A 57,487-nucleotide genomic window follows, 5' to 3' on the forward strand; every position below is an offset into this window, starting at 1 on the left:
AACACGCGGCCACCGTCATTGCGCGCAACAAAGCGCAGGGCCTTGAGGTTGACCAGCAGCGAGTCGGGCTTGACCAGGAACGGCTTGTTGTCGTCGTTGCCGTCATCGTTGAATTCCGGCAATTGCGGCTGCACGAAGAAGTTGCGGTCGAGGATCAGGTCGCCGGTAATCTGCGTGACGCCGTTGGCGCGCAGGTCGCGCATCAACAGCCAGAGTTTTTCCATGTTCAGCTTCGGGTCACCGCCGCCCTTGAGGTAGAGGTTGCCGTTGAGAATGCCGCCGCTCAGGGTGCCATCGGTGTAGAACTCGGTTTTCCACTGATGGTTGGGCCCGAGCATTTCCAGCGCCGCGTAGGTGGTGACCAGTTTCATCGTCGAGGCCGGATTGACCGAGACGTCGGCGTTGAACACGGTCGGCGTGCCCGGACCGTCGAGCGGCACCATCACCAGGGACAGCGCAGTGGGCTGCAGCTTGCTGGCTTTGAGGGCTTTTTCGACGTTCGGGGTGAGGGAAGTGTTGATGGTGGCAGCGGAGACAGGCAGGGCCAGAGGCAGAAGAAGGCCGGCGAGAAACAGTGGACGCAACGATTTGATCATATGCAATAAAACCCTGCAAAAGAGGGGAAAAAAGACGAGGACATGGATGAAAAGGCCCTCAGTGGTCATGAAAGTGTCGGCATTATGCCCCAAGCTGTAACAGCTTGTGCCGTGTCGCGACCGGCCAATCGCTTATTTTTTTACAGGCGGTCGGCCGCAGCGACCAGAGAGTCGGGCAATCGCCGGCTTAAACTGGTAAAGTGCCGGCCGTTATTACTTAAGAGGATTGTTCCAATGGCGACTAACCGTTCCCAGCGTCTGCGCAAAAAACTGTGCGTAGATGAATTTCAAGAGCTGGGTTTCGAACTGAACCTGGACTTCAAAGAAGACTTGTCCGAAGAAGCCATTGACGCTTTCCTCGAAGCATTCATCAAAGAAGCCATGGAAGCCAACGGTCTGGGTTATGTTGGCGGCGACGACTTCGGTCTGGTGTGCCTGCAGAAGCGTGGCTCGGTCAACGAAGAGCAGCGCGCTGCCGTTGAAGCCTGGCTGAAAAACCGCTCCGAGCTGACCAAGTACGAAGTCAGCCCGCTGCTGGATGTGTGGTATCCGGAAAAGCCGATCAACGCGGCTAAGTGATACTGAAAAAACGGCGACCTGAGGGTCGCCGTTTTTTTTCGTCTGGTGTTTAGGTGATACGGCTTGGATTTGATGGTGGACTCGCCCCTCACCCCAGCCCTCTCCCGAGGGAGAGGGAGCCGATCTGTGGGCTTTTCGGGATGTGAGTTCGACTTGATATCCCTCGTCGGCGTATATCTTCCGAGCACCTTGGTCAGTCCCCTCTCCCTTTGGGAGAGGGTTAGGGTGAGGGGCTTTTGATCTTAAGCTCTGCGCCAATTCAAAATCACCAGCGTCAAAACCCCCGCCACGATCCCCCAAAACGCCGAACCAATGGAAAACAGCGTCAGCCCGGACGCCGTGACCATGAAGGTGATCAACGCCGCTTCCCGTTCTTTCACCTCGCTCATGGCAATGCTCAAGCCATTGATGATCGAGCCGAACAGCGCCAGCGCCGCAATCGACAGCACCAGTTCTTTCGGCAACGCGGCAAACAACGCCGCCAACGTGGCACCGAACACCCCGGCAATCCCGTAGAACACCCCGCACCACACCGCTGCGGTGTAACGCTTGTTGCGATCTTCATGAGCATGCGGACCGGTGCAGATCGCCGCGCTGATCGCCGCGAGGTTAATACCGTGTGAGCCGAACGGCGCCAGCAACAGGGAGGCAATGCCGGTGGTGGTGATCAGTGGCGAGGCCGGGACGTTATAGCCATCGGCACGCAGCACGGCGATGCCGGGCATGTTCTGCGAGGTCATCGCCACCACGAACAGCGGAATGCCGATGCTGATGGTTGCGGCCAGGGAGAAGTGCGGCGTGGTCCAGACCGGGGTGGCCACTTCCAGATGAAAGCCGTTGAAATCCAGCAGCCCCATGAAGCCCGACAGCGCGGTGCCGATCAGCAGCGCCGCGAGCACCGCATAGCGCGGCGACAGGCGCTTGACCAGCAGATAAGTGAAGAACATCCCCAGCACCAGCCCGGTACGGTGTTGCGCGGCGACGAAGATTTCGCTGCCGATCTTGAACAGAATCCCTGCCAGCAAGGCCGCCGCCAAAGAGGCCGGGATCTTTTTTACCAGCCGTTCGAAGCTGCCGGTCAGGCCGCAGATCGTCACCAGCACCGCGCACGTGATGTAGGCGCCGATCGCCTCGCCGTAACTGACGCCGCCCAGGCTGGTGATCAGCAACGCCGCGCCGGGGGTCGACCAGGCGATGGTGATCGGTGTGCGATAGCGCAGCGACAGGCCAATCGAACACACCGCCATGCCGATCGAAATCGCCCAGATCCACGAGGAAATCTGCCCGCTGCTCAGGCCGGCCGCTTGCCCGGCCTGGAACATCAGCACCAGCGAACTGGTGTAACCGGTCATCATCGCGATGAAACCGGCGACGATGGCGGAAGGCGAAGTGTCGGCCAGAGGGCGCAGGCGGGCGTGGGTGGCGTCGGTCATGACGGCGGTGTTCCTTATAGCAATGGAGATGTCCGCCACAACACAGAACCTCTGTGGGAGCGAGCCTGCTCGCGAAAGCGCTATGTCAGTCAACATTCATAGTGAATGTGAAATGGCTTTCGCGAGCAGGCTCGCTCCCACGGGGGATTGCGGTCATGCAGCGGATTCTGCGATCAAGCCTAAACTCAAACCTGACAAACCGTTGCAATACAGCCGCAGGCGCAAACAGCCGTACAGTCGTGTTGCCACCATTCATTGTGTACAATCGCGCTGTTTTTTACGCGATACTTGCCAGCGACCTACTGTGCCGTATTACAGTCACGGTCTATTCGCCGCAGTTTTCCCGACTCGAGTGCCCATGAACGAACAGTTGCAACCCCTCAAGAAACAACCGCGAGCAGGCAAAGCCGGCCGCAGCGGAACCCAGGACGATATTGTCTACGCGCATATCTTCGAGGCCATCCTCGAACAGCGTCTGGCGCCCGGTACCAAGTTGAGCGAAGAGGCGCTGGGGGAAATCTTCGGGGTCAGCCGCACCATCATTCGCCGCGCGCTGTCGCGTCTGGCCCATGAAGGCGTGGTGCTGTTGCGGCCGAATCGTGGCGCCGTCGTCGCCAGCCCGAGCGTTGAAGAGGCGCGACAGGTGTTCCTCGCCCGCCGTCTGGTCGAGCGTGCGATCACTGAATTGGCCGTGCAGCACGCCACGGCCGAGCAGATCGCCGAATTGCGGCAGATGGTCAACGATGAGCGCGACAGCTTCTCGCGCGGCGATCGCGGTGCCGGTATTCGTCTGTCAGGCGAATTCCACCTGAAACTGGCGGAAGCGGCGATGAACGCACCGTTGATCAGCTTCCAGCGCAGCCTGGTTTCGCAGACCTCGCTGATCATCGCCCAGTATGAAAGCGGCAACCGCTCGCACTGCTCGTACGATGAACACACGCAGTTGATCGACGCCATTGAAAAGCGCGACGGTGAACTGGCGGTGAACCTGATGATGCATCACATGGATCACATCGACAGCAAGCTCAACCTCGACGAGGAAGGCGCGTCGGATGATCTGCATGCGGTGTTCTCGCACTTGTTGCAGACCAAGAAGCCGGGGCGTCCAGCGGCCAAGCTCTAAGCTGAAACCGAGTCGCGGCTTTCGCGAGCAGGCTCGCTCCCACAGGGGAATGCATTTCAAAGGTGGGAGCGAGCCTGCTCGCGAAGACAACCTGACCGGTAACAAAAATCCTCCGTGGTAAACACCACCGGGGATGATCGTTCCCACGCTCTGCGTGGGAACGCCTCTAGGGACGCTCCGCGTCCAGTGACGCGGAGCGTCACGGGCTGCATTTCCACGCAGAGCGTGGGAACGATCAGTGCGAAGAGGTTAGCGCTGATGCACCAGCGCCCCCGCAGCGTAAGTCTGCTGCACCGTCCGGTCATCGCCCAAGGTCATCAACACAAACAATGTCTCGGCAATGTTATTCGACTGCTTTAAGCGATAACTCAGCAGCGGCGTGGCGTTGTAATCCAGTACCAGGAAGTCGGCATCGGAGCCCGGTTGCAGATTGCCGATCCTGTCTTCCAGACGCAGCGCCCGCGCACCACCCAGGGTCGCCAGATACAGCGACTTGAACGGGCTCAACCGCGCGCCCTGCAGTTGCATGACCTTGTAGGCTTCGTTGAGGGTTTGCAGCAGGGAGAAACTGGTACCGCCGCCGACGTCGGTGCCGAGGCCGACATTGAGCTTGTGCTTCTCGGCCATCGGCAGGTTGAACAGGCCGCTGCCGAGGAACAGGTTCGAGGTCGGGCAGAACGAGATCGCCGAGCCGGTTTCCGCCAGTCGCGCGCATTCTTCGTCACACAGGTGCACGCCGTGGGCGAATACCGAGCGTTCGCCAAGCAACTGGTAGTGATCGTAGACGTCGAGGTAACCCTTGCGCTCCGGGAACAGCTCTTTGACCCACTCGATTTCCTTGAGGTTTTCGCTGATGTGGGTCTGCATGTACAGATCCGGATATTCCGTCAGCAATTGCCCGGCCAGGGTCAGTTGTTCCGGGGTGCTGGTGGGGGCGAAGCGCGGCGTCACCGCATAGTGCAAGCGACCCTTGCCGTGCCAGCGCTCGATCAGCGCCTTGCTGTCGACGTAGCTGGATTCGGCGGTATCGGCCAGATAGTCCGGGGCGTTGCGGTCCATCATTACCTTGCCGGCGATCATGCGCAGATCAAGCTTTTCCGCCGCTTCGAAAAACGAATTCACCGATTGCGGGTGCACGCTGCCGAACACCAGCGCCGTGGTGGTGCCGTTGCGCAGCAGTTCCTTGATGAAAATATCGGCCACTTCGTCGGCGTGGGCCTTGTCGCCAAACTGGCTTTCGCAGGGGAAGGTGTAGGTGTTCAGCCAGTCGAGCAGTTGCTCGCCATAGGAACCGACCATGCCGGTTTGCGGCAGGTGAATGTGCGTGTCGATAAAGCCGGGGGTGATCAGCGCATCCTGATAATGGTTGATCTCGATATCTGCCGGCAGGGTTGGCAGCAGTTCGCTGGCGTGGCCGAGGGCGCTGATCTTGCCATCGTCGATCACCAGCAGGCCGTCCTCGAAATATTCATAGGAGGCTTCGATGCCGACTTCGGCAGGGTCGGCAATGCTGTGCAGAATGGCGGCGCGGTAGGCTTTGCGAGTCAGAGGCATGAGAGTTCTCTAATCAGTTTGAGGCTTTGAGTTTGGCGGCCTGACTGCGGCGCGAAGCTGGCAGCAATCGGGCAATCGGTTCGGCGCGGGCGCTGTGCTGGCCGAAATTGGCGTTGTAAGTGGCGATGATTTCGCCGGCGATGGAGATGGCGATTTCCACAGGCAATTTGCCTTTGACTTCGCCGATGCCCATCGGGCAGCGCATGCGCTGCACCACGCTCGGGTCGAAACCACGATCACGCAGACGGTGTTCGAATTTGGCGCGTTTGGTTTTCGAGCCGATCAGGCCGAACCAAGTGAAATCGTTACGCTTGAGAATCGCCGCGGTCAGCTCCAGATCGAGCTGATGGTTGTGGGTCATGACGATGCAGTAGCTGCCGGCAGGCAGATCATCGACTTCGTCCACCGGCTCTTCGCTGACGATTTTACGCACGCCGTGGGGAATGTGTTCGGGGAACTCCGCCTCGCGCGAATCGATCCAGCGCACCCGGCAGGGCAGGCTGGCCAGCAGCGGCACGAGGGCGCGACCGACATGGCCGGCACCGAACACGGCAATCTGCGCCTGCACCTGGCCCATCGGTTCGAACAGCAACACCGTAGCGCCACCGCAGCACTGGCCGAGACTGGCGCCGAGGCTGAAGCGCTCCAAATGGGTGTCCTGCTTACCGCTGGCGAGCATCTCGCGGGCGATCTGCATGGCTTTGAATTCCAGATGCCCGCCACCAATGGTGTCGAACAGGCGGTCGGCACTGACGACCATTTTCGAGCCGGCGTTGCGTGGCGTCGAACCGAGTTCTTCGATGATCGTCACCAGCACACAGGGCTCGCCCTGATTCTGCAGGTCGGCGAGGGCGTCGATCCAGTTGTACATGTTCACCTCGACATCTTCGTTGTCTGTGCCGGCCTCTTCGCGAGCAGGCTCGCTCCCACATTGGCAATGCATTCCAAATGTGGGAGCGAGCCTGCTCGCGAATGGCCGCGCCTCGGTCCTAGAGCGGAGCCAGCTCGGTTTCAGCTTCGACGGCTTTCACCGCTTTGAGCTGGCGCATCTGCTCGCAACCCCACAACACCCGCTCCGGCGTGGCTGGCGCGTCGATTTTCGGCTGATGCTGATAATCACCGAGGCTCGCCACCGCGTCCTTGATCGCGCACCAGGCGGCGATGCCGAGCATGAACGGCGGTTCACCGACAGCTTTGGAATGGAACACCGTGTCTTCCGGGTTCTTGCGGTTTTCCACCAGTTTCACCCGCAGATCCAGCGGCATGTCCGCCACCGCCGGGATCTTGTAGCTGGCCGGGCCGTTGGTCATCAGCTTGCCCTTGTTGTTCCAGACCAGCTCTTCCATGGTCAGCCAGCCCATGCCCTGGACGAAACCGCCCTCGACCTGACCGATGTCGATCGACGGGTTCAGCGAGGCGCCGACGTCATGCAGGATGTCGGTGCGCAGCATCTTGTACTCGCCGGTCAGGGTGTCGACGATCACTTCGCAGCAGGCTGCGCCAAAGGCGAAGTAATAGAACGGACGGCCCCGCGCCTGACTGCGGTCGTAGTAGATTTTCGGGGTCTTGTAGAAGCCAGTGCTCGACAGCGAAACCTGATTGAAATACGCCTGCTGGATCAGCGCTTCGAACGTCAGGATCTGCTCGCGCACCCGCACGTGGCCGTTGCGGAATTCGACGTCTTCTTCGCTGACCTTGTAGTGCCGCGCGGCGAATTCGACCAGGCGTTGCTTGATGGTCTGTGCTGCGTTCTGCGCGGCTTTGCCGTTCAGGTCGGCGCCGCTGGAAGCAGCGGTCGGCGAGGTGTTGGGCACTTTGTCGGTGTTGGTCGCGGTGATCTGTACACGATCGATTTCGACCTGAAAAACTTCCGCCACGACCTGAGCGACTTTGGTGTTCAGGCCCTGGCCCATTTCCGTACCACCGTGGTTCAGGTGGATGCTGCCGTCGGTGTAGATGTGGATCAGCGCACCGGCCTGATTGAGGAAACTGGCGGTGAAGGAAATGCCGAATTTCACCGGGGTCAGCGCCAGGCCTTTTTTCAGGATCGGGCTGTTGGCGTTGTAGCGACGGATCGCTTCGCGGCGCTCGGCGTACTGGCTGCTTTCTTCCAGCTCGGCGGTCATCTCTTCGAGCATGTTGTGCTCGACGGTCTGGTAGTAGTGGGTGACGTTGCGCTCGGTTTTGCCGTAGTAGTTGGCCTTGCGCACCGCCAGCGGGTCGAGCTTCAGGTGCCGGGCAATCGCGTCCATCACTTCTTCGATGGCGACCATGCCTTGCGGGCCGCCGAAGCCGCGATAAGCGGTGTTCGACGCGGTGTTGGTTTTGCAACGGTGACCGTTGATGGTTGCATCGCCGAGATAGTAGGAGTTGTCCGAGTGGAACATCGCCCGGTCAACGATCGAGGCGGACAGGTCCGGCGAGCAGCCGCAGTTGCCGGCCAAGTCCATGTTGATCCCGTGCAGACGGCCGCTGCTGTCGAAGCCGACGTCGTATTCAACGTAGAACGGGTGGCGCTTGCCGGTCATCAGCATGTCTTCGACACGCGGCAGGCGCATCTTGGTCGGTTGGCCGGTGAGGTGCGCGACCACCGCGCACAGGCACGCCGGGCTCGCAGCCTGGGTTTCCTTGCCACCGAAACCACCGCCCATGCGGCGCATGTCGACGACGATCTTGTTCATCGACACGTCGAGCACTTCGGCGACCAGTTTTTGCACTTCGGTCGGGTTCTGCGTCGAGCAGTAGACGATCATGCCGCCGTCTTCAGTAGGCATCACCGAGGAGATCTGTGTCTCCAGATAGAAGTGCTCCTGGCCGCCGATGTGCAGCGTGCCCTGAATGCGGTGTTCAGCCGTGGCCAGCGCCGAAGCCGAGTCGCCGCGCTGATGGGTGTGGCTGTCGAGCACGAAGTGGCGTTTGCGCAGGGCTTCGACCACGTCGAGCACCGGTTCGAGGTCTTCGTATTCGATGATTGCGGCCATCGCTGCTTTGCGCGCGGTCTCCAGATCTTTCGCTGCGACTGCCAGCACTGGCTGGCCGACGAACTGCACGTCATCGATGGCCAGCAGCGGGTCACCCGGCATCAGCGGGCCGATGTCCTTCAGGCCCGGCACGTCTTCGTGGGTGATGACAATGCGCACGCCTTCGAAGGCGTAGCACGGCGACGTGTCGATGCTGAGGATTTTCGCGTGGGCACGGTCCGACAGGCGCGCATACAGGTGCAGCTGGTTGGGAAATTCCAGCCGATCATCGATGTACTGCGCTTCACCGGACACATGCTTGGCGGCGCTGTCGTGCTTGACGCTGCGGCCGACACCGGTGGTCAGATCCTTGGCGAACAATTCGGCCAATTCAGCCTGGGTCTTCTCTACGGCGTGATGGTTAGACATAAGCGGTCACCCGAGTCTCGATGTGCGGTGTTTGCAGTTCGATGAAGTATTTGCGCAGCAGGTTCTGCGCGCTGAGCAGGCGATATTCCTTGCTGGCGCGGAAGTCCGAGAGTGGCGTGAAATCCTCGGCCAGCGCGGCGCAGGCGCGTTCGATCACGGCGTTATTGAACGGCTGACCGAGCAGCACGGCTTCGCAATTCGCAGCGCGTTTGGGGATTGCCGCCATACCGCCGAAGGCCACCCGGGCGTCGCTGATCACGCCATTTTCCACGCGCAGATTGAACGCAGCACAGACGGCGGAGATGTCGTCGTCCAGACGCTTCGACACTTTATAGGCGCGGAACAGCTGCTCGGCGCTGGCGCGCGGGACGATGATTTTTTCGATGAACTCGCTTTCCTGCCGCGCCGTGACGCGATAGTCGATGAAGTAATCTTCCAGGTTCAAGGTGCGGCGGGTTTCGCCTTTGCACAGCACGATCTGCGCGCCGAGGGCGATCAGCAGCGGTGGCGAGTCACCGATCGGCGAGGCGTTGCCGATGTTGCCGCCGAGGGTGCCTTGATTGCGGATCTGCAACGAGGCGAAGCGGTGCAGCAATTCGCCGAAGTCCGGGTACTCGGCATTCAACGCCTCGTAGCAGTCGGAAAGGGCAGTGGCGGCGCCGATTTCGATGCGGTCATCGAAGGTTTCGATGCGCTTCATTTCGGCGACGTTGCCGACATAGATCATTACCGGCAGGGTGCGGTGGAACTGGGTGACTTCCAGCGCCAGATCGGTGCCGCCGGCGAGCAGCCGCGCTTGCGGATAAGCGTCGTAGAGGTCGGCCAGGTCAGCGACGGTCAGCGGCACCAGGCAGCGTTTGTCGCCGCTGTTGAGTTCACCGATATCGGTCGGCGCGATGGCCTTGAGGCGGGCAATGGTTTCGGCTTCGCGGGCGTCGAACTGATCCGCTGGCTTGGCGCAGCAGGATTGTTCGGCAGCGGCGAGAATAGGCCGGTAGCCGGTGCAGCGGCAGAGGTTGCCGGCCAGCGCTTCGTGGGCCTTGGCCTGATCCGGCGCATCGCTGTTCTTTTGCAGGGCGAACAACGACATGACGAAACCGGGAGTGCAGAAGCCGCACTGCGAACCGTGGCACTCGACCATGGCTTTCTGCACGCTGTGCAGTTCGCCCTTGTGCTTGAGGTCTTCAACGCTGATCAGTTGTTTGCCGTGCAACGACGAAACGAAGGTCAGGCACGAGTTGAGGCTGCGATAGCGAATATGTTCACGCCCGCTGTCATCGGTCTGCAACTCGCCAACCACCACGGTGCAGGCGCCGCAGTCGCCACTGGCGCAACCTTCTTTGGTGCCGGGCTTGCCCACATGTTCACGCAGATAATTGAGCACAGTCAGATTCGGGTCCAGGGCGTGCTCGCTACGGAGTTCCTGGTTAAGTAAAAACTGGATCACGGAAGGCCTCGCAGACTCATTATTGTTGTTAACCGACGTGAACCGAATTTAGCAGGTCTGACTTTTCGGTCAATGGTTTTCTGACTTAAAGGTCAGGAAAATCCGTTTCGTCGATCAACAGCGTGTCTATTCAGTATTGACCTTCATCGGTCACCGCGCTTTTTTGCGGGATTCGTGCCAAAAACCGCTGAGTGGGCACTCCGCCATGACCGCGCATTTGCGCTACACTGCGCCGCTTGTGCAGATCGATAGAGTTTGAAGGACAACCATGACGTTCAAGGCGCCGGACAGCCTCGCCGAGCAAATCGCTCACCACCTCGCCGAACGCATCATTCGTGGCGAAATGAAGCCGGGAGAGCGCATCCAGGAACAGAAGGTCACGCTGGCGCTCAACGTCAGCCGCGGTTCGGTCCGCGAAGCCTTGCTGATCCTCGAGCGCCGTCACCTGATCGCGATCCTGCCGCGTCGTGGCGCCCACGTTACCGAGCTGACGCCGCACAAGGTGCAGAGCCTGTGCACGCTGATGAGCGAGCTGTACATCCTGCTCGGCAATTCCGTGGCCAACGGCTGGCAAGTGCAGTCGGACATGGCGCCGTTCGTGCAGATCCAGCAGCGCCTGACCGCCAATTACGAACGCGGCGATATCCGCAGCTTCGTCGATGACAGCTTCGCGGTGATGCGCGCCGCCTATCCGTTTGCCAACAATCCGTACCTGCAAGAAACCGTCGAGAACCTCCAGCCGGCGATGAGCCGTGCGTATTTCCTCGCCCTCGAACAGCGCAAGGCGGAAATGAGCGAGTTCCTCGAACTGTTCGAACGCTTGCTCGCCGCCGTACTCGCCCGTGATTTGCCGCAGATCCGCATCGTGCTCACGGCTTATGCCCAGCGCAGCTGCGATCTGGTGGTGTCTGCGCTGACGGTTGCCTGAGCGTGCGGCTGAAGTGCATCAAACTGGCGGGGTTCAAATCCTTCGTCGACCCGACCACGGTGAACTTCCCCAGTAACATGGCGGCGGTCGTCGGGCCGAACGGTTGCGGCAAGTCGAACATCATCGACGCCGTGCGCTGGGTGATGGGCGAAAGTTCGGCGAAGAACCTCCGTGGCGAGTCGATGACCGATGTCATCTTCAACGGCTCGACCAGTCGCAAACCGGTGAGCCAGGCCAGTATCGAGCTGGTGTTCGACAACTCCGACGGCACGCTGCTCGGCGAATACGCCGCCTACGCGGAAATTTCCATCCGCCGCAAAGTCACCCGCGACAGCCAGACCACGTATTACCTCAACGGCACCAAATGCCGTCGGCGCGACATCACCGATATTTTCCTCGGCACCGGCCTCGGCCCGCGCAGCTACTCGATCATCGAACAGGGGATGATCTCCAAGCTGATCGAATCCAAGCCCGAAGACCTGCGTAACTTCATCGAGGAAGCCGCCGGCATCTCGAAATATAAAGAGCGCCGTCGCGAGACCGAGAACCGCATCCGCCGCACCCACGAAAACCTCGCCCGCCTCACCGACCTGCGCGAAGAACTGGAGCGCCAGCTCGAACGTCTGCACCGTCAGGCCGAGGCGGCGAAAAAGTATCAGGAACTCAAGGCCGAAGAGCGTCAGCTCAAGGCGCAACTGTCGGCGCTGCGCTGGCAGGACCTCAACGAGCAGGTCGGCCAGCGCGAGTCGATCATCGGCAACCAGGAAGTCAGCTTCGAAGCGCTGGTCGCTGAACAGCGTAACGCTGACGCCGCCATCGAACGCCTGCGTGACGGTCACCACGACCTGTCCGAACGCTTCAATCTGGTGCAGGGCCGCTTCTATTCGGTCGGCGGCGACATCGCCCGGGTCGAGCAGAGCATCCAGCACGGCCAGCAGCGTTTGCGTCAGTTGCAGGACGATCTGAAAGAAGCCGAGCGCGCGCGTCTGGAAACCGAATCGCACCTGGGCCACGACCGCACGTTGCTGCTGACCCTCGGCGAAGAACTGGACATGCTCACCCCCGAGCAGGAAGTCACCAGCGCCGCCGCCGAGGAAGCCGCTGCGGCCCTCGAAGAAGCCGAAACCACTATGCACGGCTGGCAGGAGCAGTGGGACGCTTTCAACCTGACCGCTGCCGAACCGCGCCGTCAGGCCGAAGTGCAACAGTCGCGGATCCAGCAGCTGGAAAGCAGCATGGAGCGCCTGGCCGACCGGCAGAAACGCCTCGGCGAAGAACGTGCGTTGCTTTCAGCCGATCCGGAAGATGCGGCGATCATGGCGCTCAACGAGCAGCTCGCCGAGTCCGAAGCGACCCTGGAAGATTTGCAGACCAGCGAAGAAGCGCAGGTCGAAAAGCTCGAACAACTGCGTCAGGAATTGCAGCAGGCGTTGACCGCCCAGCAGCAGGCGCAGGGCGATCTGCAGCGGCTCAACGGGCGTTTGGCGTCGCTGGAAGCCTTGCAGCAGGCCGCGCTCGATCCGGGCACCGGCACCGCCGAATGGTTGAAGGAACACAATCTCGCCGAGCGTCCGCGTCTGGCCGAAGGCCTTAAGGTCGAGGCCGGTTGGGAGCTGGCGGTGGAAACCGTGCTCGGCGCCGATCTGCAAGCGGTGCTGGTCGACGACTTCAGCGGTTTTGATTTGTCCGGTTTCACCCAAGGCGATTTGCGCCTGCTCAGCCCGGCCAGCGATGGCGTGCGGGTGGCGGGCAGTCTGCTGGACAAAGTCGAGGCGCAGATCGATCTGTCGCCGTGGCTTGGTCAGGTCAAACCGGTCGACAGCCTTGAACAGGCGCTGGCCTTGCGCGGCCAGTTGAGCGCCGGGCAGAGCCTGATCAGTCGCGATGGCTACTGGGTCGGTCGACACTTTTTACGCGTACGTCGCGCCAGCGAAGCGGAAAGCGGCATGCTCGCCCGTGGCCAGGAAATCGAAGACCTGCAACTGGAGCGTGAAGAGCGCGAAGCCACGGTCGAGGCCATGGAAACCCGCCTGCAAACCCTGCGCGCGCAACAGCGCCAGCAGGAAAACGGCCGCGAACATCTGCGCCGCTTGCTGCAGGACGAAGCGCGCCAGCAAGGCGAACTGAAAGCACAATTGTCCGCCGGCAAGGCCAAGGCCGAGCAACTGACATTGCGCCGCACCCGTCTCGATGAAGAACTGGTCGAACTCGCCGAACAGCGCGAGCTTGAGCACGAGCAGGTCGGTGAAGCGCGCATGAATTTGCAGGAAGCGCTGGATTCCATGGCGCTCGACACCGAGCAGCGCGAGTTGCTGCTGGCCCAGCGCGACAGCCTGCGCGAACGCCTTGATCGCGTGCGTCAGGAAGCGCGGCAGCACAAGGATCACGCCCATCAATTGGCCGTGCGTCTCGGCTCGTTGCGCGCCCAGCATGACTCCACGCGCCAGGCGCTGGAGCGTCTGGAGATGCAGGCCGAGCGCCTGACTGAAAAGCGCGAACAGTTGAGTCTGAATCTGGAGGAGGGTGAGGCGCCGCTGGAAGAGCTGCGTCTGAAACTCGAAGAACTGCTCGACAAGCGCATGACCGTCGATGAAGAACTCAAGACCGCGCAGATCGCCTTGGAGGACGCCGATCGTGAATTGCGCGACGCGGAAAAACGCCGCACCCAGGCCGAGCAGCAATCGCAGTTGATTCGCGGCCAGCTCGAACAACAGCGCATGGAATGGCAGGCGCTGACCGTACGGCGCAAGGCTTTGCAGGATCAATTGCTCGAAGATGGCTACGATCTCAATGGCGTGCTCGCCACATTGACGGCGCAAGCCAGTGAACGCGAGGCCGAAGAAGAACTCGAACGCATCAACGCGCGAATTCAGCGCCTGGGTGCGATCAACCTCGCGGCCATCGATGAATACACGCAACAATCGGAGCGTAAACGTTATCTGGATGCGCAGGACGCCGATCTGGTCGAGGCGCTGGAGACCCTGGAAAACGTCATCCGCAAGATCGACAAGGAAACCCGCAACCGTTTCAAAGATACCTTTGATCAGATCAACGGCGGTTTGCAGGCACTTTTCCCGAAAGTTTTCGGTGGCGGGCGCGCGTATTTGGAACTGACGGGCGAAGATCTACTCGATACAGGGGTGACGATCATGGCGCAGCCGCCCGGGAAGAAGAACAGCACCATCCATTTGCTCTCCGGCGGCGAAAAGGCCCTGACTGCACTGGCCCTGGTTTTTGCCATCTTCAAGTTGAACCCGGCGCCGTTCTGCATGCTCGATGAGGTTGACGCGCCACTGGATGACGCTAACGTTGGACGCTACGCACGCCTGGTCAAAGAGATGTCGCAGACCGTGCAGTTCATCTACATCACCCACAACAAGATCGCCATGGAAATGGCCGAGCAGTTGATGGGTGTGACGATGCATGAACCGGGCTGCTCGCGACTGGTGGCGGTGGATGTCGAGGAGGCGATGGCGATGGTGGATGCCTGAGTCGGTGTGGTGTCGGAATAGTTTTGGAGGTCTGTAGGACTTTTTACTGACATCGGCGGGATGGCCAATCGACATATTCGCGCAAGCCAAATGAGACAGACGGTGTAAAGTTGTCTTTGGTCGTGCTAGTTTAATGTCAATTTTTCGTATACGTGGGCAAAACGCCTGTCAGAACATAGAGTTGGCGCCACGTTTTAAAGCGGTTTACGCAGTGTAAACCCCTTATTTTTCAGCATTTTTTATAGAGGCACGGGATTACATGGAAATCGGTCTGCGCGAGTGGCTGATCGTCATCGGCATCATTGTGATAGCCGGTATTCTTTTCGATGGCTGGCGCCGTATGCGCGGCGGCAAGGGAAAGCTGAAATTCCGTCTCGACCGGAGCCTGTCCAATCTGCCGGACGAGGACACCAGCGCCGAGCTGTTGGGCCCGGCCCGCGTCCTGGACACGCACAAAGAGCCGCAACTGGACGAGCACGATCTGCCGTCGGTGAGCATGCCCAACCGCGAAGCCCGCGAGCCGCGTGAATCCGGTTCGAAACGTGGCAAGCGCGGCAGCAACGGCCCGGCGCAGGGCGACTTGAACCTCGACCTCGATCTGGACGGCGGCCCGAGCTTCAGCAGCCGTGACGACGATTTCGCCGAAGACAGCAAGCCTGCAGCGGCCGTGGCGGAAAAAGATCAGCCGCAAGCCGAAGAAGTCCTGGTGATCAGCGTGATCTGCCGCGACCCGGCCGGCTTCAAAGGCCCGGCGCTGCTGCAGAATATTCTCGAAAGCGGCCTGCGTTTCGGCGAGATGGACATTTTCCACCGCCACGAAAGCATGGCCGGCAACGGCGAAGTGCTGTTCTCCATGGCCAACGCGGTCAAGCCGGGTATCTTCGATCTGGACGACATTGACCACTTCAGCACCCCGGCGGTGAGCTTCTTCCTCGGTCTGCCAGGCCCGCGTCATCCGAAGCAGGCCTTCGACGTGATGGTCGCGGCAGCCCGCAAGCTGTCCCAGGAATTGAACGGCGAATTGAAAGACGATCAGCGCAGCGTACTGACCGCCCAGACGATTGAGCATTACCGTCAGCGCATCGTCGAATTCGAACGCCGCGCATTGACCCAGAAGCGCTAAGGCCAGATCAAAAGATCGCAGCCTTCGGCAGCTCCTACAGAGGATCGCGATACTGTAGGAGCTGACGAGTGCAACGAGGCTGCGATCTTCTGGCCCCGCCGCCGATAATGGAATAAAACTGGAGCAGCCTCGGCTGCTCTTTTGCTTTATGAGAGAACACCCATGACCGCCGCCAAAACCCGCATTCTAGAGCTGCGCGCTGAGCTGGATCAGCACAACTATAACTATTACGTTATGGATGAGCCCAGCATTCCTGACGCTGAGTATGATCGGCTTTTTAACGAGCTAAAGACGCTTGAGGCTGAAAATCCGGACCTGATTACTGCCGATTCACCTACTCAACGGGTGGGGGGCGCGCCCTCACTGAGCTTTACGCAAGTAGCTCACGCAATTCCGATGCTTAGCATTCAGAGTGTATTTTCTGAGGATGATGTGCGTGACTTCGATAAAAGAGTTGCAAAAGCCTTAAATCTGCCGCCATCGGATTTATTTGGTGATGGTTCATTGGTGGAGTACAGCTGCGAGCCGAAAATGGATGGGTTGGCAGTGAGTTTAATTTACACAAATGGCGTTTTTGAACGAGCAGCTACGCGTGGGGACGGTACGACGGGAGAGGACATTACCGCCAATATAAGAACTGTTCGGTGTATCCCTCTGAGGCTTAAAGGCAGCGATTGGCCTCAGGTTTTAGAAGTGCGTGGTGAGGTGTTCATGTCCATAGCCGGATTTGAAAGGCTCAATGCGCTCCAACTCGAAGCTGGAGGGAAAATATTTGCCAATCCCCGGAATGCTGCTGCTGGAAGCGTGCGCCAGTTAGATCCTCGGGTGACCGCGCGCCGCCCACTGGATTTCTGTGCATATGGGGTCGGCGATGTTAGAGGTTGGGAGTTGCCGGACAAATATTCGAGTGTCCTAAAACAACTCAAAAAATGGGGTTTTCCCATTAGTCGAGAGCTGAAGGTGGCTGATGGTATTGAGCAGTGCCTTCAATATCATCGAGATATTGGAGAGCGTCGTAACAAACTAAGCTTTGAGATCGACGGTGTGGTTTTCAAGGTCAACAGTATCGCAGACCAAGAAGAGCTAGGCTTCCGCGCCCGCGAGCCGCGCTGGGCGATCGCACACAAATTCCCGGCGATGGAAGAACTCACCGAGCTGCTCGACGTGGAATTCCAGGTCGGCCGCACCGGTGCGGTAACTCCCGTGGCGCGCCTGAAACCGGTGAAAGTCGCCGGCGTCACCGTGGCCAGCGCCACGTTGCACAACATGGACGAAGTCGCGCGGCTGGGCCTGATGATCGGCGATACGGTGATCATTCGCCGCGCCGGCGATGTGATTCCGCAAGTGGTGCAAGTGATCACCGAGCGTCGCCCCGATGACGCGCGCCCGGTGGCCATTCCCGAAAGCTGCCCGGTGTGCGGCTCCCACGTTGAACGCACGCAACTGGTCAAGCGCAGCAAGGGCAAGGAAACCTTCAGCGAAGGCGCGGTGTATCGCTGCGTTGGCCGACTGGCCTGTGGCGCGCAATTGAAGCAGGCGATCATTCACTTCGTCTCGCGCCGGGCCATGGACATCGAAGGCTTGGGCGACAAGAGCGTCGAACAACTGGTCGACGAAGGCCTGGTCAGCTCGCCGGCCGATCTGTATGCGCTGAAGTTCGACGACATCGTCGATCTGGAAGGCTTCGCCGAGGTATCGAGCAACAAGCTTCTCAAAGCCATTGAAGACAGCAAGCAACCGAGCCTGGCACGTTTCATCTACGCCCTCGGCATTCCCGATGTCGGCGAAGAGACGGCGAAGGTGCTGGCGCGTTCGCTGGGTTCACTGGAGCGCGTGCAACAGGCTTTGCCGCATGTGCTGACCTATCTGCCGGACGTCGGCCTGGAAGTGGCGCACGAGATTCACAGTTTCTTTGAGGATGCGCACAACCAGCAGGTCATCAGCGAATTGCTCGGCCATGGTTTGCAGATTCAGGATCAAGGCGAGTTGGGCGCCGAATTCGCCGCCAGTACCACGCTGGGCGGCTTGCTCGACAAACTGCACATTCCTTTCGTCGGCCCCGGTGGTGCGCAAAAACTCGCCGACCGCTTTGGCTCGCTGGAAGCGGTGATGAACGCTGACTGGCTGGACATGCGCCAGGCATTGCCGGAGAAGCAGGCCAACTCGGTGCGCGGGTTCTTCGCCTCGCCTGAGCATCGGCAACTGGCCGAGCAGGCCGAGCAGCAATTGCGCGATTTCGGCATGCATTGGCAGAGCGAGAAGAAAGTCGTCGAAGGTCTGCCGCTGTCCGGGGAAACCTGGGTGCTGACCGGCAAGGTCGAACTGATGAGCCGGGATGTGGCCAAGGATCATCTGGAAAGCCTGGGTGCCAAGGTCGCCGGTTCGGTGTCGGCGAAAACCCATTGCGTGGTTGCAGGCCCGGGTGCCGGCTCGAAACTGACCAAGGCCAACGAGCTGGGTGTGAAGGTCATGGACGAGGAAGCGTTTATCGCCTTCCTCAAAACCCACGGCGTCGCCGTCTGACCGGGTGAACCCCTGTGGCGAGGGGATTTATCCCCGTCCGGATGGACACCTGTGGCGAGGGGATTTATCCCCGCTGGGTTGCGCAGCGACCCCAAAACCCTGCGACCGATCATTTCATCTGTATCGCGTGTACGGTTTTTTGCGACTGCTGCGCAGTCAAGCGGGGATAAATCCCCTCACCACAATGGTGCTATCACCCGGCTGCGCGGTTATGGGTGGGAACGATGTTGTCTTCAGAATGATCTAGTCTTGGCCAGTCCCAGGGAGAGATCGCCATGCACCGTTTTTTCGAGCAGCTCAGTTCCCGCATCATCGCGCCGTTCGTGGCCGGATCCTCGCGCAACAGCAAAGTCTGGCCGTGCCGTTGCGGCCAGTCGCTGTTCTTTCGCAACAGTCAGTGCCTGGCCTGTAACGCCTTGCTTGGCTATCAACCTGAACAAAGTCGCCTGACCTCGCTGCAGCCGGGGCCGGAAGAGGGCACCTGGACGCTCGACGCCGATCCCGACGCCGGTCTGTTCCGCCGCTGCGCCAACCTCGACATGCCCGCCGCGTGCAACTGGCTGCTGCCGGCCAACGATCACGACACCTTGTGCATCGCTTGCAGCCTTAACCGCACCATCCCTGATCTCTCCGTCGCGGAAAATCCCGAACGCTGGCGCAAGGTCGAAATCGCCAAGCGTCGACTGGTCGCGCAACTGATCACCCTCGGCTTGCCGGTCATCCCGAAAACCGTCGACGAAGAAACCGGATTGGCTTTCGACTTCATCGGTGTCGACCTGGAAGGCAACGCGCCGATGACCGGCCATGCCAACGGCCTAATCACCCTCGACATCAAAGAGGCCGACGACGCTCACCGTGAGCAGGTCAGGGCGGCGATGCACGAACCTTACCGCACGCTGCTCGGGCATTTTCGCCATGAGGTCGGCCACTACTACTGGGATCGCCTCATCGCCAACGGCCCTTGGCTGGAGGCGTTCCGTAACCTGTTCGGCGACGAGCGCGCCAGTTACGCCGAGGCGCTGGACCGGCACTACCAGCAAGGCGCACCGCTGGACTGGCCGCAGCACTACGTCAGTGCCTACGCGACCATGCACCCGTGGGAAGACTGGGCGGAAACCTGGGCGCACTACCTGCACATGATGGACGCCGTGGATACCGCGCTTGGCTTCGGCATGAGCGCGCGGGAAATGGACTTCGACTATCAGCCGTTTCCGACCAGCACCCTGTACGACCCGGAGCACCCCGGCGGTGGCGCTTTCCTGTCATTCGTCAATGCGTGGATCGAGCTGGCGGGCATGCTCAACGAACTGTCGCGCAGCATGGGCCAGCCGGATTTCTATCCGTTCGTACTGCCGGCAGCGGCGATCGCCAAGCTGCACTTCATTCATCTGGTGATCCAGGATGCGGGCGGTCGCGCAGACGAAGTCCTGGCCCTGTAGAAGCTGCCGCAGGCTGCGATCTTTTGGCGTCACCGCATGTCCTTGAACCTGTTGGTATTTTTTATCTGCAACCAACGGTTGTAACTTCATCTCAGACAGGTACAATGGCGCGGCTCGCCGACAGGCAAGCGTCGTTATGGTGACCCCATCGGTCCCCCCGCAACGATTACCCGTGAACCTGGTCAGATCCGGAAGGAAGCAGCCACAGCGGGAACATTGTGTGCCGGGGTGTGGCTGGTGGGGGCACCACCTTAACGAACCAGCCAAGGCTTCAGACAGAACTGCATGGGTTTCGCCCACTGCGGTTTTTTTATGCCTGCGATTTGGCTAGTGGCGTTGATCCGCCAGCAAAAATGCTCGGATCAGCCGGGCAGCTTCCAGTGCCCTTGCGGCTGTCGACAGCGAACAGTGGCATACTCCCCCGCTTGGCAACGAGAGGTAAGGCAAGTGGGTGAAATTGACGATCTGACTCGTGAAAAACTGCGCGAATGGCAGTTACGTCGTCTGGAAGTCAAAACGCAGATGCAGGATCAGCCCGAGCGCACGCTGGAACTGTCGCGAGTGCTCGACCTGATGGATGAAGAACACGCTGCGATTCTGGCGGCATCTGCTGTTTTCAACGCGGCAGAAGAGCCTGAACAGTCGGTCCCGGTGGAGGCACAATCGGCGATCGTCGAGCACGCATCAGACTCGCTGACCGCAAAGTACGACCTGCAGCTGCAAGCCACCGCGCAAAACCCTGAACACCTGCGCAAACTGCTGGAAATGGCGCTCTACGAAGTGCAGGCGCAGATCGATGCGGCGGCGGTGGCCAGCGGCACTGAACGACGCGGCATGTCCGGCACGCTCGGCGGTTACTCCTTCGAGCTGCGCATCAGCCCCGAGGCCGGCAGTGAAGGAAACTTGCCGCAGTCCCATGAAATGCCCGACGAGAATGACCAGGACTGATCTGGTGTTGTATTAAGGCCCAGGCGGCGAGGTTGTATGCACCCGGAACATTTTGATTTGGCCACCCCGGTATTTCTGCCCATCACCCATGATGTGTGTACGGCGCTGTTGCAGCCCGAGGGTGACGCGACACTCGCCAACCTGAGCGACCCGGAACTGGCGGCGGTGCTGGTCATCCAGAACCTTGCCCAGGCCACGGAAAAGGACCTGAGCGCCAGCGCAGCGGAGAAAATTCTCGCCAGACTCATTGACTGGTCTGTCACCTCCCGGCGCTCCGGATCGGCGGGACTGCTTGCAGAGGCGCGGCGTCTGTTCGATTCGCGCAAATTGTATTTCGGCCTCAATGCGCTCAAAGGCCTGAACCTGCGCTTTCTCATGGCCGATGAAGTCACAGCGCAGGAATACCTGTTGCCCGGCGGGCAGTGGGATGTGGACTACAAGATCCGCCATCAGCAACAGAACAACCCGTTTCGCCAGCAAATGGTCACGCCACGCGAGCGTGAACACTGGTTAAGTGCGGCGCAGGACAAACTGCTGCGAACCTTCCGTGCCAACCTCGACGAAGACCTGCACGTGCAGGGTTATGCCGGCATCGGCAAGAGCTACATGCTCAGCGCACTGATCGAATGCCTGCGCTCGAAACGCACCCTGGTGCTGGCGCGCACCCCGGCGAAACTGGCGACGTTGCGCAAGCACATCGTGCAAGTGCACGACACGGAAATTGGCCAGACCTTCTACGATTTTGCCCAGGCCCAGTTGCTCGGCCCCCGATCGCACATGGCCAGGACGCCAGCGCGGATCCCGAGCAGGCAGGCGCTGGCGCAGGAACTGAATATCTTCGGCTTTCGCCACCACGATGGGCAGGGCACTCTGGAGGTTTGTCTGCGCGTGCTGGAGCTGTATTGCGCCTCAAGAGATCACACGCTATCCGCCAGGCACCTGCCGCATTTTCAGCAGCCCTTGAGCGGTGCAGACTCACAGGCGCTGCTGGAATATTCCAGTCGCCTGTGGGTGTATCTGGAAGCCAATCCGGCCTGGGCCAGCCAGAGCGGTTTTCCGACGTTGCTCATGATCAAACGCGCCAGTCTCGCCGGTTGCCGCGTCCCGCCGCGCTACACCCATGTGATCATCGACGAAAGCCAGGATGTGCCGGCGTCGTTGCTGCAAATCATCGAGCGCGGGCAGCAGGTGCTGATCACCCTCGGCGATGAGTATCAGCAGGCCACGGGCGAGGCGCCCAAGCGCAAGCGTGAAGTTCGCCAGAGTGATATCTGCTATTCGGTGCGCTCGGGGCGCAATGTCGAGCGCCTGGTCAATCCGCTGATCTCGCGCCACACGCACAAGAGCAAAGTGCCGTTCGAAGGTGCTCGTCACGCCGACGTCGATATCGAGTACTACCCGCAAGCCTTCGTGCCGCCCGAAGGTTGCGTGGTGCTGACCGCGTCACCCTGGGACACGATGATGTGGGCCATCCATCTGCACGACTCCAGTTGCGCCTTCAGTTTTCCCGACCGGGAAGCGCAGGACGACATCAAGCATTTCATGACCACCGCCATCGAGCTGTTCCGCCGCGATTTCTACAACGCCGGGTCCAGCGAGAAAGGACCGCACCCGTATTTCAGCGACATGGCTGATTGGCAGCAGGTGCGCGCCGCCAACCAGTTCGATGAAGCTTTCTTGTGGATCGAGGCGCAGTTGCAAAACGGCTTCATGATTGCCGACCTGACTCGCCTGAGCCAAAAGATCATCGAGCCAGGCAAAGCCTGTCTGTTGATGATGGCCGAGCGGGCTGGCGGCATGGAGTTCAAGCGCGTGCTGTTGACCCGGACGTTGCTCAGCAACGAGAAATTCAAGGATGCCTACGAGTTCGATCAGCGCATCTGTGCCGTGTACATCGCCGTGTCCCGTGCCCGGCAGCAGCTTTATCTGCCTTACGACGTGGTCGAGTGGATCGATTATCACCACAGCCGCGAGCCGAAATTCCGCGAGTCGCACGGTTATTGACCAGGCCAACCCTGTGGGAGCTAGGGTGTGGTTGAAGAGGCGCCGGTGTACAACCGGATAATGTCGTCGATCTCGCCGGACATTTTCATTCGCAGCAGCGTGCGCAGGATCCGCTGCACCGGCACGTTCGGGTCGTTCCTCACATAGCAGCCGATATTCTGTTCCTGCAGCACCGCGACCCCCTGCAACTGCTGCTCCGGCAGCAGGCGTTGATTGATCCAGTCCAGTGTCCACTGATTGCTCACCGCATAGCGGTATCGCCCGGCCAGCAGCTTTTCCAGTACCTGTTCCTGATTGCGCGCGTCTTCGCGTTGCAACTGGTCGGCGTCGAACAGCGGTTGCAGGGTAGGGTAGCTGTAACCGAGGACGGTGCCGATGGCCTGGCGCGGCAGCCGGGCGGGATCGATCTGCGCCGGTTGCTCCTTGCGGCTGACCAGCAGGTCGCGCTGAAACCACAACGGCACGCTCCAGATGTAATCGCCGGACTGATTCGGCAACCACGACTGTGCGGCATAGCAGCGCACGTCGATGTCGCCGTGCTCCATGGCGCTCTGTACCCGCGCGCGCGGCAGGACGACGAATTGCGCTGGCGCGCCGACCTGGGTCGCCAGGCTGAGCAGGGCGTCGTGCAGGATGCCCTGGGTCGGTCTGCCGCTTTGCAGTTGCATCATCGGCATCGCCCAACTGTCCGGCACGGCGAAGCGCAACGGCGCTTGCGCTGCCATCGCGTTGAGGCTGATACCCAGCAATGCCGCCACGGCCCACCGCATAGACGCTCCGGTAATTCCCCATCCCGAGCTGATAAAAGCCTCTGCTGATGCAGCTTAGCCATATTAGACGAGGACACCGGATGCAATTTTGCCCTTGCTCCGCTAGCATTAGCCGCTTCTGCTTCCTTCGCTGCGACGGTTTTCGATGAGTTATCAGGTTCTTGCACGTAAATGGCGTCCACGCTCGTTCCGCGAAATGGTCGGCCAGACCCATGTGCTCAAGGCTCTGATCAATGCCTTGGACAGCCAACGGCTGCACCACGCCTACCTGTTCACCGGGACGCGCGGGGTCGGCAAGACCACCATCGCGCGGATCATTGCCAAGTGCCTGAACTGCGAGACAGGTATCACTTCCAGCCCCTGCGGCGAGTGCTCGGTGTGCCGCGAGATCGATGAGGGGCGTTTTGTCGACCTGATCGAGATCGACGCCGCCAGCCGCACCAAGGTCGAAGACACCCGCGAACTGCTCGATAACGTGCAGTACGCGCCAAGCCGTGGGCGCTTCAAGGTCTACCTGATCGACGAAGTGCACATGCTTTCCAGCCATTCCTTCAATGCGCTGTTGAAAACCCTCGAAGAGCCGCCGCCCTACGTCAAGTTCATCCTGGCGACCACCGATCCGCAGAAACTTCCGGCAACGATTCTTTCGCGCTGCCTGCAGTTCTCCCTGAAGAACATGACGCCCGAGCGTGTGGTCGAGCATTTGACCCACGTCCTGACCGCAGAAAACGTACCTTTCGAAGACGACGCACTGTGGCTGCTCGGCCGCGCTGCTGACGGCTCGATGCGCGACGCCATGAGCCTGACCGATCAGGCCATCGCGTTCGGTGAAGGCAAGGTCCTCGCGACCGACGTGCGCGCGATGCTCGGCACGCTGGATCACGGTCAGGTCTATGACGTGCTGCATGCGCTGATCGAAGGCGATGCCAAGGCGCTGCTCGAAGCCGTGCGGCATCTGGCCGAGCAAGGCCCGGACTGGAACGGCGTGCTCTCGGAAATTCTCAACGTGCTGCACCGCGTGGCCATCGCTCAGGCGTTGCCGGAAGGCGTCGACAATGGCCACGGCGACCGTGATCGCGTATTGGCCCTGGCCCAGGCACTGCCGGCCGAAGACGTGCAATTCTATTACCAGATGGGCCTGATCGGTCGCCGCGACTTGCCGCTGGCGCCGGACCCGCGTGGCGGTTTCGAGATGGTCTTGCTGCGCATGCTCGCGTTCCGACCGGCGGATACGGCAGACGCGCCGAGGCAACCGCTAAAGCCAGTGGGGATCAGCCAGGCCACAGTTGATTCCGCAAACTCAGTGGCTGCCGCGCCGAAGCCTGCGCCGGTGGTCGCTGCGGCTGCGGCTGCTGCGCCAGCACCCGCGCCCGCTGCCGAGCCAGAACCGGTTGTGCCGGTTGTCGAAGCGCAACCGGAGCCTGAGCCAGTCGCCGTCGAAACCGTGGTCGATCTGCCATGGAACGACCCGGTGGAAGCCGAGGCCGAGCCGGCACCAGTACAGCAACCCGCCGTCGAACCGGTGCTGGAAACCGCTGGCGAGCAGCCCGAGCTGCCGCCGATGCCGCTGCCGACCCCGGACAGCGTGGTGCCGGATGCGCCGGAGTGGGCCGCTGCGCCAATTCCCGAGCCGTCCGTCGCCGAGGTCGATGCCGCTACGCCGGGCATGGACATGGACGACGAACCACCGCTGGATGAAGACTACATCGAGCCGGACATGGATTCGGCCTACAGCTACCTCGACGAACTGGCCAGCGAACACGCCGCCGATCCGGAGCCTGAGCCCGAGCCGGAACCTGCCGCCGCGCCGGCCACCGGCCTGGCCCTGCAATGGCTGGAGCTGTTCCCGAAGCTGCCGATTTCCGGCATGACCGGCAGCATCGCCGCCAACTGCACATTGATTGCGGTCGACGGCGACCACTGGCTGATGCACCTTGATCCGGCCCACAGCGCGCTGTTCAACGCCACGCAGCAGCGTCGTCTCAACGACGCGTTGAACCAGTTCCACGGGCGCACGCTGACGCTGACCATCGAGCTGATCAAGCCCGAGCAGGAAACCCCGGCCCAGGCCGCCTCGCGCCGCCGCGCCAATCGCCAGCGCGAGGCCGAGGAATCGATCCACGGTGATCCGTTCATCCAGCAGATGGTTCAGCAGTTCGGCGCGGTGGTGCGAAGCGATACTATTGAACCTGTCGACGCCTTGGTCACCCAAGGCTAATAACTGAAGGTGCTCGGCCAAGATGGCCGGGCGCTGTTTTATCCAAGTACGTTTGAGGTGATTCCCATGATGAAAGGTGGCATGGCCGGCCTGATGAAGCAGGCGCAGCAGATGCAGGAAAAAATGGCCAAGATGCAGGAAGAACTGGCCAACGCCGAAGTCACCGGCAAGGCCGGCGGCGACATGGTCACCGTGGTGATGACCGGTCGTCACGACGTCAAGAGCGTGAGCATCGACCCAAGCCTGGTCGAAGGCCTGAGCGAAGACGACAAAGAGATGCTGGAAGCCGTGGTCGCCGCCGCCGTCAACGACGCCGTGCGCAAGATCGAAGCCAACAGCCAGGAAAAAATGGGCAGCATGACCGCCGGCATGAACCTGCCGGCGGGTATGAAGCTGCCGTTCTGATTCGCCATTGCGCGGCAGATGAGCTACACAAAATGCCAGGCATTGCGCCTGGCATTTTTGTTTCTGCCTGATGGGCATGTGCCGCAGACTGACGCTTTCGCGAGCAGGCTCGCTCCCACAGGGATTGCATTTCCAAGTGTGGGAGCGAGCCTGCTCGCGAATGAAGTCACCTCGGCACAACTGAAGAAACATCGAACACACCACCGCTACCAAGGTCTGCTCCCTATACACCGAATTCCCCATTCACAGGAGACGCTGACATGTCCGACCCTCTCACCCTCAATCAACGCTTCGTCCTCGCCTCGCGCCCGACCGGCGCGCCGACCCCGGAGAACTTCCGTCTGGAGCGCGAGGCGCTGCCGGATCTGCAGGACGGTCAAGTCCTGCTGAAAACCCTGTACCTGTCACTCGACCCGTACATGCGCGGGCGCATGAGCGACGCTCCGTCCTACGCTGCGCCAGTGCAAATCGGCGAAGTCATGACCGGTGGTGCGGTCAGCCGGGTCGAGCAGTCCAATCATCCGAAATTCCACGTAGGTGATCTGGTGGTTGGCGCCACCGGTTGGCAGAGCCACAGCATCAGCGACGGCCGCAACATCATGCCGATCCCGGCCGGCCTGCCGAGCCCGTCGATGGCCCTCGGCGTACTGGGCATGCCGGGCATGACCGCGTACATGGGCCTGATGGACATCGGCCAGCCGAAAGAGGGCGAAACCCTGGTGGTGGCTGCAGCGTCGGGCGCCGTCGGCTCGGTGGTCGGGCAAGTGGCGAAGATCAAAGGCCTGCGCGCGGTCGGTGTGGCCGGTGGGGCCGAGAAGTGCAAATACGTCGTTGAGGAGCTGGGTTTTGATGCCTGCATCGACCACAAGGCCGATGACTTTGCCGAGCAACTGGCCAAAGCCTGTCCCAACGGCATCGACATCTATTACGAGAACGTCGGCGGCCATGTCTTCGACGCGGTCTTGCCGTTGCTCAACCCCAAGGCGCGCATCCCGTTGTGCGGCCTGATCGCCGGCTACAACGCTGCCGAGGCGCCGACCGGCCCGGATCGCCTGCCGATGCTGCAACGCACTTTGCTCACCAAGCGTGTGCGGATTCAGGGCTTCATCGTCTTCGACGATTACGGTGATCGTCAGCCGGAATTCATCAGCCACATGGTGCCGTGGGTACGCGACGGCAAAGTGAAATTCCGTGAGGACGTGGTCGAAGGCCTGGAGCAGGCGCCCGAGGCGTTCATCGGTCTGCTGGAAGGGCGCAACTTCGGCAAACTGGTGGTCCGGGTCGCCCAGGACTGAGGATTTGACGCTGGCCAGAGGCGCGGGTATAAACCGCGTCTCGTTGTTTAGTCGGACTGTTTACCCATGAGCTTCAGCCCTTTGATTCGCCAACTGATCGACGCTCTGCGCACCTTGCCGGGCGTGGGTCAGAAAACCGCTCAGCGCATGGCGTTGCAGTTGCTCGAACGTGATCGCAGCGGCGGTACGCGTCTGGCCCAGGCCTTGAGCCAGGCCATGGAAGGCGTTGGCCATTGCCGCCAGTGCCGCACGCTGACCGAAGACGACCTCTGCCCGCAATGCGCCGACCCGCGCCGCGATGACACGCTGCTCTGCGTGGTCGAAGGGCCGATGGACGTTTATGCGGTGGAGCAGACCGGCTTCCGTGGCCGCTATTTCGTGCTCAAGGGGCACTTGTCGCCGCTGGATGGCCTGGGGCCGGAAGCGATCGGCATTCCGCAACTGATGGCGCGGATTGAAGAGGCGGGGACCTTTACTGAAGTCATCCTCGCCACCAACCCGACGGTGGAAGGCGAAGCGACGGCGCACTACATCGCGCAGTTGCTCAACAACAAAGGCCTGGTCGCCTCGCGGATTGCCCACGGCGTGCCGCTGGGCGGTGAGCTGGAGCTGGTCGACGGCGGCACGCTGGCGCATTCGTTTGCCGGGCGTAAACCTATCTCCCTGTAAGTCTCTATCGCCCTTTCGGGCCACATCGCTGGCAAGCCAGCTCCCACAGTGTTGGATGTGACCCACAGCATATGTGTCCACACCGAACGCTGTGGGAGCTGGCTTGCCAGCGATGGCCGCGCTGCGGTCGATCTGATTCACACAATTTCATTGATAACCAAGCAAGCGCTCGGTTAACGTCGGCGAACCCCTCCGTGGAGCTCGCCCATGCCTGCCTTTCAGGAATACTTCGACCCCAGCCACCAATTGGTCCGCGACAGCGTCAGACGTTTTGTCGAACGCGAGATCCTGCCGGACATCGATCAGTGGGAAGAAGCCGAAAGCTTTCCCCGTGAGCTGTACCTCAAGGCCGGTGCGGCGGGCATTCTCGGTATCGGCTATCCCGAGGCGCTCGGCGGCAGCCATGAAGGCGATCTGTTCGCCAAGGTCGCCGCCAGTGAAGAGTTGATGCGCTGTGGCTCAGGCGGGCTGGTGGCGGGGCTGGGTTCGCTGGATATCGGTTTGCCGCCGATCGTCAAATGGGCGCGGCCTGAAGTGCGAGAGCGGGTCGTCCCCCAAGTGCTCAGCGGTGAGAAAATCAGCGCCCTGGCGGTGACCGAGCCCGGCGGCGGTTCCGACGTCGCCAACCTGCAAACCCGCGCCGTGCGTGACGGCGACTTCTACCGGGTCAGCGGCAGCAAGACCTTTATCACCAGCGGCGTTCGCGCGGACTTCTACACTGTCGCGGTGCGTACCGGTGCGCCGGGGTTTGGCGGCATCAGTTTGTTGCTGATCGAGAAGGGCACGCCGGGGTTCAGTGTCGGTAGGCAGTTGAAGAAAATGGGCTGGTGGGCGTCGGACACGGCTGAATTGTTCTTCGACGATTGCCGCGTGCCTGTAGGAAACCTCATCGGCGCCGAGAACATGGGCTTCGCCTGCATCATGGGCAATTTTCAGAGCGAACGCCTGGCGCTGGCGCTGATGGCCAACATGACGGCGCAATTGGCGCTGGAGGAGAGCCTGAAGTGGGCGCGCGAGCGTGAGGCGTTCGGCAAACCCATCGGCAAGTTTCAGGTGATCAAACATCGCCTCGCCGAAATGGCCACGGCGCTGGAAGTGTCGCGGGAGTTCACATATCGGCAAGCAGCGAAAATGGCGGCGGGGCAGAGCGTGATCAAGGAGATTTCCATGGCGAAGAACTTCGCCACCGACACCTCGGACCGGATCACCACCGAGGCCGTGCAGATCCTTGGCGGGCTCGGTTACATGCGTGAAAGCCTGGTGGAGCGGCTGTATCGGGATAACCGCATTCTGTCGATTGGCGGCGGGACGCGGGAAGTGATGAACGAAATCATCAGCAAGCAGATGGGGCTCTAAGTCCTGCGGTGTAGCTGCCGGCCCCTTCGCGAGCAGGCTCGCTCCCACAGTTGTAATGCATTGCCCTGTGGGAGCGAGCCTGCTCGCGAAAGCGGCCTGTCAGACGCTGTTTATTTATCGGTCAAAGCAAACTGCGTCAGGCAAAACGTCGGAATGCCCATGTCCTGCAAGCGCTGCGAGCCTTGCAGCTCCGGCAGATCAATGATCGCCGCCGCTTCATGCACTCGCGCGCCCATGCGGCGAATCAGGTTGGCTGCTGCGATCAGCGTGCCGCCGGTAGCGATCAGGTCATCGAACATCACTACCGAATCGCCTTCACACAGGCTGTCGGCGTGCACTTCCAGAAACGCTTCGCCGTACTCGGTCGCATAACCTTCGGCCAGTACGTCCGCCGGCAGTTTGCCTTGCTTGCGGAACAGCACCAGCGGCTTGTTCAACTGATAGGCCAGTACCGAACCGATCAGAAAACCACGGGCATCCATGGCGCCGATGTGGGTGAAGTCGGCTTCGACGTAGCGATGGGCGAAGCTGTCCATCACCAGGCGCAGGGCCGTCGGCGACTGGAACAGCGGGGTGATGTCGCGAAAGATCACGCCCGGTTTCGGGAAGTCGATCACGGGGCGGATCAGGGATTTGATGTCGAAGGAGTCGAAGACCATCGGGGTGTCCTGGCAGGGCTGCAAACGGCGCAGTATACCCGCGGCTGAAACGATTCGCTCAACCGCGGGTCGTGATCAGCCTTCGATCGAACCGCCGGCCAGCGCGCACAGCTGAATCGGGTCGAGAATATGGATCTCCTTGCCCTCGGCGGCAATCAGCTCGTTCTGCTGGAAACGGGTGAACACCCGCGACACGGTTTCCACCGCCAGGCCCAGGTAGTTACCGATTTCATTGCGCGACATGCTCAGGCGGAACTGGTTGGCCGAGAAGCCGCGAGCGCGGAAGCGTGCCGACAGGTTGACCAGGAAAGTAGCGATGCGCTCGTCAGCGGTTTTCTTCGACAGCAGCAGCATCATTTGCTGGTCGTCACGAATCTCGCGGCTCATCACCCGCATCAACTGGCGGCGCAGTTGCGGCAATTGCAGCGCGAGTTCGTCGAGGCGCTCGAAGGGGATTTCGCAAACCGAAGTGGTTTCCAGCGCCTGGGCCGAGACCGGGTGTTTTTCGGTGTCCATGCCCGACAGGCCAACCAGTTCGCTTGGCAGGTGGAAACCGGTCAGTTGCTCTTCGCCGGCATCGCTCAGGCTGAAAGTTTTCAGCGCACCAGAGCGGACTGCATAAACGGAATCAAAGGTGTCGCCCTGGCGGAACAGGAACTCGCCCTTCTTCAGCGGGCGGCCGCGTTTAACGATTTCGTCGAGCGCATCCATGTCTTCCAGATTCAGAGAAAGTGGCAGGCAGAGCGGGGCCAGGCTGCAATCCTTGCAATGGGCCTGGTTGTGAGCGCGCAGTTTGACTGGCTCGGACATTTCTTCAATCCTTGTGGGAAAACACACATAAGCCGTAAGGGTAACCCACGGGAGGACATTCAGGCCAGCACGTGGCGGCGTTGTCCTACAGACATAAAGCCGCAGCACCGGCGGCCGATAACCCGCTATCAGCACTCAACCAAGGAAGGCCCCGATGACCGCCATTGGTACGCTAAGCCCCGGCAGCAGCGGCGTTGCCGCTTCGCCGGAGATGACCAGCACCGACGCTGCAATCGATCGCGATGAAGACTTGTCGCACACGGCAACCCCGACCTTGGTCGAGGGCGTCAAAGTGTCGCTCTCCGGCGCGGCCATCGCCAAATCCGCCGCTGTCGGCGGCGAGAACAGCGACATCGACAACAGTGGCTTACCGGAGAACATCCAACAGTTGCTGAAGATGATTCGCAAGATCCAAAAAGAAATCATCGAGAAAAAAGCCCGCATGGCGGCGGTCATGTCAGACAGAACCCTCTCCACCGAGGAAAAGATCAACAAGCTCGCCGCACTGCGGGGCGCCATCGCCGCCCTCAACAGTGGCCTGATCACCGCCAACCTCGCCCTGTCGAAAGTCATGAACCAGTCGGCGCTCAATCCTGACCAGAACCTCAAAGTCGGCTCGTTGCTGACCAAGCCTTAAATCACCCGCGAGAAACGCTGGCGGTTCTGCTGCTCCAGGTACGCATCAAAGACCATGCACACCGAGCGCACCAGCAATCGGCCCGCTGGCAACACCTCGATGCGCTCGCGCTCGAGTCTGATCAGGCCATCCTCGGCCATACCTTGCAACTGCGGCCAGAGCGCGCCGAAGTAGCCTTGAAAATCGATGTTGAACTGCTGCTCGATCTCGGCGAACTCGAGTTTGAAATTGCAGATCAGCTGCTGAATCACTGCGCGGCGCAAGCGGTCGTCGGCGTTGCACACCAGACCGCGACTGGTCGCCAGCTGCGCGCTGGCGAGGCTGTTCTGATACGCGTTGAGGTCGCTGCTGTTCTGGCAGTACAGATCGCCGATCTGGCTGATCGCCGACACACCCAGGCCAATCAGGTCGCAATGGCCATGGGTGGTGTAACCCTGGAAGTTGCGTTGCAGGGTCTGCTCTTCCTGGGCAATCGCCAGTTCGTCATCAGGCAGGGCGAAGTGGTCCATGCCGATGTAGCGGTAGCCGGCAGCGGTCAGTTGCTCGATGGTGCGCTGGAGCATTTCCAGCTTGTGCGCCGGGCTCGGCAGTTCGCTGCTGTTGATTCGCCGTTGCGGCATGAAGCGTTCCGGCAGGTGCGCATAGTTGAATACCGAGAGGCGATCCGGTTGCAGGCTGATCACTTCCTCGACGGTGCGGGCGAAATTGTCGGGTGTCTGCTTGGGCAGGCCATAAATCAGATCGATGTTGATCGAGCGAAATTGCAGGGTTCGCGCCGCATCGATCACCGCGCGGGTTTCTTCCAGGCTTTGCAGGCGATTGACCGCGCGCTGCACCGCCGGGTCAAGATCTTGCAAGCCAATGCTGACCCGGTTGAAACCCAGTTCGCGCAGCAGGCCCATGGTCGACCAGTCGGCTTCGCGCGGGTCGATTTCAATGCCGTAATCGCCCGAGTCATCGTTGAGCAAATTGAAATGCTTGCGCAGGTGCGCCATCAACTGACGCAACTCGTCGTGGCTGAGAAAGGTCGGTGTGCCGCCACCGAAATGCAGTTGCTCGACGGTTTGCGCCGGGTCGAGGTGGCAGGCAATCAACTGGATTTCCTGCTCGAGCCGTTGCAGATACGGTTGCGCGCGACCGCGATCCTTGGTGATGACCTTGTTGCAGGCGCAGTAGTAGCAAATGTTCGCGCAGAACGGCACATGCACGTACAGCGACAACGGCCGCTGCGCCTTGCGGCTGTCGCGCAGGGCATGGAACAGGTCGAAAGTGCCGACCTGACCGTGAAATTGCACGGCGGTCGGGTACGAGGTGTAGCGTGGCCCCGCCAGATCGTAGCGGCGGATCAGATCAGAGTCCCAACGAATGGCGTCGAGCATGCGGGCATTCCCCCGGATAGGCTGGCAGTGTGGCGAGTCTAGGGGAGGGCATTGCAGGGCATCTTGATTTGCATCAACGGCGGGGATTTGCGTTGTTCATGCGGGCGTCATCGCGAGCAGGCTCGCTCCCACATTGGATTTGCAGCGTACTCAAGACCTGTGGGAGCGAGCCTGCTCGCGAAGGCCGCCCCACACATTTAATGGCCCATGAGCCAATGCTGATGCGGCCCGGGCAAGGTCCACAGGCCAAACACAATCACCAGCAAGCCACCCGCCATGCGCACGCTGCGTTTGCGCAGGATCGCCGTGACCCGTTCAGCCGCCAGCCCGGTGGCGAGCAGCACCGGCCAGGTGCCGAGGCCGAAAGCGAGCATCAGCAATGCACTGTCCAGCGCATTACCCTGACTCGCGCTCCACAGCAAGGTGCTGTAAACCAGTCCGCACGGCAGCCAGCCCCACAGCGCACCGAGCAGCAAGGCACGCGGCAGGCTGGAAACCGGCAGCAAGCGATTCGCCACCGGTTGAATAAAGCGCCACAAACCACGCCCTACAGCTTCGATACGCGTCAACCCGCTCCACCAACCGGCCAGATACAAACCCATGGCGATCAGCAGCAACCCGGCCAGCACACGCATGAACAGCGCCGCCGGGCTGTTGGCGACGGCCCAGCCGGCGAGACCGATGAGCAATCCCGCCGTGGCATAACTGAGAATCCGCCCGAGGTTATACGCCAGCAACAGACGAAAGCGCCGGCTGCGCTGCTCTTTGGGAATCGCCAGGGTCAGCGCGCCCATCAGGCCGCCGCACATACCCAGACAGTGGCCGCCTCCGAGCAGGCCGAGGATCAGCGCCGAGACCAGCAGGGGCGCCAGTTCAAGCATGGGGCGGCGCCTTGTCGTCCGGTTTGCCGGCGTTGGCTTCGTCCACCGCAGCGGTGTGGTTGGGATCCTGATCGTCAAACAGGATGCTGTGCGCCGGGCCGTCGAGGTCGTCGTACTGGCCGCTGTCCACCGCCCAGAAGAAGATGTACACGGCGATGGCGACGATCAGCAAGGCAGCGGGAATCATCACGTAGAGAGCTGGCATGGGTAACTCCAGGCTCGCGCGGCTCAGGCCGGCAGCGGGCGGGTTTGGGTCGGGCTGCCGGCGGCCGGCGCGCTCGGCAGGCGAGTCAGGCGCAGGGCGTTGAGCACCACGGTCAGCGAACTGATCGACATACCGACCGCCGCCCACACCGGTGTGATCCAGCCGAGGGCGGCGAACGGCAACATGAGGCCATTGTACAGCGCCGCCCACAGCAGGTTTTCGATGATTACCCGGCGCGTGCGTCGCGCCAGCGTGAAGGCTTGCACCAGAGCGTCAAGGCGATTGGACAGCAACACTGCATCGGCGCTGGTTTTCGCCAGATCGGTGGCCGAGCCCATGGCCACGCTGATATCGGCCGCGGCCAGCACCGGCACGTCGTTGACGCCGTCGCCGAGCATCAGCACCTTGCGCCCTTCCTTGTGCAGTTGTTGCAGCACTTGCAGTTTGTCATCCGGGCGCAAGCCGCCACGGGCCTCGTCGATGCCCAGTTCGGCGGCGACACTGGCGACCATCGGCGAACTGTCGCCGGACAACAGCAAGGTGCGCCAGCCCCGCGCTTTGCAGGCCGCGAGCAGGGCGGGGGCATCGTCACGCAGGCGATCGTCGAGGACGAACCATGCCAACGGCCCCTGAGTGTCGGCGAGCAGTAACCATTGTCCGGCCTCATCAGGCATTGACGGCAGTGCCGCGCCGCTCAGGGCACAGGCGAACGGCGCCTGACCGATGCGCAAGCGTTGCTCACCGACCACGCCTTCCAAGCCCAGGCCTGGTGTGCTGTGCACGTCCTCAGCGGCCAGTGGCGCACGCCCGAAAGCGCGGGCGATCGGGTGTTCCGAACGGTTTTCCAGCGCAGCGGCAAGGCTCAGGCATTGTTCGCTGTCGAGCGCGCCGAGCGGGCGAATCGAGCGCAGCACCAAGCGGCCTTCGGTGAGCGTACCGGTCTTGTCGAAAATCACCGTGTCGATCTGGTTCAAGCCTTCCAGTACATGGCCGCGGGTCAGCAGTAGGCCGAGTTTGTGCAGGGTGCCGGTGGCGGCGGTGAGGGCGGTCGGCGTCGCCAGCGACAGCGCGCACGGGCAGGTCGCCACCAGCATGGCGAGGACGATCCAGAACGCCCGTGAAGAATCCAGCTGCCACCACAGCAGGCCGATCACTGCCGCCGCAATCAGCGACAGCAGCAAAAACCATTGCGCGGCGCGGTCGGCGATTTCCGCCAGACGCGGCTTCTCCGCCTGAGCGCGATCAAGCAGGCGCACGATCGCGGAGAGACGCGTGTCCTGTCCCAGCGCCTGCACTTGCACGGTCAATGCGCCTTCGACATTGAGCGTGCCCGCAGTAACAGCATCGCCGAGCGTGCGTGGCTGCGGCAGGTATTCGCCAGTCAGCAGCGATTCGTCGATGCTCGACTGACCGTCGATGATCTTGCCGTCAGCCGGCAGAATCGAGCCCGGCTGCACCAGAATCCGCTCGCCCACGCGCAACTCGCTGAGCAGGATGCGTTCGCTCTGACCGTTGTTATCCAGGCGCAGGCACGAGGCGGGCAACAGGTTGACCAGCTGTGCGGTGGCAGCAGCGGTGCGTTCGCGGGCGCGGCGTTCCAGATAACGCCCGGCGAGCAAAAACAGCGCGAACATGCCGACCGCATCGAAGTACAGCTCGCCGACCCCGGTGATCGATGTCCAGATCCCGGCGATGTAAGCGCTGCCGATCGCCAGTGAAACAGAAACGTCCATGGTCAGGTGGCGCGTACGCAAATCGCGCATCGCGCCTTTGAAGAACGGCGCGCAGCTGTAGAACACGATCGGTGTGGTCAGAAACAGCGCGACCCAGCGCAGGATCGTGTGCAGCTCGGGACTGAGGTCGATGTTGAATTCCGGCCAGGTGGCCATGGTCGCCATCATCGCCTGAAACCACAGCAACCCGGCGACGCCGAGCTGGCGCAGGGCCAGGCGATTCTCGCTGGCCAATTGTTCGCTGGCGCGATCGGACTGGTACGGGTGGGCGGCGTAACCGATGTGGCGCAGCTCGGCGAGGATCTGGCTCAGCGGCAATTGTGCGTCGGCCCAACGCACGTGCAGGCGATGGTTGGACAGGTTCAACCGCGCTTCGGCGACGGCGGGCAGGGTGCGCAGGTGTTTCTCGATCAGCCAGCCGCAAGCGGCGCAACTGATGCCTTCCATCAACAAGGTGGTTTCAGCCAGATCGCCTTCGTGGCGCACGAAGGGCTGCTGCACGTCGGCGCGGTCGTACAGCGCCAGTTCATCAGTCAGTTGCACCGGCAGCGCTTCGGGATTGGCCGACGCTTCGCTGCGATGCTGGTAATAGCTTTCCAGACCACCGGCGACGATGGCTTTGGCTACCGCCTGACAGCCCGGGCAGCAGAACTCGCGGGCCTGCCCGAGGACGACGGCGGTGAAGCGGCTGCCGGACGGGACGGGCAGGGCGCAGTGGTAGCAGGGGATTGGGGTGGTCATGGCATTGATGAGGGTGTGAGCCCTTGCATTGGGGGTGTTCGCTTGCCCTCACCCCAGCCCTCTCCCGGAGGGAGAGGGAGCCGATCGATGTGAGCCTGAAGAGCGGCTTCAGTCGCCGACATTGTCACTGTCATACGCCCCGCTTCCAAGCAACCGAGATCAGTCCCCTCTCCCTCCGGGAGAGGGCTAGGGTGAGGGGCTCTTGATTTTGATTCACTTCTTCAGATCTTCCGCACCCTGCAATGGCTCATCACCCAGCAGCAGTTCCTTGTCATGACTGACCAGTTCTTCTTCAAACATGCGCCACACGTGCTCGTCCTGGCTGCCGAGCAACTCGACAAAGCGCCGCCCTTCGACCTTGTCGCTCAACTGGCCGATGTAGCGCCCGCTCTCGCTGCCACTGCGGGTCAGAACGATCTTGCGATCCTTCTCCGGCTGGGTCGGCGAGATCAGGTTCAGCTCCAGCGTTTGCGGCTGGCTGTCACCGTTCAAGCGCAAGTCGACTTCCCCGGTCACATCATCCAGATGCACCGCTGCACGCAGCTTCAGGGTTTGCGCCAGCAACTCGCGATCCAGTGAACGGTTGATGCCTTTGCCTGCTTCGTAATAGTTGTCGTTGACCAGATTGTCCGGGTTGTTCACCGCGATGGTCACCATCGACAGGGTCAAGGCCACCGAGCAGGCCAGAATCGCGATGATGATCCACGGCCAGAGGTGCTTGTACCAGGGACTTGCGGCGTTTGCAGCGGGCATGTTCAAAATTCTCTCAACGGATTTGTGGGCCGATGAATCGGCTCTTGGCTTCAACGTGGACGCTGTCGTCATCGGCGTCCTTGAGGATGAATTTCACCTCGTTGGTGCTCGATGGCAGTTGTTCCGGTGCGCTCGACAACTCGACCGGCATGCTGACGATATCCCCGGCGGCAACCTTGATCTCGCGCTTGCCTTGCAGGCGCAGGTCCGGCAGACCCTCGGCTTGCAGCAGGTAAGTGTGGTCGCGCTGATCCTTGTTCATGATCTTCAGGCTGTAGACGTTTTCGATCCGGCCTTCAGCGTTTTCGCGGTACAGCACGCGGTCTTTGCTGACGTCGAAGCCGACCAGCGAACGCATGAAGAACGCAGCGACCAACAGGCTGATCATCGCCAGCAGCACCAAGGCGTAGCCGATCAGGCGCGGTCGCAGTTTATGGGTTTTCTGCCCGGAGAGGTTGTGTTCGGTGGTGTAGCTGATCAGCCCGCGCGGGTAATCCATCTTGTCCATGATGCTGTCGCAAGCGTCGATGCACGCCGCGCAGCCGATGCATTCGATCTGCAGGCCATCGCGGATGTCGATGCCGGTCGGGCAGACCTGCACGCACATCGTGCAGTCGATGCAATCGCCCAGCCCCAGGGCTTTGTAGTCGATGCCTTTCTTGCGCGGCCCACGGCTTTCGCCACGGCGCGGGTCGTAGGAAACAATCAGCGTGTCCTTGTCGAACATCACGCTCTGGAAGCGCGCATACGGGCACATGTAGATGCACACCTGCTCACGCAACCAACCGGCATTGCCGTACGTGGCGAGGGTGAAAAAACCGACCCAGAAATACGACCAGCCATCGGCCTGGCCGGTGAAGAACTCGATAACCAGTTCGCGGATCGGCGAGAAGTAGCCGACAAAGGTCATGCCGGTGACGAAACCGATCAGCAGCCACAGCGAGTGCTTGGCCAGCTTGCGCAGGAATTTGTTGGCGCTCATCGGCGCCTTGTCGAGCTTGATGCGCTGATTGCGGTCGCCTTCAGTGACCTTTTCACACCACATGAAAATCCACGTCCATACGCTCTGCGGGCAGGTGTAACCGCACCAGACGCGCCCGGCATAGACGGTGATGAAGAACAGGCCGAATGCAGCAATGATCAACAGGCCCGAAAGCAGAATGAAATCCTGTGGCCAGAAGGTCGCGCCAAAGATAAAGAACTTGCGCTCCGGCAGGTTCCACCAAACCGCCTGGTGACCGCCCCAGTTCAGCCACACCGTGCCGAAATACAGCAGAAACAACGCCGCACCGCCGAGCATCCGCAGATTGCGGAACAGGCCGGTGAAGGCGCGGGTGTAGATTTTTTCTCGTGAGGCATAAAGATCGACGCTGTTGTTCGCGTTCTTGCTCGGTGGCGTGACGTCGTGTACCGGAATCTGATTGCTCATCATTGCATCCCACGGCAGTGGAAAAATGCCTCGGTCGATACGTGCCAACCGAGGTCAAAAAGGCTGTTGCAGTAGCGCGATGATACGCCTGCCGCTCTGGCTCAAGGGTGCGACCTTTGGTCGCGTTGGGTAAAAAATGCGGATGGTGTAGCGATTGCGCAAAAGCCTGACGCAGATCAATTGACTTGTTGAGTATGGACGGTTTTGCCGAAGTGGCTAGTTCATCCTTTCAATTGCTTGTTCACTCACTGCCGTTGATTTCGCAAGTTGAATAACACCCGTGATTGTTTTCATTCTGGCGACAAGTAAGGCCGGACGCTACGGGTTTCTATTGATTGGTATGTTGTAAGTTGGTGGGTCTGAAATATATTCACTCGATTGTTGTTGGTGAAGGCTTTGAAGTTTTCGCTGTATTCGAATAAGTTCTGTTCGCGCGAAACTTCTTTTGCGTATCGAAAATTAATTGAAATGGAATTTCAAGCATGGCTTTGAATAAATTCATGAGCACCTTTATGGGTGCTTGTCTGGTAGCTTCGGCTATTACCGCTCAGGCTACAACTGGCATGCCGAAACATATGGTCTTTACTTCGGATACTCAATATCCATGGACAGACAAGACCGATATCCGCGAGCCCGAATCGGATTCAGAATTCACGGCGCGCTCGAAATGGCTGATTGAAACCCAACTTGCGAGCATTGCCGAATTCAGAAATCAACACGGCTCTCAAGCGCAGGTTCCTTTGATGATCAATGGCGATATAACCGCTTTTGGTCATGGCTGGCAGCGCTCGTTCATGAAGGATTCGCTGAACAGGCACTTCAAGGGTGAATATCTTTACGGCTTGGGTAATCACGACTATGAAAACAATGTTGATGATTGCTTTACCAATAACTGTGCTGCAGGAAGTATTGTCGAGTTCAAAGAGCATCATGAAGGTAAAGTCGATAACTTTGATCTGAAAATCACTGACGGTTTTCTGAGCAGGACGTATTCCGGTAGCCTCGCCTATTCGAAAAATATCGGCGAAGTGCATATGGTTCAGCTCAATAATGAGCCGACCTATACCGCCCGGATTGCTCATCCGTTGAACCCGACAACGTTCGAAATCAACGACGCACTGGACTGGCTCGAGACCGATCTGCGACTGGCGCGAGCGTCGGGCTACGCCATCATTATCAATATGCACAAACCCTTGCGGCACCAGGGCAGCCCCGAGCAGAAGAAGCGTTTCCATGACATGGTCAACAAGTACCAGGTGACGGCCATTTTCGCCGGCCACCTGCATACCGAGGGAGGAAGTTCCTACTGGGAGGGCAGCGTCCCCATGTATCTCAGCGGAAGCACCTCTCAGCAAACCTACCTGACTGCGAATTTCACCGAGGATCGCAAGCATTTGCAGATCTATCTGGTGAAGAACAACCAGTGGCGTGAGCGGACGCTGATCGATACCACGGTTGTGCATTCAATCTTTGCCCAACGCCCATGAAAAAAGCCCCGCCGGTGATAGGGCGGGGTGTTCAGCAGTCAGTTATTGGCAGCGATCCATGGGTTGATCAGATTGACGCCGCTGAGTTGAAAGTCCGCAATGTTGCGAGTTACCAGCGTAAGCCCGTGCACAAGCGCGGTGGCGGCGATCAAGGCGTCGCATTCACTGCTGCGGTCGGGAACATGCAATCGTGCGCACCGGGTGGCGACGCTGGTATCGACAGGCAGGATTCTTCCAGAGAACGCCGGTTTGACGTGATGTTCCAGCCAGTTGCGCAGCAGCTGGCCTTGTGAAGGGTCACGACGTTCGATACGCAGGGCGCCCGTTTCCAGTTCCAGCACAGTGATTGCAGATAGATACAGGCTGGCTGGGGAAACGCTGTTTGCCCATTTCACCACATGCCTGTCGGCTTGTTTTTTCCGCAGCTCGGAAACTACATTGGTATCCAGTAGGAACATCAGGAAAGGTCCACGCTGCGAGGAGTGATTACAGCGCGCTCGGGTTCGAATTCGATTTCAAGCGCATTCGGCATCGCCAGTAGCTCAACGATGCTGGTCTCGCAACCGGTCAGTTTCTGGTACTCCTCAATGCTGAGCAATACGTGGGCAGGCCTGCCTCGGTCAGTAATGATTACTGGACCTTGACGCGTGGCTTTTTTGGCTGCACTGGTGTCCTGATTGAACTCGCGGCTGGAAATGGTGGTGATGGCCATCATGTTTGGCCTCCAGAAATTCTGATGTAGGAACGTTACTATTTTGAGGTTTTCACCGCAATCGAAAAGGCAGGTCGGGGACGATCGGTTTGTCACTTTCATAAGGGCACCGGCGAAGGCGCCTCCCGCCAAGGCGTGAGGCACTGGATACAGGGCGTAAATTCGGTGTTTTTGCTGCCCTTGTCAGAGCAATCTACCGCCGCCGAGGCCGTCGAGTCCGCCACCGTCGCCGGGGCTGTTCATGGTTTGCTGCGATACCTCGAGTAACGGTTTCACAGATGTTCGTTCGAACCCTGCCCTATGGGTAGAGCCGGGTTGAGGCTGATTTTGCAGTGCGCTTTGGTGATCTTTCGACATTGGGCTTCATCCTTGAAGTGGCCCGATATGGATTATCGGGGGCGAAAAAAACCTACCGTGCATCTCAGCTCAGGTCCATCGAGCAACCGTTTCGAATCGTGAATGCCAGCATGAAAAAAGGCCCCGCCAATTCCCATTGGCGGGGCCTTTTTTGCTTCAAGCGTTGGCCTTACTCAGCCTTCGCCTCCGGTGCTTTTTCACCGTGAGACAGACTGTAAACATACGCCGCCAGCAGGTGCACCTTGTCATTGCCCTGCAGTTGTTCCTGCGCAGGCATCTGGCCCTGACGACCGTAACGGATGGTCTGCTGCAGTTGCGCGAAGCTCGAGCCGTAGATGAATGCGCCCGGATGGGTCAGGTCGGGCGCACCCATGGCCGGGGTGCCTTTACCGGCAGGGCCGTGACAAGCCACGCAGTTGGCGGCGAAGAGTTTCTGGCCGTTGGCCGGGTCGGCCTTGGTGCCTTCCGGCAGTTTGCGCCCGTCGAGATTGGTCACCACGAAGGCCGCTACGTCAGCCACGCCTTGCTCACCGATCACTTCCGCCCACGCCGGCATCACCGCGTGGCGGCCGCCCATGATGGTGGTCTTGATGGTTTCCGGCTCACCGCCCCAGCGCCAGTCGGCGTCGGTCAGGTTGGGGAAGCCGTAGGCGCCCTTGGCGTCGGAACCGTGGCACACCGAGCAGTTGGACGCGAACAGACGGCCGCCCATCTTCAGTGCTTGCGGATCCTTGGCGACTTCTTCGATCGGCATCGCCGCGAACTTGGCGAAAATCGGACCGAAGCGAGCGTCCGAACGGGCCATTTCCTTTTCCCACTCGTGGACGCCGGTCCAGCCGGTCTGGCCGTTGGCGAACGCGGTCTGTTTCTCGGTATCCAGATAGTTGTAGCCCGGCAGCAGACCTTTCCAGTTGCCCAGACCCGGGTACAGCACCAGATAACCCAGGGCAAAAATGATGGTGCCGACGAACAGCATGAACCACCATTTCGGCAGCGGGTTGTCGTACTCCTCGATCCCGTCGAAGGAGTGGCCGACCGTCTCGTCCGTCTGTTCGCTGCGCTGGCCCTTGCGGGTCGACAGCAGCAGCCAGGTCAGGGCGAAGATCGTACCGAGACTGAGGACTGTGACGTACAGACTCCAGAATGTAGTCATTCTTTGTTACTCCTAGAAGCTTGCTCGACGTGCTTGATGGCTTCGGGATCATCCGCAAAAGGCAGCATGGTCGCGTCGTCAAACTCTGACTTGCGCTTGGGGCTGAACACCCACAAGGCCAGACCGATGAAGGCCACCATCACGACAACGGTGCCCAGGCCTCGAATCATCCCGATATCCATCAGATTCACCGTTTGCTTTTGATGATGGTGCCCAGGCCTTGCAGATAGGCCACCAGCGCGTCCATTTCGGTTTTGCCCTTCACGGCATCCTGTGCACCGGCGATGTCTTCGTCGGTGTACGGCACGCCGAGGGTGCGCAAGACTTCCATTTTTTTCGCGGTTTCCTTGCCGTCGAGCTTGTTTTCCACGAGGAACGGGTAAGCCGGCATTTTCGACTCGGGGACCACGTTGCGCGGGTTGTACAAGTGCGCACGTTGCCAGTCATCGGAGTAACGACCGCCCACACGGGCCAGATCCGGGCCGGTACGTTTGGAACCCCACAGGAACGGGTGGTCCCAGACGCTTTCACCGGCGACCGAATAGTGGCCATAGCGTTCAGTTTCAGCGCGGAACGGGCGGATCATCTGCGAGTGGCAGCCGACACAACCGTTGGCGATGTACACGTCGCGGCCTTCCAGTTCCAGCGCCGAGCGCGGCTTCATGCCCTCGACCGGCTTGTTGGTGACGTCCTGGAAGAACAGCGGAACAATTTGGGTCAGGCCACCGACGCTGACGGCGATGACCATGAAGAAGGCCAGCAGGCCAATATTCTTCTCGACAGCTTCATGCTTCATCAGTGAGCTCCAACGACGGCAATCTTGGCGGCGGCTTCGGCTTCAACCGGATCCGACGCACGGACAGTGCGGTACACGTTGTAAGCCATCAGCAGCATGCCGCTGGCAAAGAAAGCACCGCCCAGCGCGCGGACGATGAAGCCCGGGTGGCTGGCCTGCAGCGCTTCGACGAACGAGTAGGTGAGGGTGCCGTCATCGTTGATTGCACGCCACATCAGGCCCTGGGTGATGCCGTTGACCCACATCGACGCGATGTAGAGCACGGTGCCGATGGTGGCGAGCCAGAAGTGCGCGTTGATCAGCCCGGTGCTGTGCATCTGCGCCCGGCCGAACAGTTTCGGGATCATGTGGTAGATCGCGCCGATCGAGATCATCGCTACCCAACCGAGGGCGCCGGCGTGGACGTGGCCGATGGTCCAGTCGGTGTAGTGCGAGAGCGAGTTGACGGTCTTGATCGCCATCATCGGCCCTTCGAAGGTCGACATGCCGTAGAACGCCAGCGACACCACGAGGAAGCGCAGGATCGGGTCGGTGCGCAACTTATGCCAGGCGCCCGACAGGGTCATCATGCCGTTGATCATGCCGCCCCAGCTTGGCGCCAGGAGGATGATCGACATCGCCATGCCTAGCGATTGCGCCCAGTCCGGCAGGGCGGTGTAGTGCAGGTGGTGCGGGCCAGCCCAGATGTACAGGGTGATCAGCGCCCAGAAGTGCACGATCGACAGACGATAGGAGTAGATCGGGCGTTCGGCCTGTTTCGGCACGAAGTAGTACATCATCCCGAGGAAACCGGTGGTGAGGAAGAAGCCCACCGCGTTGTGGCCGTACCACCACTGGATCATCGCGTCAGTGGCGCCGGAGTAGGCCGAGTACGACTTGAACAGGCTGACCGGCAGCGACATGTGGTTGACGATGTGCAGCATCGCGGTGACGACGATGAACGCGCCGTAGAACCAGTTGCCGACATAGATGTGCTTGGTTTTGCGCTTGGTGATGGTGCCGAAGAACACCAGACCGTAGGTGACCCAGACAATGGCCAGCAAAATGGCGATCGGCCATTCCAGCTCGGCGTATTCCTTGGTGGTGGTGTAACCCAGCGGCAAGGTAATGATTGCGCCGACGATGACCGCTTGCCAGCCCCAGAAGGTAAAGGCCGCGAGGCTGTCGGAAATCAGTCGCGTCTGGCAGGTTCGCTGCACGACATAGTAGGAAGTGGCAAACAGTGCACAACCGCCGAAGGCGAAAATCACCAGGTTTGTGTGCAACGGGCGCAGGCGTCCAAAGCTCGTCCACGGCAGACCGAAGTTCAGTTCCGGCCAGACCAGTTGCGAGGCAATGAAGACACCGAGCCCCATGCCAAGGATCCCCCAGACCACCGTCATGATGGCGAACTGGCGGACTACCTTATAGTTATAAGCAGTCGGACTGATTGCTGTGCTCATTCTAAGGTTCCACGGTTTGGGTATTTTTATAGGGATAAAATCGGCCGCAAGTATGTATAAAGCAGGGGGTCATTGCAACGCGCCATGACCTGGGTCAATGCTTTCCAACGCTGATTCTGCGGCCTTTCCATGCGCCGCGTAGGGTCAAAAATGGCCTCTGACAAAATGTCGCAGTGCGCGTAAAAAGCTCGCAATCCGGATCGCCGTCAACGGTGCCCGTTCACAGGTCGTGATCGGGAAATTGCGGGCGATCGGCGCAACAGCCGTTATCTACCTGCGTTTGCGGCGAATCCATCAACCGGTTCACGGTGCGCATCGTTCGGGATTGATCTGGAAACCGACTTCAGCCGGTCCGCTTCGATGAAGCGTAGACCCGAATCCGGGGTTCCGAAAGGAGAGGATCCAAGGGGTGCGACAATGCGTCGCAAAGGGGCGGGAAACTGCCGCAGCGAGAAAGCTGCGGCAGTGGTGTACGCAATTGCTATTTCTTGCTGTCTTCAGTTATCAGTTTTTCTGTGTTCAATCCGTGGCTCAGGCTGTACACATAAGCGGCGAGCAATTGCACTTTGTCGTTGCCCAACATCTCGTTCTGCGCCGGCATATGCCCCTGACGACCATGGCGAATGGTCTGCTCCAGTTGGGTCAGGCTGGTGCCATAAATGAAGCCGGCCGGGTGGGTAAGATTCGGTGCGCCCATGGCAGGGGTGCCTTGGCCAGTTGCGCCGTGGCAAGCCACGCACGTGGTGCTGAACGCCTGCTGTCCGGCTTGCAGGTCTGCCTTGCTGTCGGCGGGTAGCGGCAGGCCGGCCAGTTCGTGGCGCACGTAGGCGGCAACGTTTTTCACCCCGGCCTCACCGAGCACTTCGCCCCAGGCCGGCATTGCCGCCATCCGTCCACCCATGATGGTGGCCTTGATCGTCTCGGCATCGCCGCCCCAGCGCCAGTCGCTGTCGGCAAGGTTAGGGAAGCCGAACGCGCCCTTGGCATCCGAGCCGTGGCACACCGAGCAATTGGAGGCGAACAGACGACCGCCCATTTTCAGCGCCTGCGGATCCTTGGCCACTTCTTCCAGCGGCATCGCCGCGAATTTGGCGAAGATCGGCCCGAACCGGGCGTCCGCCTTGTTCATTTCCTTTTCCCATTCGTGCACGCCTGTCCAGCCATCCTCATAGCCGGGCAGGATGCCTTTCCAGTTGCCCAGGCCCGGATAGAGAATCAGATAACCCACCGAGAACACCAGCGTGCCGGCGAACAGCATGAACCACCACTGCGGCAGCGGGTTGTCGTACTCCTCGATGCCGTCGAAGCTGTGGCCCATGGTCTGGTCGACACTGCCCTTGGTCTCGCCCCGGCGGGTGCCGATCAGCAGCCAGGTCAGGCCGATCAGGCTGCCAATGGTCAGTACGCAGATCCACGTACTCCAGAAGGTGGTCATGGCCGGGTACTCCTTGTTTCAGGGGCTGAAATTGTTTCGGGTAGTGGCTCGTCGGCGAACGGCAGCAGGCGTGCTTCGGCGAATTCCGGGGTGCGCTTGCGGTTGAACACCCACAAGGTCAGGCCGACGAACGCGACGAACACCACGACCGTGCCGAGACCGCGAATCAGGCCTGCACTCATTTCAATGACCATGGCTCACCTCTTGCTCTTGATTGCAGTGCCGAGCACTTGCAGATAGGAAACGAGGGCGTCCATTTCGGTCTTGCCCTTGAGGCTGGCGACTGCGCCGCTGATGTCGTCATCGGTATACGGCACGCCGAGGGTACGCATGGTTTTGAGCTTGGTTTCGGTGTGGCTGCTGTCGACCGCTTGGGTGACCAGCCACGGGTAGGCCGGCATCTTCGACTCCGGCACGACGTTGCGCGGGTTGTACAAGTGCGCGCGGTGCCAGTCATCCGAGTAACGCGCGCCGACCCGGGCGAGGTCCGGCCCGGTACGTTTCGAACCCCACAGGAACGGGTGATCCCAGACGCTTTCACCGGCCACCGAGTAGTGCCCGTAGCGTTCGGTTTCGGCGCGGAACGGACGGATCATCTGCGAGTGGCAACCGACGCAGCCTTCGCGGATGTAGATGTCGCGACCTTCCAGTTGCAGCGCGGTATAGGGCTTCATGCCCTCCACCGGTTTGTTGGTGACGTCCTGGAAGAACAGCGGGACGATCTGGGTCAGGCCGCCAATGCTCACGGCGAACACCATCAGCAGCATCAGCAGGCCGACGTTCTTTTCAATCGTTTCGTGTTTCATGGCGGACTCCTCAGGCCATCTGCGCGGCAGCGACGACGTCGGCAGGCTGCGAGGCCCGCACGGTGCGCCAGGTGTTGTAAGCCATCAGCAACATGCCGCTGAGGAAAATCGCCCCGCCGATCAGCCGCACGACAAAGCCCGGATGGCTGGCCACCAGGGTTTCGACGAAGGAATACGTCAGCGTGCCGTCCTCGTTGACTGCGCGCCACATCAGGCCCTGGGCGATGCCGTTGACCCACATCGAGGCGATGTAGAGCACGGTGCCGATGGTGGCCAGCCAGAAATGCGCATTGATCAGGCCGACGCTGTGCATCTGCGCTTTGCCGAAGATTTTCGGGATCATGTGGTACAGCGCGCCGATCGAGATCATCGCCACCCAGCCGAGTGCGCCGGCGTGTACGTGGCCGATCGTCCAGTCGGTGTAGTGGGAGAGGGCGTTGACAGTCTTGATGGCCATCATCGGACCTTCGAAGGTCGACATGCCGTAGAACGCCAGCGAGACCACGAGGAAACGCAGAATCGGGTCGCTGCGCAACTTATGCCAGGCGCCCGAGAGGGTCATCATGCCGTTGATCATGCCGCCCCAGCTCGGTGCCAGCAGGATCAGCGACATCACCATGCCCAGTGACTGTGCCCAGTCCGGCAGCGCGGTGTAGTGCAAGTGGTGCGGGCCGGCCCAGATGTACAGGGTGATCAAGGCCCAGAAGTGCACGATTGACAGGCGATACGAATACACCGGACGTTCGGCCTGTTTCGGCACGAAGTAATACATCATCCCGAGGAAACCGGCGGTGAGGAAAAAGCCCACAGCGTTGTGGCCGTACCACCACTGCACCATCGCGTCGGTTGCACCGGCGTACACCGAGTAGGACTTGGTGAAACTCACCGGCAACTCAAGGTTGTTGACGATGTGCAGAATCGCCACGGTGATGATGAACGCGCCGAAGAACCAGTTGCCCACATAAATGTGTTTGGTTTTGCGCTGCATGATCGTGCCGAAGAACACGATCGCATAGGCGACCCAGACGATGGTGATCAGGATGTCGATCGGCCATTCCAGCTCGGCATATTCCTTGGAACTGGTGTAACCCAACGGCAGGCTGATCGCCGCCAACAGGATCACCAGTTGCCAGCCCCAGAAGCAGAACGCGGCGATTTGCGGCGCGAACAATTGCGTCTGGCAGGTGCGTTGCACCGAATAAAAAGAGCTGGCGAACAGCGCGCAGCCACCGAAGGCGAAGATCACCGCGTTGGTGTGCAGCGGGCGCAGACGGCCGAAACTGGTCCAGGGCAAATTGAAGTTGAGTTCCGGCCAGACCAATTGCGCCGCGAGAAAAACCCCGAGGCCCATGCCGACGATGCCCCACACCACCGTCATAATGGCGAATTGGCGGACCACCTTGTAGTTGTAGGCGGTACTGATAGAAGTGTTCATGGTTCCCCATCCACGGTTCAGCCGAAGTGAGCGCGCGCAAACGACGCGAATCCTTCGCCTGGAGTTATAGGCAGACTAAAAGCGAGGCAAGCATGGACAAACAGCACAAGGCCAGTATTGACGGGGATCAATGGGCGCAGTGTGTGCTCGATCATGGGTGGCTTTGGGATGCCGCTGTTGGTGAGGCTTCGGCAACGCTGATTCTGGCGCACGGGGCGGGGGCGCCGATGGATAGCGACTGGATGAACGACATGGCTGGGCGCCTTGCCAGGCTTGGGGTCAACGTGTTGCGCTTTGAGTTTCCCTATATGGCGCAGCGGCGGGTGGATGGGGTTAAGCGGCCGCCGAATCCTGCTGGCAAGTTGCAGGAATGTTGGCGGGAGGTGTTTGCGGTTGTGCGGCGTCATGTCGCTGGGCCGTTGGCGATTGGCGGCAAGTCGATGGGCGGGCGGATGGCGAGTCTGGTGGCGGATGAGTTGGGGGTGGATGCGTTGGTATGTCTGGGGTATCCGTTTTATGCGGTGGGGAAGCCGGAGAAACCTCGGGTTGAGCATTTGGCTTCGTTGCGCACGCGGGCGTTGATTGTGCAGGGAGAGCGGGACGCTCTGGGGAATCGCGAGGCGGTTGAGGGCTATTCGTTAGCGCCGGGGATTGAGGTGTTTTGGTTGGTGGCGGGGGATCATGATTTGAAGCCGCTCAAGGCTTCTGGCTTTGCGCATTCCGATCATTTGGCGGGTGCTGCGCAGAAGGTGGCTGAATTTCTCGGTGACTGATTTTGAGCCGGGCCGGGATTTTGCGTTGCATGAAGACCTGCTCCCTTTCCCTTCGCCATCTTTGGGGTGAGGGGGTAGTTGTTGATCTTGCTTTTGGGGGCATATCCGTTGCTTCGGGAGCTGCGGCTGGCGGTTTCGCCTGACGGCGACTTACTTTTTTACAAGCGCCAAAAAAAGTAAGCAAAAAACGCTAGCTCCTGCGTTCGGCCCTCGCAAGCTCGGGTCCCTTCGCTCCGGGATCGATCCGGGCGCAGCGGCTCCGGTTTGCTTCGCTGCACCTCCTTCCGCTGTGTCTGGCTGCGCCAGACGGTCGCTGCGCTCCCACCCCCGGATCAATCCCTCCACTCAGCCTTCCGACGTCGCCGGTGGATCAAGATCAAGAGCACTCGAGCTTGCGCTCATCGTTGAGTGGTGCGGCTTCGCCGCGGGCAGCTGCGCTGCCTTGCTTTTCTGTGGGAGCGAGCTTGCTCGCGAAGGCGGCCTGACAGCCGACCTGATTCTTCCTGATGTACACCGCGCTCCTTGTAGAAGTGAGCCAGCTCGCGATGGCGGTCTCCCAGTCGACCAATCTCTACCGTTTGGACCAAATCTCTGTGGGAGCTGGCTTGCCAGCGATGGCGGCCTCCAAGCCGACCAATCCCCCACTGATGTACCCGATCTAAATGTGGGAGCGAGCCTGCTCGCGAAGGCGGCCTGACAGCCGACCTGATTCTTCCTGATGTACACCGCGCTCCTTGTAGAAGTGAGCCTGCTCGCGATGGCGGTCTCCCAGTCGACCAATCTCTACCGTTTGGACCAAATCCCTGTGGGAGCTGGCTTGCCAGCGATGGCAGCCTCCAAGCCGACCAATCCCCCACTGATATACCCGATCCAAATGTGGGAGCGAGCCTGCTCGCGAAGGCGGCCTGACAGCCGACCTGATTCTTCCTGATGTACACCGCGCTCCTTGGAGAAGTGAGCCAGCTCGCGATGGCGGTCTCCCAGTCGACCAATCTCTACCGTTTGGACCAAATCCCTGTGGGAGCTGGCTTGCCAGCGATGGCGGCCTCCAAGCCGACCAATCCCTCACTGATGTACCCGATCCAAATGTGGGAGCGAGCCTGCTCGCGAAAGCTCCCTTCCAGACGACATCAAACCACCTGCCTGTCAGAGGCAATCTCTGAACTTAAACATCATCAAATACCAATGTTTAAACTACACGACCCGTTACGCCATCCCGGCTACAACTCCTTGCGCCATTGCCTACGCCTACGCCAGAATCCGCCGGCTTACGCGTCTAGGCGGCGGGCTATATCGTTTGTCTGTCACTGAAAAACAGTGATGGGGTTTGGTAGCCCGCGTCGAAACCGTTGTATAGCGTCACCGTATGCAGTCCCGTTTCGGGGCTCGACTTTTATGGTGGGCATGCGTGGGGCTCCTTTGTGAGCGCCGGGTTTCCTGTTTCGACCGGTCTACCAACCTGCGTATGACCACCACCTTTCGTTTGGTAGCGAGGGTGTTGGCTCCCAATATTCGAAACCGGAGTACGCCCATGTTCAAAGTCACCCCCAACCCGCCACCCCCCCACGACCGCGCTCTCGATCCGCAAAAAATCCAGGAAGCCACCGACCGCGCCCTCGATTACTACCTCAAACCCGAAGATCTGGCCGCTCCACCAAGCTCTCCAAAATATCGCCCGATCTATGTCGTGGACCCCACGCTGGATGACGAAACCCTGTTGGTCGAGGCCTGCGAGTCGCTTTCATACGCGCATGCCATGGCCGGTAACATCGCCAACTCGATAGGCGGCCCGGAACGCAAACCACTGCTGGCGCTGCAACAGGTGATCATGCTCAACGAACTGTTGGTCAATCGACTGCTGGATAAGCTGAAGTTGCCTCAATAATTTCGCTGGCTGTTATGGCCTCTTCGCGAGCAGGCTCGCTCCCACAGGGGATTGGTGTCTGGCACCTAATCTGTGATCAGCGCAGATCCAGTGTGGGAGTGAGCCTGTTCGCGAAGCGCCATACGGCTGAAAGGGCGGGGATGCAATCTGATCGAAACGTTGTCGCGAAAAATCACAAATCATCCCTAAACAAGTTGAAAGTACCTATAGGCTGCGTTCGGTATCCATGGCTTTTGAACTTTGCTTCAAATGTACCTTTAGCAATCCCCTTGGTGGGATGGATGTCGATAGTGACCGTGGCTTCATCAGCATCAACATAAGTAAATCCATAAAACCCAGAGGGTCCAGGTGACGAGTGGCCGTGCTGGAATGTCAGCCCGTCTTCTAGCGTATAGGTTTTATGGAACGGGGCGTCACTGGTATAGGGGATCGAGAAAGAGTAGAGAAAGATGTTCTTCTCCTCCAGCGTTCCTGTGGACCCTGAGATTGACCAGCTCTTTTCGCCCGTCGGAATAAAATGACGTAGCTCAAAAGAAATTATAGTGGCCGTGGTTTCAGGGTTGGTGCCGAATTGCCAAGTGAAGACATTAGACTGTTTTGCAATGGCACCTGGTTTTGGGATGAGGATGCTATGTTTACTCATTTTTTAGCTCCTTGGTCATATCGTGATAACAATGAAAACCATCTGTTCAACGATTTATAGATATGCCCCTGAAGCTTGAATGTCTACTGTAAGACCTGACAGTAGACATACGCTGTGTTCTGTGGATTTTCGCCAGGATTTCCGAATGTGCAGCGCAAAACTTTCTGATGAAGTTCAATATTAGATGTCTCGGTTTTGCAGGCGGCGCAATGCACGACTGAACTACTCAAGTCCTATTGAGTAGTTCATTGACACAACAAAAAACCCGGAAAGCTCACGCCATCCGGGTTTTTTCATTCCAGCCATCCAATCAGCGGTTAAACCGCGCCACCAACGAATACTGCGTGTTGGCCGTCTTCGTCAGTTCTTCACTGAGCAACGCCGAGTTGTGCGCTTGTTCCGAGGTCTGATCCGCCAGTTCCGAGATATTGCTGATGTTACGGCTGATCTCTTCAGCCACGGCACTTTGCTCTTCGGTCGCGGCGGCGATCTGGGTGGTCATGTCGGTGATGTTGGCCACCGCTTCGCTGATGCCGACCAGTGCCTGATCCGCTTCCAGGACCCGGGCCACGCCTTCTTCAGCCTGGCGATGCCCGGCTTCCATGGTTTGCACGGCGCTGGAGGCGGTCTGTTGCAACTTGGCGATGAGGGCATGAATCTGCCCGGTGGATTCGCTGGTGCGTTGCGCCAGTTGGCGGACTTCGTCAGCCACGACCGCAAAACCACGGCCCATTTCACCGGCACGCGCTGCTTCAATTGCAGCGTTGAGGGCGAGCAGGTTGGTCTGGTCGGCGATGCCTTTGATCACGTCGACCACGCCGCCGATTTCGTCGCTGTCCTTGGCCAGTTGCGTCACGGTCAGGCCGGTTTCGCCGACGACTACCGACAGGCGCTGAATCGCTTCGCGGGTTTCCCCGGCAATGTCGCGGCCACGCCCGGTCAGGCGGTTGGCTTCCTGGGTGGCGTCAGCGGTGCGCTGTACGTGGCTGGCGACTTCCTGGGTGGTGGCGGCCATCTGGTTGACGGCGGTGGCGACCTGTTCGGTTTCCACGCGCTGGCGTTCCAGGCCGGTTGAGCTGTTGTGCGCCAGGGCGTCGGACTGCTTGGCCTGTTCGGTCAAGTGCTCGGCGGTGTCCTGCAGGCGGGTCAGACAGGTTTTCAGGCGTGCTTCCTGGCTGAGGATCGACATTTCCAGACGCGCCTGGGCGCCACGGCTGTCGGTGTACATCTGCGCGATCAGCGGGTCGGAGGTGGTCTGTTCGGCCAGGCGCAGCAGGCGCTTGAGCCCGCGTTGCTGCCATTGCAGGCCCATCAGGCCCAGCGGCACCGACAAACCGGCGGCGAGGGCGAAGCCCCACTGCGAGTTCAGCGTCGCGCCAATCATGAAGCTCAGCTGGCTGACCAGAATGAACGGCAGCCAGTCCTGCAGGAGCGGCAGCCATTTGTCCGTCGAAGGAATCGCCGACTTGCCCTGGTTGATGCGTTGGTAGAGCGCTTCGGCGCGGCGGATCTGTTCGGCGGTGGGCTTGACGCGCACGGACTCGTAACCGATCACCTGGCTGCCATCGAACACCGGTGTGACATAGGCGTTAACCCAATAGTGGTCACCGGATTTGCAGCGATTCTTGACGATGCCCATCCATGGCAAGCCTTGTTTCAGTGTGCCCCACATGTGCGAGAACACCGCCGACGGCACGTCAGGGTGACGGACCAGATTGTGCGGCGCACGGATCAGTTCCTCTCGCGAAAACCCGCTGATTTCAACGAACGCGTCGTTGCAGTAGGTGATCATGCCCTTGGCATCGGTGGTGGAAATCAACCGTTGCTGAGCTGGAAAGGTCCGCTCGCGTTGTGTAATGGGCTGGTTGTTACGCATGGTTTTTCAATCCGCAAGGCTTTGAATGGTTGTCGGCGCCGACAGGTTTTTATTGAAGTTTTTTTTCAGATTTAAGTACGGCGTCGCAAAACCGCGCTTGCGTCAACTGGCCAGCATCGGATAGGTGAACAGGCCGAAGTGCAACAGGTTCAGGCCGAAATGGGTGGCGATCGCCGCGCCCAGTCCGCCGAAACGGTAGGCCAGACCATAGCCGACCCCGGCCAGTCCCGCCAGCAACACCCAGGTCCAGCCAGCGCCGGCATGCACCAGACCAAACAACAGCGAGGCCAACAGCAGCGCGAGGTTGTCGCCGTAGGGCAGGTGCTTGAGGCGACGGCTCAGCCCGCCCTGTATATAGCCGCGAAACAGCGCTTCCTCGACCAGCGTCACCAGCAGCAGATTGTTCAGCACCCACAGCCAGGCCTGATCCGGCCATTTCGGTGCCCAGGCGATCACGCCAAGTAAAAGCGCGCCGCCGAGGGCGAGAATCGCGCACAGCGTCAGGGCGAGGGCGGTGGCATAGACCGTCAGGCGCAACGATCGCCGCGCGACGATCCACGGACAAACCAGCAGCAACCATAAGCCCACCAGCGGTTTGTCGAGATTGAAGTACATCGCGAACGGCACCGCGTTGTCAGTGAAACGTTGCGGATTGATCACCCGGCCGTTGGCGAAGCCCGGCAGCCAGTGCATCGCCAGTGCCACGGCCAGAACGATGAACAGGCCATGGCCGAGCCAACGCGCGACCGGCACCTCTTGCTGACGCACGGCGAACGCGGCGAACAGCAAAAGCCCCACGGAGATCAATGCCAGCCAACCGAGCTGGCCGTAGCTCAGGGCCAGTCCGTAACCGAGGCCGAGCAGCGCGAGATAGAGCCAGGGCAGCGCCTTCATCGAAAGTCCTTGTGCGAGATTTCTGGAAGGGGCTTTCTACACGGGCGAGGGAGGTGGGACAAGTGAAGGTGTGGCAGTCATGCCAGACACAAATCAAATGTGGGAGCGAGCCTGCTCGCGAATGCGGTCTTCCAGATGACGTCACTGGCGCCTGACACTCCGCCTTCGCGAGCAGGCTCGCTCCCACAGGTTTTGCATTCGGCTGGATATCAGCGCAGGCCCAGTTTGGCCGCTGCGCGTTCGGTAATCTCGGTACGCAGCTTCAACGACGGCACCGCGCGCAACCGCGCTTCATCGACCACCGCGATCGGCGCCACGTCCGGGCTGCCGGCATTGAACGGCGGCGCCGGGGCATATTCCAGTTGCAACTGCACCAGTTGCGCCGTATCGGCATCGACCAGTTCCGCCGCCAGCACCAAGGCGAAATCGATGCCAGCGGTAATTCCGCCACCGGTAAACAGATTGCCGTCGCGTACCACCCGATCCTTCACCGCAACCGCGCCCAGCGTCGGCAGCAACTCGTGATAGGCCCAGTGCGTAGTCGCGCGCTTGCCCTGTAGCAGGCCAGCCGCGCCAAGCACCAGCGAGCCGGTGCACACCGAGGTCACGTAACGTGCCTGGGCGGCCTGATGTTTAATGAAGTCCAGCGTCTGCTGATCTTCCATCAACGGCCCGACGCCACTGCCGCCGGGCACGCAGATTACGTCCAGATCCGGGCAATCCTCGAAAGTCGTAGTCGGTTTCAGCAGCAGCCCGGTGCTGGATGTCACTGGCATCAGATCCTTCCAGATCAGGTGGACCTGCACGCCGGGCAACGAGGCGAGGACGTCGTAAGGGCCGGTGAGGTCGAGTTGCTGGACCTGCGGGAATAACAGAAAACCGATCTGCAGCGTCATCGTTCTTGCTCCGTTGAAAGAAGTGGACGACTTCACTGTAGGCGGGTAGGTTCTGGCGCATACGCCAATCACCCCACGAATTACGCCAAATGCCTAAAGCCATTCACGTCCTCGCGTTTGCCAATATGCAGATTCTTGATGTCACCGGGCCGTTGCAGGTGTTCGCCTCGGCCAACGATCTCGCCCACCAGCGCGGCTTGTCGACGCCCTATGCGCCGAGCGTGATCGCCAGCGGCGGAGGGGCGGTGATGTCATCGGCGGGGTTGGCGGTGCTCGCCGAACCCTTGCCAAAAACGCCCAGCGACACCTTGATCATCGCCGGCGGCTGGGGCATTTATCCCGCCGCCGAAGACTCGCAACTGGTCGACTGGGTGCGCGAGCACGGCACTCACTGCCGGCGCGTGGCTTCGGTATGCACCGGGGCCTTTCTACTCGCGGCCAGCGGCTGGCTCGATGGCCGCCGCGTGGTTACCCACTGGACGCGCTGCGAGCAACTGGCCGCGCAACATCCCAATCTGCACGTGGAAGCCAATCCGATTTTCATCAACGACGGCCCGGTGTGGACGTCCGCCGGGGTCACGGCAGGCATCGATCTGGCGCTGGCCATGGTTGAAGAAGACCTCGGCCGCGACATCGCCCTCGACGTCGCCCGGCACTTGGTCGTCTTCCTTAAACGCCCCGGCGGGCAGTCGCAGTTCAGCGTGACGCTGTCGCTGCAACAACAGGGCAACCGCTTCGATGAACTGCACGCCTGGATCGCCGAGAACCTGACCTGCGACCTCGGCATCCCGACCCTCGCCGAACAGGCTGGCATGAGCGAACGCAGCTTCATCCGCCACTACCGCGCCGACACCGGCCAGACCCCGGCGCGGGCGATCGAATTGATCCGCGTCGAAACCGCGCGGCGACTGCTCAGCGATACCGGTTTGCCGGTGAAACGCATCGCCGCCAATTGCGGGTTTGGCAGCGAAGAGACGCTGCGGCGCAGTTTTCTGCGAGCGATTGGCGTGACGCCGCAGGCTTATCGGGAGCGGTTTTCGGTCAGCGTTGCAGCAGATCCAGTATTGCCTTGAGGGTTTCCTGCGGCGCTTCTTCGGGAATGTTGTGGCCGACACCCGCGAGCACGCGCCGCTCATAAAAGCCGTTGAAATGCTCGGCATCTTCATCAATCAGCGAAGGCGGGCCGACGCCATCATCGCCACCGCACAGCGAAATGCTCGGTACGCGGATCACCGGCTGTGTGGCCAGCGCTTCTTCCATCCACTCCAGGGCTGGATCGCCCGGGGCGTAGCCGAAGCGATGCCGATAGGAATGAATCACCACGTCGACAAAGTCAGGATTATCAAAAGCGCCAGCGGTCAGCGGGTAGCGTTCGTCCTTTCGCGCCCATGTCGGCGACCACAGCCGCCAAAGCAACTGACACAACGCCCGGCGATTCTGCTTAAGGCCCTCGGCGCCACGCGGCGTGTGGAAATAGTACTGATACCAGAGCCGATGCTCGTCTTCCGGGTCCAACGGCTGGTTCGCATGGGCGATGTCCTGCACGAGGTAGCCGTCGCCGCTGACCAGCCCGCGCACTCGCGCCGGAAACAACGCCGCGACAATACACGCTGCCCGACCGCCCCAGTCATAACCGCAAAGCGTGGCCTGTTCGATGCCCAGCGCATCCATCAGATCGAGCAAGTCCTGCGCCATCGCAGCTTGCTGGCCGGAGCGCAGGGTTTGCGCACTGTTGAACCGGGTCGGCCCGTAACCGCGCAAGTACGGCACGATGACGCGGTAGCCTCGCGCGGCCAGCGCCGGGGCGACTTCGTCGAAGGTGCGCGGGGAATAGGGGAAGCCGTGGAGCAGAATTACCGGGGCGCCGTTGTTCTGACCGTGCTGTTCGTAGGCAATGGTCAGGGTTGGGGTAAGAACGCTCTCGATCATGACGAACCACTCCGTTTGAATCGTATTCAGACACTCTGGATCTGCGAACGGAATGCGGGTCACCGCTGCGCAGGTTTCACCATGAATATGGGCCTGAGCCAGTTGTCTGGCATGCAGGCCCGTTGTGGAAACATACCTGTCGATCAGAGATCGGTCTGACAAGCGCTGGCGAAAAAGCGCTCAACGCTACGGCTGCCAGGAACTCTTCTCGCCACTCAGCTTGCGATCAAGAAAACTCGCCGCACTGATCAACGCCAGATGCGTCAGCGCTTGCGGCGTGTTGCCCAGGTGCCGCCCATGGCTGTCGAACTCTTCGGCGTACAGCCCAAGCGGATTGGCATATCGCAACAATTGCTCGAACTCCAGGTGGGCTTTTTCCACCTGGCCGGCGCGGGCCAGGCATTCGACGTACCAGAACGAACACGCGGCGAACGCGCCTTCAGTGCCACTG

The 57,487-nt window shown here is 60.4% G+C and carries 50 protein-coding genes and 1 other RNA gene (2 of these 51 running past the window's edge); 20 read left to right on the forward strand and 31 right to left on the reverse strand.

From position 1 onward, the window contains the following. A protein-coding gene (gene dacB / locus J2Y39_RS04195) for a D-alanyl-D-alanine carboxypeptidase/D-alanyl-D-alanine-endopeptidase (protein ID WP_041479117.1) crosses the window boundary here: on the reverse strand, positions 1–596 show its 5' end (the start). 865 nt of this gene lie to the left of the window's left edge; the window shows 596 of its 1,461 coding nt (coding positions 1–596); it begins with the start codon at positions 594–596; its stop codon lies off the left edge, out of view. A gap of 234 nt (positions 597–830) precedes the next feature. Between dacB and J2Y39_RS04200 the strand changes: the two genes are divergently transcribed. Beyond that, positions 831–1,175 carry a YggL family protein gene (locus J2Y39_RS04200; RefSeq protein ID WP_016773843.1) on the forward strand — a complete coding sequence of 115 codons (345 nt, stop codon included), beginning with the start codon at positions 831–833 and terminating at the stop codon, positions 1,173–1,175. A 242-nt stretch (positions 1,176–1,417) separates the two neighbouring features. Here J2Y39_RS04200 and J2Y39_RS04205 read toward each other — a convergent pair whose 3' ends face one another. Continuing rightward, positions 1,418–2,608: a benzoate/H(+) symporter BenE family transporter gene (locus tag J2Y39_RS04205; RefSeq protein ID WP_252877769.1), complete on the reverse strand. Its 1,191-nt coding sequence runs from the start codon at positions 2,606–2,608 to the stop codon at positions 1,418–1,420. Positions 2,609–2,966: 358 nt separating this feature from the next. On the opposite strand from J2Y39_RS04205, the gene J2Y39_RS04210 reads away from it, so the two are divergent. Then, positions 2,967–3,731: a GntR family transcriptional regulator gene (locus J2Y39_RS04210; protein WP_007918375.1), complete on the forward strand. Its 765-nt coding sequence runs from the start codon at positions 2,967–2,969 to the stop codon at positions 3,729–3,731. A 249-nt stretch (positions 3,732–3,980) separates the two neighbouring features. Here J2Y39_RS04210 and guaD read toward each other — a convergent pair whose 3' ends face one another. The 4 genes from guaD to xdhA form a co-directional block, all read right to left on the reverse strand. Continuing rightward, a complete protein-coding gene (gene guaD / locus J2Y39_RS04215; protein ID WP_310215287.1) occupies positions 3,981–5,285 on the reverse strand; it encodes a guanine deaminase in 1,305 nt (434 codons plus the stop codon). Between the two features lie 13 nt (positions 5,286–5,298). Then, positions 5,299–6,156, reverse strand: a complete 858-nt coding sequence (gene xdhC, locus J2Y39_RS04220; protein ID WP_024012316.1) for a xanthine dehydrogenase accessory protein XdhC — start codon at positions 6,154–6,156, stop codon at positions 5,299–5,301. A 118-nt stretch (positions 6,157–6,274) separates the two neighbouring features. Then, positions 6,275–8,674, reverse strand: coding sequence for a xanthine dehydrogenase molybdopterin binding subunit (gene xdhB / locus J2Y39_RS04225; RefSeq protein ID WP_310215289.1), 2,400 nt, complete (start codon positions 8,672–8,674; stop codon positions 6,275–6,277). Beyond that, complete coding sequence (gene xdhA, locus J2Y39_RS04230) at positions 8,667–10,121, reverse strand: xanthine dehydrogenase small subunit (RefSeq protein WP_310215291.1); 1,455 nt, start codon at positions 10,119–10,121, stop codon at positions 8,667–8,669. The genes xdhB and xdhA overlap by 8 nt, the downstream gene beginning before the upstream one ends. 268 nt (positions 10,122–10,389) lie before the next feature. On the opposite strand from xdhA, the gene J2Y39_RS04235 reads away from it, so the two are divergent. The 8 genes from J2Y39_RS04235 to J2Y39_RS04270 all read left to right on the forward strand — a co-directional run bounded on the left by J2Y39_RS04235 (position 10,390) and on the right by J2Y39_RS04270 (position 22,577). Further along, positions 10,390–11,049: a GntR family transcriptional regulator gene (locus tag J2Y39_RS04235; protein ID WP_039763015.1), complete on the forward strand. Its 660-nt coding sequence runs from the start codon at positions 10,390–10,392 to the stop codon at positions 11,047–11,049. Positions 11,050–11,051: 2 nt separating this feature from the next. Beyond that, positions 11,052–14,540 (forward strand): chromosome segregation protein SMC, encoded by a 3,489-nt coding sequence (gene smc, locus J2Y39_RS04240; RefSeq protein ID WP_310215293.1) that lies wholly within the window; start codon positions 11,052–11,054, stop codon positions 14,538–14,540. Positions 14,541–14,799: 259 nt separating this feature from the next. Beyond that, positions 14,800–15,663, forward strand: coding sequence for a cell division protein ZipA (zipA, locus tag J2Y39_RS04245; protein WP_016773851.1), 864 nt, complete (start codon positions 14,800–14,802; stop codon positions 15,661–15,663). A 162-nt stretch (positions 15,664–15,825) separates the two neighbouring features. Further along, entirely contained in the window at positions 15,826–18,186 is a 2,361-nt protein-coding gene (gene ligA, locus J2Y39_RS04250; protein WP_310215296.1) for an NAD-dependent DNA ligase LigA, read from the forward strand. A 275-nt stretch (positions 18,187–18,461) separates the two neighbouring features. Further along, positions 18,462–19,625: a putative zinc-binding metallopeptidase gene (locus J2Y39_RS04255; RefSeq protein ID WP_252877773.1), complete on the forward strand. Its 1,164-nt coding sequence runs from the start codon at positions 18,462–18,464 to the stop codon at positions 19,623–19,625. 146 nt (positions 19,626–19,771) lie between these two features. Further along, positions 19,772–19,868: signal recognition particle sRNA small type (gene ffs / locus J2Y39_RS04260), an RNA gene on the forward strand. A gap of 204 nt (positions 19,869–20,072) precedes the next feature. Then, positions 20,073–20,573, forward strand: coding sequence for a hypothetical protein (locus J2Y39_RS04265; RefSeq protein ID WP_252883465.1), 501 nt, complete (start codon positions 20,073–20,075; stop codon positions 20,571–20,573). Positions 20,574–20,609: 36 nt separating this feature from the next. Continuing rightward, positions 20,610–22,577 (forward strand): hypothetical protein, encoded by a 1,968-nt coding sequence (locus J2Y39_RS04270; protein ID WP_310215300.1) that lies wholly within the window; start codon positions 20,610–20,612, stop codon positions 22,575–22,577. A 20-nt stretch (positions 22,578–22,597) separates the two neighbouring features. Here J2Y39_RS04270 and J2Y39_RS04275 read toward each other — a convergent pair whose 3' ends face one another. Then, positions 22,598–23,347, reverse strand: a complete 750-nt coding sequence (locus J2Y39_RS04275; RefSeq protein WP_310215302.1) for a transporter substrate-binding domain-containing protein — start codon at positions 23,345–23,347, stop codon at positions 22,598–22,600. A 145-nt stretch (positions 23,348–23,492) separates the two neighbouring features. Here J2Y39_RS04275 and dnaX point away from each other — a divergent pair, with 145 nt between their 5' ends. The 5 genes from dnaX to J2Y39_RS04300 all read left to right on the forward strand — a co-directional run bounded on the left by dnaX (position 23,493) and on the right by J2Y39_RS04300 (position 29,290). Next, a complete protein-coding gene (gene dnaX, locus J2Y39_RS04280; RefSeq protein ID WP_252887618.1) occupies positions 23,493–25,565 on the forward strand; it encodes a DNA polymerase III subunit gamma/tau in 2,073 nt (690 codons plus the stop codon). Positions 25,566–25,631: 66 nt separating this feature from the next. Then, positions 25,632–25,970: a YbaB/EbfC family nucleoid-associated protein gene (locus tag J2Y39_RS04285; protein ID WP_003223337.1), complete on the forward strand. Its 339-nt coding sequence runs from the start codon at positions 25,632–25,634 to the stop codon at positions 25,968–25,970. Positions 25,971–26,230: 260 nt separating this feature from the next. Continuing rightward, a complete protein-coding gene (locus J2Y39_RS04290) occupies positions 26,231–27,265 on the forward strand; it encodes an NADP-dependent oxidoreductase (RefSeq protein ID WP_310215306.1) in 1,035 nt (344 codons plus the stop codon). Positions 27,266–27,331: 66 nt separating this feature from the next. Then, complete coding sequence (recR, locus tag J2Y39_RS04295; RefSeq protein ID WP_016773861.1) at positions 27,332–27,934, forward strand: recombination mediator RecR; 603 nt, start codon at positions 27,332–27,334, stop codon at positions 27,932–27,934. 207 nt (positions 27,935–28,141) lie between these two features. After that, positions 28,142–29,290, forward strand: coding sequence for an acyl-CoA dehydrogenase family protein (locus J2Y39_RS04300; protein WP_150741394.1), 1,149 nt, complete (start codon positions 28,142–28,144; stop codon positions 29,288–29,290). A 110-nt stretch (positions 29,291–29,400) separates the two neighbouring features. Here J2Y39_RS04300 and J2Y39_RS04305 read toward each other — a convergent pair whose 3' ends face one another. Further along, positions 29,401–29,949, reverse strand: coding sequence for an adenine phosphoribosyltransferase (locus tag J2Y39_RS04305; RefSeq protein ID WP_024012326.1), 549 nt, complete (start codon positions 29,947–29,949; stop codon positions 29,401–29,403). A 75-nt stretch (positions 29,950–30,024) separates the two neighbouring features. Further along, complete coding sequence (gene fnr, locus J2Y39_RS04310; protein WP_016773865.1) at positions 30,025–30,759, reverse strand: fumarate/nitrate reduction transcriptional regulator Fnr; 735 nt, start codon at positions 30,757–30,759, stop codon at positions 30,025–30,027. 154 nt (positions 30,760–30,913) lie between these two features. Between fnr and J2Y39_RS04315 the strand changes: the two genes are divergently transcribed. Beyond that, the gene (locus J2Y39_RS04315; protein ID WP_150741395.1) at positions 30,914–31,396 is read left to right on the forward strand and encodes a hypothetical protein; all 483 of its coding nucleotides are present in this window, start codon (positions 30,914–30,916) and stop codon (positions 31,394–31,396) included. Here the strand turns inward: J2Y39_RS04315 and hemN are convergent. The 6 genes from hemN to ccoG form a co-directional block, all read right to left on the reverse strand. After that, the gene (hemN, locus tag J2Y39_RS04320) at positions 31,393–32,775 is read right to left on the reverse strand and encodes an oxygen-independent coproporphyrinogen III oxidase (RefSeq protein ID WP_262137304.1); all 1,383 of its coding nucleotides are present in this window, start codon (positions 32,773–32,775) and stop codon (positions 31,393–31,395) included. The genes J2Y39_RS04315 and hemN overlap by 4 nt on opposite strands. A 197-nt stretch (positions 32,776–32,972) precedes the next feature. Next, positions 32,973–33,656: a sulfite exporter TauE/SafE family protein gene (locus J2Y39_RS04325; protein ID WP_310215315.1), complete on the reverse strand. Its 684-nt coding sequence runs from the start codon at positions 33,654–33,656 to the stop codon at positions 32,973–32,975. Next, positions 33,649–33,861, reverse strand: a complete 213-nt coding sequence (gene ccoS, locus J2Y39_RS04330; protein ID WP_039763029.1) for a cbb3-type cytochrome oxidase assembly protein CcoS — start codon at positions 33,859–33,861, stop codon at positions 33,649–33,651. The genes J2Y39_RS04325 and ccoS overlap by 8 nt, the downstream gene beginning before the upstream one ends. Before the next feature lie 23 nt (positions 33,862–33,884). Continuing rightward, on the reverse strand, positions 33,885–36,335 hold the full coding sequence (locus J2Y39_RS04335; protein WP_310215317.1) for a heavy metal translocating P-type ATPase: 2,451 nt from the start codon (positions 36,333–36,335) through the stop codon (positions 33,885–33,887). Positions 36,336–36,548: 213 nt separating this feature from the next. Then, positions 36,549–37,088, reverse strand: coding sequence for a FixH family protein (locus tag J2Y39_RS04340; RefSeq protein WP_056784237.1), 540 nt, complete (start codon positions 37,086–37,088; stop codon positions 36,549–36,551). A gap of 13 nt (positions 37,089–37,101) precedes the next feature. Continuing rightward, a complete protein-coding gene (ccoG, locus tag J2Y39_RS04345) occupies positions 37,102–38,517 on the reverse strand; it encodes a cytochrome c oxidase accessory protein CcoG (RefSeq protein ID WP_095179451.1) in 1,416 nt (471 codons plus the stop codon). Between the two features lie 482 nt (positions 38,518–38,999). Between ccoG and J2Y39_RS04350 the strand changes: the two genes are divergently transcribed. Then, a complete protein-coding gene (locus J2Y39_RS04350) occupies positions 39,000–40,004 on the forward strand; it encodes a metallophosphoesterase (RefSeq protein WP_310215319.1) in 1,005 nt (334 codons plus the stop codon). Between the two features lie 38 nt (positions 40,005–40,042). Here the strand turns inward: J2Y39_RS04350 and J2Y39_RS04355 are convergent, their stop codons facing one another. From J2Y39_RS04355 to ccoN (J2Y39_RS04400), 10 genes are all read right to left on the reverse strand, one after another. After that, complete coding sequence (locus J2Y39_RS04355; RefSeq protein WP_252869093.1) at positions 40,043–40,462, reverse strand: type II toxin-antitoxin system VapC family toxin; 420 nt, start codon at positions 40,460–40,462, stop codon at positions 40,043–40,045. Further along, the gene (locus J2Y39_RS04360) at positions 40,462–40,716 is read right to left on the reverse strand and encodes a type II toxin-antitoxin system Phd/YefM family antitoxin (protein WP_056786773.1); all 255 of its coding nucleotides are present in this window, start codon (positions 40,714–40,716) and stop codon (positions 40,462–40,464) included. Before J2Y39_RS04360 ends, J2Y39_RS04355 begins: the two co-directional genes overlap by 1 nt. Positions 40,717–41,242: 526 nt before the next feature. After that, complete coding sequence (gene ccoP / locus J2Y39_RS04365; RefSeq protein ID WP_024012333.1) at positions 41,243–42,226, reverse strand: cytochrome-c oxidase, cbb3-type subunit III; 984 nt, start codon at positions 42,224–42,226, stop codon at positions 41,243–41,245. After that, positions 42,223–42,408, reverse strand: coding sequence for a CcoQ/FixQ family Cbb3-type cytochrome c oxidase assembly chaperone (locus J2Y39_RS04370; protein WP_016775513.1), 186 nt, complete (start codon positions 42,406–42,408; stop codon positions 42,223–42,225). The genes ccoP (J2Y39_RS04365) and J2Y39_RS04370 overlap by 4 nt, the downstream gene beginning before the upstream one ends. Before the next feature lie 5 nt (positions 42,409–42,413). Next, on the reverse strand, positions 42,414–43,022 hold the full coding sequence (gene ccoO / locus J2Y39_RS04375) for a cytochrome-c oxidase, cbb3-type subunit II (RefSeq protein WP_007917161.1): 609 nt from the start codon (positions 43,020–43,022) through the stop codon (positions 42,414–42,416). Then, positions 43,022–44,464 carry a cytochrome-c oxidase, cbb3-type subunit I gene (gene ccoN / locus J2Y39_RS04380; protein ID WP_024012334.1) on the reverse strand — a complete coding sequence of 481 codons (1,443 nt, stop codon included), beginning with the start codon at positions 44,462–44,464 and terminating at the stop codon, positions 43,022–43,024. The genes ccoO (J2Y39_RS04375) and ccoN (J2Y39_RS04380) overlap by 1 nt, the downstream gene beginning before the upstream one ends. A 481-nt stretch (positions 44,465–44,945) precedes the next feature. Then, positions 44,946–45,899, reverse strand: a complete 954-nt coding sequence (gene ccoP, locus J2Y39_RS04385) for a cytochrome-c oxidase, cbb3-type subunit III (protein ID WP_310215322.1) — start codon at positions 45,897–45,899, stop codon at positions 44,946–44,948. Continuing rightward, positions 45,896–46,093 (reverse strand): cbb3-type cytochrome c oxidase subunit 3, encoded by a 198-nt coding sequence (locus J2Y39_RS04390; protein WP_016773878.1) that lies wholly within the window; start codon positions 46,091–46,093, stop codon positions 45,896–45,898. Before J2Y39_RS04390 ends, ccoP (J2Y39_RS04385) begins: the two co-directional genes overlap by 4 nt. Before the next feature lie 3 nt (positions 46,094–46,096). Beyond that, positions 46,097–46,705, reverse strand: a complete 609-nt coding sequence (gene ccoO / locus J2Y39_RS04395; protein ID WP_003223389.1) for a cytochrome-c oxidase, cbb3-type subunit II — start codon at positions 46,703–46,705, stop codon at positions 46,097–46,099. A gap of 10 nt (positions 46,706–46,715) precedes the next feature. Next, complete coding sequence (ccoN, locus tag J2Y39_RS04400; RefSeq protein WP_024012337.1) at positions 46,716–48,140, reverse strand: cytochrome-c oxidase, cbb3-type subunit I; 1,425 nt, start codon at positions 48,138–48,140, stop codon at positions 46,716–46,718. 92 nt (positions 48,141–48,232) lie between these two features. On the opposite strand from ccoN (J2Y39_RS04400), the gene J2Y39_RS04405 reads away from it, so the two are divergent. Then, positions 48,233–48,913 carry an alpha/beta family hydrolase gene (locus J2Y39_RS04405; protein WP_310215324.1) on the forward strand — a complete coding sequence of 227 codons (681 nt, stop codon included), beginning with the start codon at positions 48,233–48,235 and terminating at the stop codon, positions 48,911–48,913. A gap of 1,531 nt (positions 48,914–50,444) precedes the next feature. Further along, on the forward strand, positions 50,445–50,798 hold the full coding sequence (locus J2Y39_RS04410) for a DUF6124 family protein (RefSeq protein WP_041479078.1): 354 nt from the start codon (positions 50,445–50,447) through the stop codon (positions 50,796–50,798). A 172-nt stretch (positions 50,799–50,970) separates the two neighbouring features. Here J2Y39_RS04410 and J2Y39_RS04415 read toward each other — a convergent pair whose 3' ends face one another. The 4 genes from J2Y39_RS04415 to inhA all read right to left on the reverse strand — a co-directional run bounded on the left by J2Y39_RS04415 (position 50,971) and on the right by inhA (position 55,107). Beyond that, on the reverse strand, positions 50,971–51,441 hold the full coding sequence (locus J2Y39_RS04415; RefSeq protein ID WP_310215328.1) for a hypothetical protein: 471 nt from the start codon (positions 51,439–51,441) through the stop codon (positions 50,971–50,973). A gap of 310 nt (positions 51,442–51,751) precedes the next feature. Beyond that, positions 51,752–53,317, reverse strand: coding sequence for a PAS domain-containing methyl-accepting chemotaxis protein (locus J2Y39_RS04420; protein WP_305382569.1), 1,566 nt, complete (start codon positions 53,315–53,317; stop codon positions 51,752–51,754). A 102-nt stretch (positions 53,318–53,419) separates the two neighbouring features. Further along, a complete protein-coding gene (locus J2Y39_RS04425) occupies positions 53,420–54,211 on the reverse strand; it encodes a CPBP family intramembrane glutamic endopeptidase (RefSeq protein ID WP_310215333.1) in 792 nt (263 codons plus the stop codon). A gap of 209 nt (positions 54,212–54,420) precedes the next feature. Next, on the reverse strand, positions 54,421–55,107 hold the full coding sequence (inhA, locus tag J2Y39_RS04430; protein ID WP_310215336.1) for an isonitrile hydratase: 687 nt from the start codon (positions 55,105–55,107) through the stop codon (positions 54,421–54,423). Between the two features lie 89 nt (positions 55,108–55,196). Here inhA and J2Y39_RS04435 point away from each other — a divergent pair, with 89 nt between their 5' ends. Continuing rightward, positions 55,197–56,180 (forward strand): GlxA family transcriptional regulator, encoded by a 984-nt coding sequence (locus J2Y39_RS04435; protein ID WP_310215338.1) that lies wholly within the window; start codon positions 55,197–55,199, stop codon positions 56,178–56,180. Here J2Y39_RS04435 and J2Y39_RS04440 read toward each other — a convergent pair. Both J2Y39_RS04440 and J2Y39_RS04445 read right to left on the reverse strand, forming a co-directional pair. Next, positions 56,149–57,036 (reverse strand): alpha/beta hydrolase, encoded by an 888-nt coding sequence (locus J2Y39_RS04440; protein ID WP_310215340.1) that lies wholly within the window; start codon positions 57,034–57,036, stop codon positions 56,149–56,151. The genes J2Y39_RS04435 and J2Y39_RS04440 overlap by 32 nt on opposite strands. A 186-nt stretch (positions 57,037–57,222) precedes the next feature. Beyond that, positions 57,223–57,487, reverse strand: partial view of a glycoside hydrolase family 15 protein gene (locus J2Y39_RS04445; protein WP_310215343.1) — the 3' portion only. Its footprint extends 1,562 nt past the window's final position; 265 of the gene's 1,827 nt are visible here — the last part of the coding sequence; the start codon falls outside the window, past its right edge — the gene reads right to left on this strand; it ends in the stop codon at positions 57,223–57,225.

This window comes from Pseudomonas sp. 2957 (assembly GCF_031456345.1).
GTDB classification, from domain to species: domain Bacteria; phylum Pseudomonadota; class Gammaproteobacteria; order Pseudomonadales; family Pseudomonadaceae; genus Aquipseudomonas; species Aquipseudomonas siliginis.

Bases quoted from the DNA above. Each gene is read 5' to 3' on its own strand.
- ccoO (WP_003223389.1), bottom strand. From the start codon at position 46,705: ATGAAACACGAAACGATTGAAAAGAACGTCGGCCTGCTGATGCTGCTG.
- J2Y39_RS04350 (WP_310215319.1), top strand. From the start codon at position 39,000: ATGGCTTTGAATAAATTCATGAGCACCTTTATGGGTGCTTGTCTGGTA.
- xdhB (WP_310215289.1), bottom strand. From the start codon at position 8,674: ATGTCTAACCATCACGCCGTAGAGAAGACCCAGGCTGAATTGGCCGAA.
- inhA (WP_310215336.1), bottom strand. From the start codon at position 55,107: ATGACGCTGCAGATCGGTTTTCTGTTATTCCCGCAGGTCCAGCAACTC.
- J2Y39_RS04290 (WP_310215306.1), top strand. From the start codon at position 26,231: ATGTCCGACCCTCTCACCCTCAATCAACGCTTCGTCCTCGCCTCGCGC.
- J2Y39_RS04340 (WP_056784237.1), bottom strand. From the start codon at position 37,088: ATGCCCGCTGCAAACGCCGCAAGTCCCTGGTACAAGCACCTCTGGCCG.
- J2Y39_RS04390 (WP_016773878.1), bottom strand. From the start codon at position 46,093: ATGGTCATTGAAATGAGTGCAGGCCTGATTCGCGGTCTCGGCACGGTC.
- J2Y39_RS04255 (WP_252877773.1), top strand. From the start codon at position 18,462: ATGCACCGTTTTTTCGAGCAGCTCAGTTCCCGCATCATCGCGCCGTTC.
- J2Y39_RS04325 (WP_310215315.1), bottom strand. From the start codon at position 33,656: ATGCTTGAACTGGCGCCCCTGCTGGTCTCGGCGCTGATCCTCGGCCTG.
- J2Y39_RS04275 (WP_310215302.1), bottom strand. From the start codon at position 23,347: ATGCGGTGGGCCGTGGCGGCATTGCTGGGTATCAGCCTCAACGCGATG.
- ccoP (WP_310215322.1), bottom strand. From the start codon at position 45,899: ATGACCACCTTCTGGAGTACGTGGATCTGCGTACTGACCATTGGCAGC.
- J2Y39_RS04200 (WP_016773843.1), top strand. From the start codon at position 831: ATGGCGACTAACCGTTCCCAGCGTCTGCGCAAAAAACTGTGCGTAGAT.
- J2Y39_RS04305 (WP_024012326.1), bottom strand. From the start codon at position 29,949: ATGGTCTTCGACTCCTTCGACATCAAATCCCTGATCCGCCCCGTGATC.
- J2Y39_RS04300 (WP_150741394.1), top strand. From the start codon at position 28,142: ATGCCTGCCTTTCAGGAATACTTCGACCCCAGCCACCAATTGGTCCGC.
- ccoN (WP_024012334.1), bottom strand. From the start codon at position 44,464: ATGAGCACAGCAATCAGTCCGACTGCTTATAACTATAAGGTAGTCCGC.
- J2Y39_RS04315 (WP_150741395.1), top strand. From the start codon at position 30,914: ATGACCGCCATTGGTACGCTAAGCCCCGGCAGCAGCGGCGTTGCCGCT.
- fnr (WP_016773865.1), bottom strand. From the start codon at position 30,759: ATGTCCGAGCCAGTCAAACTGCGCGCTCACAACCAGGCCCATTGCAAG.
- J2Y39_RS04425 (WP_310215333.1), bottom strand. From the start codon at position 54,211: ATGAAGGCGCTGCCCTGGCTCTATCTCGCGCTGCTCGGCCTCGGTTAC.
- ccoP (WP_024012333.1), bottom strand. From the start codon at position 42,226: ATGACTACATTCTGGAGTCTGTACGTCACAGTCCTCAGTCTCGGTACG.
- ccoN (WP_024012337.1), bottom strand. From the start codon at position 48,140: ATGAACACTTCTATCAGTACCGCCTACAACTACAAGGTGGTCCGCCAA.
- dnaX (WP_252887618.1), top strand. From the start codon at position 23,493: ATGAGTTATCAGGTTCTTGCACGTAAATGGCGTCCACGCTCGTTCCGC.
- J2Y39_RS04370 (WP_016775513.1), bottom strand. From the start codon at position 42,408: ATGGATATCGGGATGATTCGAGGCCTGGGCACCGTTGTCGTGATGGTG.
- ccoO (WP_007917161.1), bottom strand. From the start codon at position 43,022: ATGAAGCATGAAGCTGTCGAGAAGAATATTGGCCTGCTGGCCTTCTTC.
- J2Y39_RS04360 (WP_056786773.1), bottom strand. From the start codon at position 40,716: ATGGCCATCACCACCATTTCCAGCCGCGAGTTCAATCAGGACACCAGT.
- J2Y39_RS04205 (WP_252877769.1), bottom strand. From the start codon at position 2,608: ATGACCGACGCCACCCACGCCCGCCTGCGCCCTCTGGCCGACACTTCG.
- J2Y39_RS04270 (WP_310215300.1), top strand. From the start codon at position 20,610: ATGCACCCGGAACATTTTGATTTGGCCACCCCGGTATTTCTGCCCATC.
- J2Y39_RS04210 (WP_007918375.1), top strand. From the start codon at position 2,967: ATGAACGAACAGTTGCAACCCCTCAAGAAACAACCGCGAGCAGGCAAA.
- hemN (WP_262137304.1), bottom strand. From the start codon at position 32,775: ATGCTCGACGCCATTCGTTGGGACTCTGATCTGATCCGCCGCTACGAT.
- J2Y39_RS04355 (WP_252869093.1), bottom strand. From the start codon at position 40,462: ATGTTCCTACTGGATACCAATGTAGTTTCCGAGCTGCGGAAAAAACAA.
- ccoG (WP_095179451.1), bottom strand. From the start codon at position 38,517: ATGAGCAATCAGATTCCGGTACACGACGTCACGCCACCGAGCAAGAAC.
- recR (WP_016773861.1), top strand. From the start codon at position 27,332: ATGAGCTTCAGCCCTTTGATTCGCCAACTGATCGACGCTCTGCGCACC.
- J2Y39_RS04435 (WP_310215338.1), top strand. From the start codon at position 55,197: ATGCCTAAAGCCATTCACGTCCTCGCGTTTGCCAATATGCAGATTCTT.
- J2Y39_RS04420 (WP_305382569.1), bottom strand. From the start codon at position 53,317: ATGCGTAACAACCAGCCCATTACACAACGCGAGCGGACCTTTCCAGCT.
- J2Y39_RS04410 (WP_041479078.1), top strand. From the start codon at position 50,445: ATGTTCAAAGTCACCCCCAACCCGCCACCCCCCCACGACCGCGCTCTC.
- guaD (WP_310215287.1), bottom strand. From the start codon at position 5,285: ATGCCTCTGACTCGCAAAGCCTACCGCGCCGCCATTCTGCACAGCATT.
- xdhC (WP_024012316.1), bottom strand. From the start codon at position 6,156: ATGTACAACTGGATCGACGCCCTCGCCGACCTGCAGAATCAGGGCGAG.
- ligA (WP_310215296.1), top strand. From the start codon at position 15,826: ATGACCGCCGCCAAAACCCGCATTCTAGAGCTGCGCGCTGAGCTGGAT.
- zipA (WP_016773851.1), top strand. From the start codon at position 14,800: ATGGAAATCGGTCTGCGCGAGTGGCTGATCGTCATCGGCATCATTGTG.
- J2Y39_RS04440 (WP_310215340.1), bottom strand. From the start codon at position 57,036: ATGATCGAGAGCGTTCTTACCCCAACCCTGACCATTGCCTACGAACAG.
- J2Y39_RS04405 (WP_310215324.1), top strand. From the start codon at position 48,233: ATGGACAAACAGCACAAGGCCAGTATTGACGGGGATCAATGGGCGCAG.
- J2Y39_RS04235 (WP_039763015.1), top strand. From the start codon at position 10,390: ATGACGTTCAAGGCGCCGGACAGCCTCGCCGAGCAAATCGCTCACCAC.
- J2Y39_RS04335 (WP_310215317.1), bottom strand. From the start codon at position 36,335: ATGACCACCCCAATCCCCTGCTACCACTGCGCCCTGCCCGTCCCGTCC.
- ccoS (WP_039763029.1), bottom strand. From the start codon at position 33,861: ATGCCAGCTCTCTACGTGATGATTCCCGCTGCCTTGCTGATCGTCGCC.
- J2Y39_RS04285 (WP_003223337.1), top strand. From the start codon at position 25,632: ATGATGAAAGGTGGCATGGCCGGCCTGATGAAGCAGGCGCAGCAGATG.
- J2Y39_RS04415 (WP_310215328.1), bottom strand. From the start codon at position 51,441: ATGAGTAAACATAGCATCCTCATCCCAAAACCAGGTGCCATTGCAAAA.